The organism is Rhizobium sp. BR 362, from assembly GCF_036528765.1.
In the GTDB taxonomy this organism is placed as follows: domain Bacteria; phylum Pseudomonadota; class Alphaproteobacteria; order Rhizobiales; family Rhizobiaceae; genus Rhizobium.
The window spans coordinates 1-43,052 of sequence record NZ_JARWGH010000037.1 but is presented as its reverse complement, the minus strand read 5'-3'; the positions used below and the strand labels follow the sequence as shown (position 1 = coordinate 43,052).

Below are 43,052 nucleotides of genomic sequence, written 5' to 3'. Positions count from 1 at the left end.
GCGGCGCACAGAGGTCGTCGGCATTTTCCCCAACGACGACGCCATCGTGCGCCTGGTCGGTGCGCTGCTGCTCGAACAGAACGATGAATGGGCCGTCCAGCGATCCCGCTACATGACACTTGAGACAATCGCCACAATGAGCGATGATCCGCTCATCAGCCTGCCAGCAGCAAGCTGATACTCATCCGACCCTCTGGGATGAGCCGTGGTCGTCTAAGCTACACCACGTCCTGGGACATGATCTCAAGCTCGAAGAACTTCGCGTAGGGGCCGCCTGCAAAGTGCCGCCGTAGCTCTACAAAATTCCGCAGCGAGCGAGCGAGCGAGCGTGTTTCCTGCCGTTGAATGGTGGCGCGATTGGAAAACCGATGCGCGGGAGCTCCCAGGAAGGCCAAAACGGCTGCCAGGCATGCGCTCGGTTTAAGAAGAAGATCCTGGTATTCGATCATCAGCAGTTTGCTCGGATCAAACGCATCCTTGACCCGCGCATGGAAATCGTCGGCAGCTTTGAAATAGGCTTCGCATTCGTTCACTGACAGCGAGACACTTGGGGGCTCATTACGGTCCGGGCTGAATTTCAGCCACTGACCCGTTTGCCTTGCCTGCACCAGCGATCGTAGGGATTCCAATGTATTGCGAGTAAGCAAAATGACTTTGAGGCCTTGCCAGCGAGCCAATTCGTCGAAAAAGCCTGGACGCTCATAAAATTGAGGCTCGTTAATTTTACAGCCGACATGCGTCACCTTCTTCTTGGCTGGTGGATAGCGCATGTAGGCGAGCTCGAGAAGCTCGCGATCGCTGTGCCTCAGGCGATCCTTATCGGGCCAATTTTCATCATAGCTGTTGAGCAACTCACCGTTGCTCAAGATATTTGGATGATCGTTCAGCAACGCTTCGAGATAGTGCGTCCCAGTTCGCGGCATCGCAAGGATTACAAATGGCTCCGGCGACGGTAGGGAATGGATCATTGCGCATGTTTCCAACTGTTATTGATCACAAAGGTGGGGATGGCGCCCGCACAAGAACTTCGCCGTTGCGCCGACGAGCGTAAGGGCTCTCCGGCTGGTTCTTTACGCCAGGCTATTGAAAGACGTTCGTACTGCGGTCTGGCCAGTGCAGCTGAAACAGATCGGTATGATCCGTCTGCAGCCTTTGAAGGCTGGCATCGACTGCTTCGAAAAGGTTTGCGCGCGTGTAGCTGACGCGGCCGTCCAGGATATAGGGCAGGTTTGCTTTGGCTGGCCGGACGGGACCGACCGCTTTGGTCGAAAGCACCACATCCTGCCTGCGGCCGGTTTTGCGCAGCCAACTGTCGATATAGCGCGCCGAGAGACCGTCGTCCCGACGCGCGGTGGTACAGGATACATCTCCGCCGTGTCGACAAAGTTTACGCCTACATCGAGAGCCGCCCCGAGTTGCGCGCGTGCCTCGGCTTCCGTGTTCTGCTCTCCCCAGCCCATCGTACCCAAGCCGAACGCGCTTACTTTCAGGCCGCTGCGGCCGAGTCCGCGATACTGCATTTCATCACTCCGTTTCGTAAGCGGTCACGGCTTCAGGGCATCAGACGGCGCCGCAGAAGCGTTGCCGAAAGGAAGAACGGCAATGCCGCGTAAAGGCAGAGCGCACCGACATGCAGGCCGACGCTTTCCGCCGGCCGGCCGAGCATTGCTGGACGAATGAGGTCGATCGCATGTGCGAGCGGCAGCAACTGCGCCATTTCCTGAAATCCGCCCGGCAGTTGCGCGACCGGAAAGACCGCGCCGCAGAGGAACAACATCGGCGTGAGGACGAGCGTCTGGTAGAAAATGAAATAGTCGTAACTGGGTGCGAGTGCCACGACGACCATGGCCACGCTCGCGAATGCAAACCCTGTTAGCGCAATAACCGGCAGCACGCAGGGGATCGACGTCCACGCCGCATAGCCGAGCATAGTGGCGACGATCAAAATTCCCGTCCCGGCCAGAAACGCCTTGGTGGCCGCCCATGCCAATTCGCCGAGAATGACATCGCCGAGCGTCAGTTGTGTGTATAGGATTGCTTCCCAGCGGTGAGATTGCATGCGAGCGAAAGCCGCATAAATCGTTTCGAAGGTTGCAGATGTCATGGAACTTGCCGCAACCATGCCGCCCGTCAGAAACGCGATATATGGAGCCCCGTCCACGCGACCGACCATTATGCCGAGGCCGTAACCGAGACCGAACAGGTAGATCATGGGATCGGCGAGATTCCCGAGTATCGACGCAAGCGCAACCTTCTTCCATGCCAGATAGTTGCGGCGCCAAACCGCAATCCAGTTCCAAGCGTTAGCCGGCAGCGTTGTCGCATAACCTTCACCCATCATTCATTTCTCCATCTCGCGCCCGGTCAACCGCAAAAAAACATCCTCCAGATTCGGTGGCCGCTGCAAAAGACGCAGGCCCGTTCGCCCGCGCAGTTGCGCCAAGACCGGCTCCGGATCGGACGCGTAACAAAAGAGCGTCTCGCCGCTCACCTCGAACCGTTGCGCATATGGCCGGATCGCTGAATGCAGTTCATGCGGATTGCCGCCGTATATTTCGATCACCTGGCAGCCGATCTGCTCGTCGACAAGCGCATGCGGGCGGCCCTCGGCGATGATGCGTCCCTTCTCGATGACGCACAGGCGATCGCACAAACGCTCAGCTTCTTCCATGAAGTGGGTGGTCAAGATAATTGTCTTGCCGCGCGCCAGAAGTGCCCGCAGGCGCTCCCAGATCAAGTGGCGCGCATGCGGATCAAGGCCCGTCGTCGGCTCATCCATGACAAGCAGCTGCGGGTCGTTGATCAGCGCACGCGCCAGTGTCAGGCGCCGCTTCATGCCGCCGGACAGCTCGGAAACGCGTGCATGCGCCTTGCTCTCAAGGCGCGCGAACTCGAGCAGTGACGGGATAACCTTTTCGACCTCGCGTGTGCTCATGCCGAAATAGCGTCCGAACACCACAAGATTTTCGCGCACAGTGAATTCGGCGTCGAGGTTGTCGAACTGAGGGACGACGCCGATGCGCCTGCGTGCCAAGCGGGCGCGCGCCGGCACGGGTACACCGAGCACGCTGATCTTGCCGGAATCAGGAAGAGTCATGCCGAGAACCATTCGCGCGATTGTGCTTTTTCCCGCGCCGTTCGGCCCGAGCAGGCCAAAGCATTCTCCCGCTCCAACGGAAAACGACAGCCCGTCGACGACGGTCCTTTCGCCGTAAGACTTCGTGACACCGGCAAGTTCGATTGCTACCGTGGACATGTGCTCATCTTCATGTTGTCTGCGACGCCAACTGGCGCCAATTCGGCGACCCGCTCCTTGGTGAAGAGCACGCCGTTGCACCATACATGGTCGATGCGTCCCCATTCGCAGGCTGCGGCAGCATCCGGGAAGAAGCCCCGTCCATGGAGGTTGGCACTCGTGTTGCAAAGCAGCGGAATGCCTGTGAGTTTTTCATACTCGATGAGGAGTTCGGTAACTGCGTGTTCAGAGCTCCTGGAAATGGTTTGCAAACGTGCAGATCCGTCGAGATGGACGACAGCGGGAATCTTGTCCTTCCACTCCGGGCGCGTCTGGTGGTCGAACAGCATGTAGGGATCGGGCGTTCCGGGACTGAATATATCCGGCGCGAGGTCCTCCAGGCATATTGGCGCCACCGGCCGGAAGTGTTCGCGAAATTTGACTTCGTTGAGATAGTCTTTCATTTGCGGCGACGTCGCGGCTGCGAGAATGCTTCTGCCTCCGAGCGCCCGGGGTCCGAGCTCGGCGCGCCCGGCAAGAAAGACAACGGGCTTATTGCTGGCGAGGATCGTGGCGAGTTCTAATATGCTGCACGGGGCAGCCTCCCATCCGGGCGGCGCATCGCCGTTTTTCAAAGCCGGGCCGCTGTAGACCGACCACTCCAGCGGCACAAAGCCTTCATGCGCCGCCATGGCGCTGCAGGCGGCACCGATTGCAGAACCACTGTCGTTCGGAAATGGCGGAACCCAGACGGCATCGAACAGGCCCGTCTCGCGCAGTGCACTGTTCCATTTGATGTTGAGACCACAGCCGCCGGCTATGCATAAATTACGCGGCCCTGGCAGTGAGTGGCGCTGCATGGCAAGCGCCATTTCACGGACTAAGAGAAGCTCCAGGAAAGAATGGAATGATGCAAGCACGTTTTCGGGCGCCTTATCCTCCAATCGGACCACGCTGGCATCGAAGAAGTCATGTACGGCTATAAGGGAAGATTCAGCGTCGTTGATGTTTGCGCGATAGCGACAGGCTCGCTCGGCATCGCCTGAAAAGTGCTCCTCGTAGAGCTCTTCGAACACCGCGACGATGTCTTCATCAATCGAGCTAAGCGCGATATAGGCCATCAGCTTGCCGGCGACACCGAGGTCCCAGCCCGCGCGGCTTGGCTGCTTATATGGCCCGAAGTAATGGCCCGCGGCAGCGTAAGCTTGCCCTATCATCGGGAATAAGGACTCAAGGAACCGCGCTCCGTGGCCATCGACGTGATAGAGGCGCGGGAAGATGCAGCCACCCCATACCAGGCAGAACGCGGCTTCACCAGCCTTGGCGAATGGACTGGTGCAGTATGCGGAGGCCACATGGCCGGTAACATGCGGATAGCTCTTATAAGAAAGAACCCGGTCGTCGAGAATAAGGCCGGAGCCGTCGAGCGAATCGAGAAGACCGTCGGGGTGGCGTTCAACGTAGGGCGCCCCCGTGAGAGTGACGGGAGCCGCGCCGCTGAGGACCTGGAAACGCGACTCGATCTCACCATCCCATCCGTCGATGACGAACTGATCGACGTCGCTTGGATTAAGACCGTGTTCCGCCAACGCGGTGACAATTGCGTCGAGATTGTCGATGGTTTGGTATCGGCGATTGTTGTCTTGCTTCTCCTGCTCAATGCAGAAGACTAGCCGTCCGTCCTCGATAAGGGCGATCGCCCCGTCATGGGTCAGCTTTATACCACAGATGCGCATAGTGTCTCCATGTCTAAGCTCGAAACTTCAATTGATTAGGAAGAGGAAACCGGATTGCGGAAACGGACGAGCAAGCAGTCTTCGTTGTCCGAGTCCCCCTGTAACTCAAGACGCTCTACCTCGACCAACATTTCGGTGAGAATGGCAATGACCGTCTCAGCGCCGGTAACATGACCCCAGCGCTGGCAGTTCGCATCGCGAGCCGAGCCGAAGACCAGATGCCCGCCCGGCGCAAGCATGCGAAGCAGGTTCCCACCTGCCATTCGCATCTCGGCAATGTCTCCGAGGTAATAAAGAACTTCTGCAACCACGATCAGATCGAAAAGCTCTTCAGAGGAAAACTGTTGTACGTCTGAGACAACCCAGCTGATATGTGCCGGCTTGTTCATGCGCCGGCGTGTTCGATCAATCGCTTCTGGCACGACATCGATAACGGTGAGGCGCTGGCAATGGGGCGCCAGTTTTTCCGTGAAGGCGCCGGCCGCACACCCGACTTCGAGTGCATTTGCGATGGGCCCCTGGGCAAGCGACAGCAGGAGCATTTGCGCGTGACGCTTGCGTTCGAACGGATTTCCGTCGAGGCGCCACGGATCATCTGCAGCCAGTTCGCGATTTAAAAGTTGATAATTGTCGTGCGTTTTCAAGCCGTCTACCTTGATAGAGCGATCATTACTGGTCGGTGCAAATGCCGTCATATGCCATCGATCTGGTAGCATCTCTCGCAAGATTGTGCCGGCGAAGCGGAGCTTCATTTTCTTGCGATTCTCTCGGGCTTGATGCAGCAACCGGGTCTTGGATGGCGTCCAGCTTTCCACCCTTGCCTGTTGCCTTGGCAGCAGAGCCGCGCGACAGCCAATCGCTATTGCTCAACGTACAGAGCGCGTAGGCCTTCAAGGGCAGCAGGAAAAAGATGTTGATGAAGGTATGCAGGGAGAAGCCGATAAATCGAAATTGGCGAGCACGAACCGCTGCGACGCTGCAGCGGATCATGGTCATCGATGCGATCATCAGGCATGTCCACCAGGGCACGGTCCCGGTGAGCGCGAACTGCGCTAGTCCGGTTAGCACCGATAGGGCGAGCAAGAGCGGTCCGAGGTTCTGACCAATGACGTCCAACGTGAGAAAACGGTCAAGACCAGGCAGAAGGTTCATTGCAAGCAACGTGTCACGGAAAGTGCTGCGTGCCCAGCGAAGTTGTTGACGCAGATAAGGGCGCAGCTTGTTTGGAACAACAGTTGCCGCGATGGCGGTTGGAACATATTCGGTTCGAAATCCGGCCTTCAACATGAGAATCGTAAGATGACGATCTTCGCCGAAATCGCTTCGCTTTCCCCGGAACATTTGCGTTTCGTACTGGTCGAGTAGCATGGTAAGCGCAGTCCGGCGGTACATGGCGCATGGGCCACAGCAGCACATGACAGCACCGAAACGAGCCTGTGCCGCGCGCTCCTCATTACAGGCTAGCCAGTATTCCATGTCGATCAAACGGGTCAACCAGGTCTCGTGGCGGTTGCTGGCGGCAAGCTGGCCCATAGCCGCGCCAATTGCCGGATCTTGCATCTTGAGTGCAAGTTTCACGACGACGTCTGGGGCGAGAATGGTGTCGGAGTCGACGTTGAGGACCAAATCCCCAGAGGAACGGCGTATCGCTGCTATCTGCGCCTTGCGCTTTCCAACATTCTCCCTGAGCAGAATGAATGTGAATCTTGGATCGCGTGCAAACGCCGTGTGGACGGGCGTGATGGCGTCGCGATTGCTGGAACCGTCATCAACCACATAGACATTCAAATCCCCAGCGTATTCTTGCTGCGCGATGGACTCCAGGCAGTCCCAGAGTGTGCCCGGATCCTCATTGAAGGAGGGTATGATGACATCGACGCTCGGCCATTGCGCCGAAGCGATGGGCTCTGCAGAGGTCGATGGCTCCTCGATTGGCCGAGCATAAACGACCTGCATGCTTTTATAAGCCGTCGAGAGCATCGCATAAAGCGAGATAGCGGCAGTGCTGGTTGCGTCGAGCAGATTCATGAATATCGCTTTCAGTGATGTTGAGGAAGCGAGCGGATTAAAAATCCGCGGTCGCGCACGACTGGGATGATGCGAGAGAGTGCCATGATGGTATGACGGCGCAGACTGCTATCTACGCTCGGCTTCGCCTCGCTTGGAGGGCATCCGTCGTGCAACAGAACGATTGCCCCGGGACGGATAGAGGCGAGCACTGCATCGACAATGGCATCGACGCCAGGACGAGACCAGTCTCGCGGGTCCACAGACCAATGGACGGCCGCCAGCCCTGCGCTCGCCGACACGGAAAGAACGTCTTGGGTCCAGCTCCCGTAGGGAGCGCGCATATATTGCACCGACGCCTGCGGGCATGCAGTCTTGATAGCCCTGCTCGCCTCAGATATCTCATGTTCTATTTCGCCGGGACCGCAATTGGACAGGTCCGGATGGGTCATCGTGTGATTGGCGACCTTGTGCCCTTCGGCGATCATTCGTTGGATGAGTTTCGGCCGCTCGGCTGCGTAAGTTCCGATAACGAAGAAGGTTGCGGGCGCCTGATGTTGCGCCAGCACGTCTAGAATCTCAGGCGTACAGAAGGGATGAGGTCCGTCGTCAAATGTCAGATAGATGCTCGGCCGGTCGGTGGCGTCATCGCACGCATTGGGCATTTCGTATAAGCAATCGAGTTGCGTCATAGCTCTGGCCCGTTCCGATCGATTACCGTGCCGGCAGGCCAATCGGAGATGGATCTTCCAATCGGCAGGACGATGACAAGCGCGTCGTCAATGCGTGTGGGCGGCTTGTCGAGGCGCGCCTCCGGTAGAGTGGACGACACACGAATCCCCGATAAGATCGTTACCGGACCGTAACGGCCGAACCTTTCGATATGCTTTTGCAATGCGGGCCGAACGGTGCCGAAAGCAAATGGAACGGCGAGTTCGCGCAATACAGGAAGCATGGCGTGAACTGAATGCCCGATCCCCAATCCCTCGAGATCCGGACGTACGCCATATAGTCCGAGCTCACCCACCAACTGATCAATTGCGCCAATTTTAATAAATCGGCGCAGCAAGCCCAGATGAGCCGCGACACCATTAGCATCATAGGCGATGAGACGAAGTTCGGGCCTTGCTCCCGCCCAGCTTCGACTGCCCTCGAATGGTTTTGCATTAAAGGGCCCGGTTGGCCCATAGGTCATCCGAAAGAAGTCGGCGAGCTCGATATGCTCGGCGAGTTCCAACTCGTTTTCCCAGCACAGTCTCCACCGCACCTTTGAGCGCATGCAAAGACCTCCTTTTTCCTGCTGTAGTTCTGAGGGAAACATCGTGTGATTGCAGCAACTGCTCGTCTACCCACGTCATACGCCCCAGGCGGTCGCAACGGCATACAATCGTTATAGTAGAACCTTTCTATTTCGCTCGCGTCTGAGATGATCAACTCTCTGAATACTTCCGACCGTCGTCGGTCGTTCGTAAGCTTACGCCGATGTACTCGTCTGCTAATCGACATACTTGTCAGGTTATCGACATTTTCCTCATGCACCATCATGCCGAATCGGTAAAATTGATTGTTTGGATGGCAACCATCCACATCTTGAATGAAGGAAAAGATGCGCTTCAAAGGACTGGACTTAAATCTTCTCGTCGCGCTCGACGCATTGATGACCGAGCGTAACCTGACGGCCGCGGCACGCAGCATCAATCTCAGCCAGCCTGCGATGAGCGCTGCTGTGGGCCGATTGCGTGTCTATTTCGAGGATGAACTGTTTACGATGAATGGTCGCGAACTTGTCCTGACGCCGCGTGCGAAGGGCCTGGTTTCGGCCGTACGTGAAGCCTTACTCCATATCCAGCTTTCGATCATTTCCTGGGAGCCGTTTGATCCCTTTCAGTCGGATCGCCGTTTCAGGATCATTCTTTCCGATTTCCTCACACTCGTGTTTATGGAAAAGGTCGTGAAGCGTGCTGCGCGGGAAGCCCCAGGCGTGAGCTTCGAATTCCTGCCCCTCGCCGATGATTACGACGAGCTTTTGCGCCGTGGCGAAGTCGATTTTATCATTCTCCCGGACGTGTTCATGCCAACTGGACATCCTCGAGCGAAACTGTTTGAGGAAAGGCTCGTATGCGTGGGCTGTGGCAGGAACCAAGAGCTATCACAGCCGCTTACATTCGACAGATACATGTCCATGGGGCACGTCGCGGCCAAATTCGGGAATTCACGAAGACCATCAATCGAAGAATGGTATTTGCTCGAACACGGTTTTAAGAGACGTATCGAGGTCGTCGTGCAGGGCTTCAGCATGATCCTGCCCGTTCTGTCCAATACCAATCGCATAGCGACCGTGCCGTTGCGACTGGCGCAACATTTCGCAGAAGTTTTGCCCCTTCGGATCATGGACCTTCCACTGCCGCTTCCCCCATTCACAGAGGCCGTTCAATGGCCTGCGCTTCAAAACAGTGATCCGGCGAGCCTATGGATGCGCGGGATTTTATTACAGGAAGCATCGCGCCTTGCCCTCCCGTCGGCAGAGCATTGAGTGGATGCCAGCAATGTTGCTGGAGCCCATCTCATGCGGATACTCGCAAGATCGGCTTAGAGTTTATAGGGAAGAGAGGCCATCGAAGCACCTGGCTTTCAACGGATCTGGCAAGTCGGCGAACGGTGCAAGGCAGATTGGCAGGAATGTCTTTGATGCCGTCGATAGAACGCCAGTTTAAAATAACAATGTGTGTGAACTTGTACCGCCAGCAGGTAAACATTCTGGTCAGCGGTAATGTGCTTGGTGGTGCAAAAGGGGTGGAATACACGCATATCGAAAAGTACCGGTACGGCTTAGCCACACTTCTGGTGCGGCATTCCACACTCCGTTACCAGCCATGCGAAAACCGCCAATTGATAGACCGACGTCGTCGAAAACTATGCCGATGCCCGTTGGATGCTTCACCACACTGGAGAGGCATTGCGATCATTTCTGTCTCAGCTGAGCAGCAATCATGTCGCGACTGGCGTTATGGATCAGCAGCGTTTCGTAAAAAACCGTCAGAATGTTTTCCGCCAATTCCGTATCCAAGTGTTGCATACGAAGGACAGTCACCTTTCGCTCCTGCCGTGAAACCTGTTCTTCACTTTCGGCAATATGGCGATTTGCGATATCAAGGTCGGCTTGAGTGAATATCATTTTGGTTTCTCCCTGAGATCGGCATCCCTGGGAAGTGGCACTCGCACTGAAGCGCTTCCCTGTGTTCCGTCGGAACCCAGTTCATCGCGGTTCGGAAGAAACGAAGATGACGCTACACTGGTGGACGCTACCAGTGACGCTCGAAACGCGTCGGGTCGGTTAATATCTTATACCAATCGGCATTGGTCAGAACCGATGTGCCCAGTCGCGCATTCCGATTGACATGATCTTCCAGGGCTGGTCGACCAGCTTGTTCCAAGCGGCGCAGCAATGATTGACGATGTCGTCGTAGGATGTGAAGACGCGGTTCGACAGCCAGTTGTCGCGCAGGAATTGCCAGACATTTTCAACAGGATTCAGTTCTGGGGATCGCGGCGGCAGGAAGAGCAGGGTGATGTTTTCCGGCACGATCAGCTTGGCCGATGAATGCCAACCCGCCTGATCGAGGATCAGAACCGCGTGCGCACCGTTATCGACCTCGCGGCTGATTTCCTGAAGGTGCGCGTTCATTGCCTCTGTGTCGCACCAGGGCATGACAATGCCTGCACCCTTACCCTTCTTCGGGCAGATCGCCCCGAATATGTAGGTCCATAGCGTTCGCTGATCGTGGGGGGCCGATGGACGCGTTCCCCGTTGCGCCCATCGCCGCGTCATCTTGTTCTTTTGCCCGATGCGGGCTTCATCTTGCCACCACAGCTCTATTTCTGTGCCTGGAGCGAGGGTCTTGCTGATCGCGCTGATCTCTTCCGGGAAACTTATGGAATGGCCCGCCCTTTCACCCAGCATCGAGTAGGATGCTGATATCGGGAAAGAGAAAGGAACGAGCGAATGTCTATTGCTATCCTCGGTGTTGATCTGGGCAAGAACTCTTGCAGCATAGTTGGCGTCGATGCGGCCGGTGCCGTGGTCGTTCGTCGTACAATGCGCCGGCAGACGCTGATCGACTATGTGACGAAGCTTCCGGCCTGTGTGGTCGCAATGGAAGCATGTTGCGGCGCGCATCATCTGGGACGCCTGTTTATGGCGCAAGGCCACCAGATCCGGTTGATGTCGCCCGAATACGTTCGCCCATATATCAAAGCGCAGAAGAACGATGACCGCGATGCGGAGGGGATCGCGGAGGCCGCTTCACGGCCGACAATGCGTTTCGTTGAACTCAAGAGCCAGGAGCAGTTAGATATCCAGACGTTGCATCGGGTGCGTTCGCGCCTCGTAGCCGAACGAACGAACCTTCTCAACCAATTGCGAGCGATCTTGCTGGAACGCGGGGTGATCTTTCCTGCTGGCAGGCGAAAGTTCGAGCTTGATTTGGATCGCATGCGTTCCGAGGGCAATGAGACCTTGTCGCCCCGCATGCGTCAGCTGATTGACGGGCTGCGTGCCGAATGGAAAGAGCTCGACGCGAAGATTGGGGCGCTGAACGATGAGTTTGTCCAACTGGCGCGCAACGATGCCGCCACACGCAGGTTGACCTCGATCCCTGGCATTGGGGTGCTCAACGCGACGGCTTTGGTCGCGGCCGTGGGTAATGCAAGCAGCTTTGCCAAGGCCCGAGACCTTGGCTCCTGGCTTGGGTTGGTTCCGAGACAATACAGCACGGGCGGCAAGGCACGGCTGCTTGGGATATCCAAGCGTGGCAACACCTATCTGCGCACTTTGCTCATCCATGGCGCGCGTGCGGCATTGCCATCGCTTTCAAAAAGCGACACTCCTTTGGGGCGATGGCTGACAGCAATGATCGAGAGAGGCGTGCATCGGAACGCAGTGGTGGTGGCGTTGGCCAACAAGCTGGCGCGTATCGCTTGGGCCGCTTTACGCAAAGAGACACGCTTCGAACGCGGTTACCTGGTAGCGACGGCATAATTGGGTCGGAACATGCTATCGCACACGTAGCCCAATGAGGTTTGCAGGAAGGATCGTGAAGATGGCCTGACAGTCGATCGGCGTTTGGAAAGCCCGGTTTAAAAAATGGCACATGATGCCGAGAAACTTATGGGGCTCTAGACGCGCGGATGTCCATCTTGGCCATGGGGGCGACCCATGAGACCGTATACGTTGACGCAGACTGATCAGAACACCGTAAAATCTTCTTGCAGACGGGCGGGCCATACGTTTTTTAAAATCCTCCACCGCCAATTCGTTCTGGGCATAGTGGCGAGGACGGGCAGACAGCTTGGCAAAGCCCATGGCCTTCAACTCACGTCCCACGGTGCTTTCGTCCAGCGATATCCGATAGTCCTCGAATATCAAGCGTGCCAGGTCCTTCAACCGCCAGCGCACAACGCCGTGAATCGCCGGGATCGGCCCCTTCTCCACAAGACGACGAAGCTCCTGGCGCTGATCGTCGTTGAGTTTCGGACGCTTGCCCGGAGCCTTCACGTTTAAAAGACCCTCAGGGCCTTGCGTGTTAAAGCGCTCGACCCAGTCCCGCACGATCTGCACAGTCACGCCACCAACTCTCGCGGCCTCGCCGCGCGTCGCTCCATCATAAATCTGCGCGAGAGCCAGAAGCCGCCGCGTCTGAGCGGCATCTTTCGACAGCCGCGCCGCCTTGCGCAAGTCATCGCCAACATAATCCGTCCGAAGCCGAAGTGCTGATCCCATGGCAAACCTCCCGTTTGCACCATGGATTCAGATTCATCGCGTTTTGTGAACCCTCAAGAGTCAGCAGCAATGCCGATTGGTATTACCATAGGTAGTGCGGACAAAGCAGCAGAATACATGTTCGAGGAGTGGCCGGGAAATGTCACGATGGATTTACTTCAATTAGCGCAACGCATTTCGGTCATTTGCTGCCGTCAATTTGCTTACCAATTGCGATTTCGACACCATTGCGGCATTCAGGATCGCCTACTGTCTGGCCATCATTTTGGCCGCAGGTCTCGCCTATGCGACCTAACAAGCTGAAAACATCTCGCAGAGTCTCTTCGTCCAAGGTCCGCAACTTTTCGATTGAGGCCAATAGCAGAACCGCTTTTGCTTCAGTCCCACCCCAGAGATGGGGTGCTGCTGGCGCGATAATTTCCTCCGGAGTGGCGTCCAGAACCTCACAGAGATGAATTAGCCGGCATACCGTCAGGCGGGAGATCTTATTTTCGTAGCGGCCGTAAACCTGTTCGCTCAGCCCAAGCAGGGGCGCAAGTTTCGATCGAGGCAGTTTTCGTCTGTCGCGGGCGCCGCGAAGACTGGTGCAGATCTGTTCTTCCAGTTCGGCGCTAAGCACAATTCGCCCATCAAAAGGCTTCCGATAGACAGGTTTGTCTATGCGTGGGTCAACGACCTGCTGTAAACCGAGTTCTTTAATCCATTGCTTCAAAGATGGACCTGCCATTGCTGAGACTGAGGGTTAACGCGCAAGATCTCTTTTATACGGAAAAACGTTAAGGTTAAAACCTGTAACGTTGCATTTTTGATCATTTTTGGCGCATCTTTCTATCAAGCGAATTCGTCAAACGTGCACTAATTTCGCATATTATTATTGTTTTTCAATACATAATTGAAATCGGCACTGGTTTCTCTTGGTGCAAGAAAAAACACAATCGCACCAAATTGGCTATCGCCAGGTTACGCACCGCACTGGCATGGCGTTCCCGACCGATCCGATATCGTGAGAAACGCATCAATGCGATGTCTAGAATCTGTAGGGTGGTTTTCCTGTGGTTTTTGTTCACTGCGACCCCGAAGCGGCTCTCTGTCGCTTAGGTCTGATGATCGACATGCGGGAACGCGAGATAGGCCATCAGCCTCAGAGGGGATCGCCGAAACCCGTTCATAGATGGGCTCCTCCAGATCGTGTTTTTTTGAGGTCACAAGTCGGGACGGGCGATCGGGTTATCCAGCGCTCTCCACGCGTTACGCTTACTGAAAATTGCATACTCAGCTCAAAAAATGAGTCGACTGACATAATGCTTTCCATTTTTTTGCCGAAAAAACGCAAAATATATTTGGCTCACCTTCAAGCGTTCTCACTAAAGGTATCCTATGAAATACCAGCTCGATTCAACTGATTTCAGTACAAATCTTTAGAATTTCAGCCGACCCGGAAAGCTGTCCAGATTGCGAAACACGTGCCAAATCGGCGCGTACGGCAATTTACAACGCCCTATGAGAACAGCATATTGCGTCGCGCCGCCGCTATCTATGGTTGGTATCACAGCTCTCCCTTCTCCCTCATCTCTGTGGGCACGAGATCGCTTCAAATAGGAGGCTAAAGCAAATGAAAAATATCGTGTACGTGTTAGAGTCGGATACCGCCCGTTTTGGGGCGGTTGAGCTTCAGGATGGAAGCATTGCTCCGATCTATGACTTGATTGGTAGCAGGCTAATCGAGATGATCCGCTTTGACGATATGCACTCGCTGTTCGTAGATGAAGAAGCGTTGCGTGACGGGCTAACCGCCTTTACAATCTTTGATGGCTGTCCAAAGCCTCTGGCGGGGAAAATTGTCCTTGTGGGAGGCGACTGCGGACAACCTTATCGTGCCCCATTGATCACGATTGCGGATGCGGCGGCACGCTTCCGATGTTGCCGGCCGGTGCTCGATCCAGTCTTTGCCACGGCCGGCGATATGACGCCAAAGGGTCTTATAGTTGCCGGGGCACTGGCAAGCTTGCAAGTCCGCATTGATCGTCGCTCTCCCGTGCTCGAAGAGAGCGAAAATCGCGGTTTGATACAATAAATCCGACCGCCACGCTCGCGAAAGATCGCGCGGGCATGGCGGCAAAAGCTTAGGTATTCGGTTTCAACTCACTCACTCATTTGCCAGGCGGCAACCCCTTAATGAATTTGCTGCGGTGGCGCTGCCGCTAAATAGGCTGGCAGATCTCAGGGAACTCCGGAAAACGCGCGCACCGTTTGCAGGTCTGAGATGGCGATCCAACGCACCTCGGGTAATCATTGCTCCAGGAGATCAGATCTCAAAACCCAAAATGAGGGGATGGAGTTTACGTCGACCACGCACGGCACAATCCTCCCGCCTCTTGTGATAGCCCCCGGGTCGATGATGACCAGCTGGGAAAGCGGGCTGTCGCTATTCATCCAGCCATCCACGTTTCGCACGCTGATCCTCAACGTCAAGTACGGGAGGAGCATTGCGTTTTCGGTCAAGCGTCATTGGCTCCATGTCCGAGCATCGGCCAATTTGAGAATTTTGTCCGTAAGGCGAACCAAATTTGATCGGTCGAAACGGTATCGAAATGGCATTTAGACTTTCAAAACAATTAATAAAATCAATGCGTTAGTTTAGTCACTATCCCGCTGCGACCTCAAGTAGCAGCTCAAACTCGTACATATCTTGCGCCAAATTGATTTGTTGGGATATGCTTTTCGCGTATCGACCGCAAACATCCCGACGCGTGCGTCGGGTTTGAAATGGAGAGAAAAAACCGGCCAGAAAAAGAAAAACCGCTCCCGAAGCAATCCGGAAGCGGGTCTGTAAGAGAATAAATTAGCCAAAACCTTTCTCGCAGACCCTTCCTTCCTTGTCAACAAAAAACATCACTTTGGTGAACGGCGGAGCTTTGCCTGGTCCCGAACGGAGACGAGGACATGGAAGATATGACCACCTGCCAACGGCCGGTCGGCCGTAAGATAACGCCCCAAAGGGCTGAATTCCGGCGCTGGGCAAAATCGGCAGAAATCGGAATGGTGACGCGTGCCCAATTGGCTGTGCTTGCTCAAAATCTGACCTGCACAGGCCTGATAAATGGAACGGAAAGCCATCTGTTGCTAATATTGATCAACACCGCCCCCGCCGATACTTTCGATACGTCGGGGCGGCCAATCGTGTTCAAATCGAACCGACAATTGGCATTTGAGGTCGGGCGTTCGGCCGGCCGGGTCAGTCGAATGCTTTCCAAGCTTTTCGATCTGGGTTTGATCACGATGCAGGACAGTGGAAACTATAAGCGATATCCCGTCAGAAACAGCGATGGCGTCATAACGGATGGATGCGGGGTCGATCTTCGAATATTGGTCCTGCGATATGGCGAGCTTACTCGCCTCGTAAAAGACATCCGAGCGGAGAAGAGGGCGACCGAAGCTGCCTTGCGACGGTACCGAGGCGCCTTGCGCAATATCCGTTGTGCCCTCGCTGCTGTCGCTGATGTAAGTGCAACAATGCGCCAACGCATTGCCGACCGGGTCGAGCGCATCAGCAATTATATCGGAATTGCTGCCAAAGCATCCAACCGGATGCTGCGTCGTGCGACTGTCCTTCTTGAATGGTCTATGGACCGACTGATGCGGCTTGACCCGCGACCTCAAGACCAACTCGGCGCAGGGAAAACGACATGCGTGCCTGTCGAAAACGACATGCAGAAACAGACTACACCTCCTTATCAATCAAAACGTAGTAGTAATGTTCGAGAGGGTTCGGCTCATGTCGGACAATACAGTTTTCCAAAAGCCAGCGCCGCCAGCAGCTCGGCTTTTGAAGAAACCGCGACCCTTTGGCGAGGCTCAGTCAGCGAGCGAGAACCTCAGCGGCAGGCTCTAATCGCGCTTAAGGATGTCTTGCGGGCGGCCCCGGCCCTCGCGGAGCTTGGATGCACTCCCAAGAGCTTCCAGGAGTTTGTTCGGCTGACTCCGATGCTGTGCCGCTTCGTCGGGATCTCAGAGGATGCCCGCCGTGGCGCCGTGGAGGCAATGGGCGAACAGCAAGCAGCGGTGGCGGTGGCAGTTATTCTGGAAAAAGCAAATCGGCAGGAGGTCAGTTCGCCCGGCGGATATCTGCGCGCAATGGCCGAGCGCGCAGCCGCGGGCAGATTGTATCTTACCCGCTCGGTCTTCGGTCTGGCGGCTCGCCGCGACCTTGAGCAAAGGACTCGAATGGCCGGGCAAACTTAACTGGTGGGTCACGCTCTTAAGCGGTGCAGCGTTCTAGTCGACACTGTTCATGCGCCACGATCAAAGTGAGCGACGATGTCGGCGCATGCGGTGACCGACCGGAAAACGAGTGAGTGTGAGGTCCAGGATTCTATAGTTGTGGCGCTGGTTCCTTTAAAAAGATGATCATGAAAACCACTTTGCGGCGAGATCGCGGTGAAGACCGACGCTGTCCGTTGCCGGAGTGCCTACCAGACAGCCAAGCTTACCTGCGATTGATGTCTCATTAGCTCCCGTTATCTTGAGGCACCATACGCTTCAGCAGCCGAACGAGATCGCGCTTTGCCTCGCTCGGAAGGGTTCTGATAATTCGGTCCAGAGTGAGACGATCCTCGGCTTCCTCAGGCGTGCGCCCCCAAAGATGGGGCGCCGCTTCAAAGAGCATATCTATGGGCATAAAGCCGAGAATTTCACAGAGATGGATCATTCGGGTGACCGTCATCCTTGAAAACGCCCGCTCGTAACGTCCGTACACGGGTGTCGACAGACCGAGCATTGGCGCAAGATCCGCGCGAGCGAGGCCCTCGGCCTCGCGCGTTTTTTTTAAAAATGCGCTGATCAGTTCTTCCATATCTCCTAGCGTCGCAACTTTCCCGTCAAAACCGGGCTTGCGGTAGATCGGCTTGTCGACTTCCGGATCGGTGGTATCTACGAGGCCTCTCGCACTTTTGTAACTTTCTAGATCTTGCGTCACCGCCTGTCCCTATTTTTCAACAATCGCCGGTCAGCGTGGATCGCCGTGGACGGACTTGAACTGCTTGCCTTTGCCCCTTTGAGGTCGTCTTCTGTCCGTTCCGAGGGGAACATTGTCAGGTTATAACAACTTTAGAGAGCTTAGCCAATTTGCTTCAGTAATCCGATGCACGATGAAGTCAAATCACGGCTGCGAGATCGGCGATCTAATTTAATCAGCGACAAACGATTGCTCGCTGGGACCATTTTCAAACCACCACGATCCCCTTGAAATTCAGCGAGAATTCGCGAATACATCCTTCAAGCTCCTTAATGAAGTCAGCGGCAATCGTCATTGGTTCCGATGTGAACGGCCGAGCCAAGGGTCGGCGCATCTTCGTGTCCGCTTATATCCCATTTGGTTAGCAGGAAAAGTAGGACCGTACCCTGGTGATGATTTTCCCAGAGAGCCTTATCGGCTATCCCTCTCCGGTTGTTGCGTAAAACCAAGCGATTTGTGATGGCCGGCTTGCTCGCGCGAAGCGGACGGGATAGTGCCTGTCTTTAAATGACGGAACCGGTCGTCGAGCGCATCGTAAAGCTCGCAGAGCGTCAAAGCGAAAGGCTTACTGCGGCTTTCTGGGGGCTGGGCGGCTATCAGGGAAGCGCTCGTCTTCTCTGGTAGGTCTCGGCCATGCGGTGCCCGATTGACGCGTCAAGAATGCCCGGATTGAATCGGGGCTCGGCCTTGAACCCGACTGAATCGCGCGCCGGATCGGCATCCCCGCGCCACTGGCTTGACGATGCCGAGACGCTCAGCGGACGTGCGGCGAAGGCCGCTGAGGCTGCCGTTGAGGGCTGCGGCATCGTTCGTAACGACACCGCGCTGACCCTGCTCGCACACCGCATCGGCCTTCGAAATAGCAGGTGCGATCGATCTTGCCGGGACATGTTCCGGCTTCCGCTACGCTCGCGGACGGCGCTGTTCGCAGGCAGGGACGACAGGCCATGGTGGCGGCCAATAATCTCAGCCACCGGATCAATCCAGCCGAAGGGCGACCTCTTTTCTTTTCCAGACGCCGCCGGCGCCGGCGTCTTGAGGCCATTAGGCAATACGGAGAAGCCATTCTCGGTTTGGATCTCGCGGTGGACGACAGCCGCTACGATCTGATCTCCTTCCTGTTGGGGGCAGCACCTGGCCCCTCGCTCCAGGCATGGTGGCGGAGGGTTTCCTGATGATGATGCGGGACGGTCGTGCCGTTCAGGCCAATGCCCGAATGTCCGATGTCGTTACCAACGGGATCGGCATCGATCCACAAAACTCCTGCTGACAGGCTCTGAAGCGCGCCTGACGGAAGGTGACCGTCGTTTACGGGCCACGCCATCAGTTCCAGACAAGGACCTGAAACAAGTTGACGTGGGCCCGCAAGACAATGTCCCAGATGAAATGACACGCGGGCGCAAATCGCGATTTTCCGCCCGAAGGCCGCAACGTCCTGCATTGCACAGGTCGCGCCGAGCTAAGATAGTCCGGCAACATGGCCACAGAGCGAACGAAGTGCATCAGGCTTCCGAATGTCGACCATTCGCGCATGTCGCAGGCTGATTATGCTTTGTTCCTTCAACTCGCTCATGGCACGCGATACCGTCTCGATCGTCAAGGCGAGATAGTCCGCAATGTCCTGCCGCGACATGGCCAATCTAAACTGCCGAGTGCCTCCCAGGCGCTCGCAGAGATCCAACAAAAATGTGGCCACCCGTTCAATCGCAGACTGCCGTCCGATAAGCAGAAGGTGTTCCTGAGCACGTTCCATAGCTTCAAGAGCAAGTGCAAGGAGTTCCGGCAAATGCCGCTGCTGAGCAAGGCCCTGTTCAAACGCCACTATTCTTGTCAGGGCGAGCGCTTCGGCAAAGTAACGATGCTGAGAGCCAGCTTCGAAGCCGAACATTTCCCCCGCGACATGGAAGGAGACGACCTGCCTCCCCCCGTTGGAAAGGATGCGACATACCTGAACAGCTCCGGTAGAAACCCGATAGCACTTATCGGCGCTCCCGCCCTGAGCGTATATCTCTTGGCCGCGCTCATATGTGACGGCGATGTGCGCTCCCCCAATTTGCGGCCCCACAATTTTCGTCGGCGAGGTCCAAGGCTGTGCTGCGGGCATGAATTTCGGCTGCATCTGGTATTCCCCATGTTCCGGGGCAAGATTGCCGGTTCTTATGGGAGCGATAAATTCGGTTTTATCACTAAGGGTAAACACTTAACCGGCATCTCGTGCGAATTGCCGGCGATTTATTCCGATCCCTTTCGAAGGGTGTTCATCACTAGAGGCAGCAGCTTGTCGTCGTCATAAGAAATCGTGGCGCCGCCCGGTCAGAAAATAATGCGGGCGAGTCTTTCGGCAAAGACGTCTCGACGCGCAGGATGGGCCCGCTAAGTCCGCGAAAGCGCCTCCAAAGTTGCCTTCGATTATATAATCCCGTCATCGAGCAATGACGATCAATTTAGAGTTTTTGGGAAAACAGATGCCATGACGACCCTTCCCGTTCGCAAGGTTACGGCAGGACCCCGAATGCGGCGAGATCAACACTACGAAGCTAGAAGGGCCCCATCTCCACCGCAACAGCCATACGAACCAGATGCGGGATGCTTTTTGCTCTCATTTTCGACATGACGCGGGCGCGATGAACCTCCACCGTGCGGCGGCTAATATTCAGATCATGTGCAATCGACTTGTTCGGAAGGCCGACCACGACGGCAAGAAGCACTTGGCGCTCCCTCTCGCTCAAGGTTTCGATGCGCGCTTGAATGGCAAGGCTCTCGTCGACGTTAGCGCCATTAACATGTAAATGGTCCGACGCTCGTTCGATCGCCTCAATGATAACGGCGTCTTCGCAGGGTTTCTCTATGAAGTCGACCGCACCGGCTTTCATCGCCTCAACTGCCACCGGCACATCGCCATGTCCGCTGATCACGATTGACGGAATTGAGATCTTTTTCACGCTAAGCTGACGGATGAGATCTATACCTGACATCTCTGGCATTCTGAGATCCGTAACAAGAATTCCGTTGTGGATGCCCGGCGCAAAGGAAAGAAACAAGGCTCCCGATTGATGCACCTTGACGGCATAGCCGTTCATGGTCAGCATGAAGGCAAACGATTTGCGCGCCGGCTCTTCATCATCGACAATATGGATCGTATAGTCAGTCGGTTTCACACGTTTGTCCTTCCGTATAGGCGGGAAGCGTGAACTGGAAAGTAGCTCCGCCAGCCGCGTTTCTTGAGACCGTCATTTCACCTCCATGGGCCTCGACAATACGTTTCGAGATCGCAAGGCCGACACCCATTCCACTTGGCTTTGTCGTGACGAATGGCTCGAAGAGCTCCGCGGCAATTTCTTCCGGAATGCCTTTGCCGGTGTCTTCCACGATAACGGCGACTTCATCCTCCTGCGTGGGCATCGTGCGGATCGTAAGCTCACGATGCTCGACGTGGCGCATAGCTTCTATGGCGTTTCGCATCAAATTAATGATGACCTGTTCGACCTGAACACGATCGACCATCACCATCTCGGCGCCGGGCACGTATTCGAAGACAGTCCTGACGCCTTTTTCTCGGGAACCTACAAGCGCAAGGACGCCTGCTTCCTCCACCAGCGTGCGGATATTTTCGAGGCCCTTTTCCGTTTCACCTGTCGTGACGAACTCTCTGAGATGTTTGATAATTTTTGCCGCTCTAAGGGACTGACGTTCAATCTCCTGCAAAGCGTTTCTCATGACCGTTGGGACATTGTTGTCCATGTCGCTCAAGAGCTTCGTACACCCGAAAGCGTAATTTGCGATCGCCGACAGCGGTTCGTTCAGCTCATGCGCAAGGGCGGATGCCATTTCGCCCATTTCGCTCAGGCGGGCCAATCTTGCCAATTCCGCCTGGATCCGCTGCTGGTGAGCAGCAGCCTCTTCCCGCTCCGTAAGGTCTCTTAGGAAGCCGATGAAAAATAAGCCACCACCCGATTCCAGCTGGCTCGCGGTTAACTTGAGGGGAAACGTCGATCCGTTCTTCCTGCGTCCGACAACTGCTTGATCTGCGAGAACGCGCTTTTCGCCCCTTCCAAGTTGCCGTTGCATATGGCTGCCGTGGACGGCGCGAAAAGGATCAGGCATCAGCAGTCGCAGGTTCGCGCCAACGAGCTCTTGTTCTGCATACCCGAACTGCCGCAAGACGGCGGCGTTGAAGGACACAATTTTACCGTCGCGGGTCGTGATCACCATCGCATCGGGCACTTTGTCCAATATCGATGTCAGATGCGCAGTGGGGGCAATCTCACTCTCGATGATGGCATGTCTCGTCGCCTGCAACACCTCTCCCAGACAAGCAATCAGAAGCACCGCAACGCCAAAGGAAACCAGTTCAAAGACCGTCGCGTAAGCCGCATCGCTCAGCCGCTGAACAAGGACATCAGCGCCAAGCGACATGCCCGCCGCTAGAGAAATCGGCTTTCCGCCGCCGATGATTGCGACCACGAGAATAGCGGGAATGAACGGCAATAGGGTAAGATCGTCGCTGGTGAACTGCGACAGGGCCAATCTCAGTGCGAGGACGCCGAATGGAGCAGCGGCGGCGACACTATAGGCGACGATCGGTCTGCCCCGCCACCGGACAAGCATCCAAGCGAGCCCGCCAGCGCCTTGTGAATGCATTTTGTGATCCACCAGGGAAAAAGGTACTGTCATCATGCCGCGCATCTCGCTGGCAGATCAAAACTAAGCTGAACTCTTTTCATCGAGTATGCTGCGCCTCCTTTGCCTCGGCGCCGCGATTTTGAAAATAATTCAAAGAAATCCGTCGCGCTCTTTGTTGAAGATCAAAGAGCCATGCAAAGCGTGTGCCTAGAATGGCCGCATTCTAGCCAGTACTCCGTAGAAGGATTTCGCATGCAATCGGCACTTATTGAAAAATACGGCGATGAGCGCCTACCCCGCTACACTAGCTATCCGACATCGCCGTGTTTCTCCCCCAACGTTGACGATAGCACTTATGAGAATTGGCTTAGCGCTGTCTCGCTGGAGAAAGCGGCATCGCTTTACGTGCACATCCCGTTTTGTCCGTCGATATGCTGGTATTGCGGATGTCACACCACGAATGCGCGCAATAGCCGACCGATCGTCGACTACCTGCGGATGCTGCGCGAGGAAGTACGCCTCGTGTCCGCAAGGACCGGGGCGCCGGTTAGGATCGACCATCTGCATTTTGGTGGAGGAACGCCAACGACCATCGGGCCGAAGAAAATGTTTGAGCTTATTGAGCTTCTGCACAAGCAGTTCGAGTTCACCGGTTCGGCCCAAATCGCGTTGGAGATCGATCCGAGGACGCTAGATCAGGAGATGGCGACGGTTCTCGGGGAAGTAGGGGTGCACCGCGCTAGTATCGGGGTACAGACCTTTGATCCGACGGTCCAAAGGGCGATCAACCGCACCCAAAGTAAAGAACAGACAATGGAGGCGGTTTTTAAGCTGCGCCGGGCGCGCATCGCCAGCATCAATTTCGATCTTATGTATGGCCTGCCAAACCAGACGGTTCAATCCTGCATCGAAACGGCCAAGGCAGCGATCGAGATGCGGCCGGACCGTTTCGCAGTCTTCGGTTATGCGCATGTACCTTCCTTCAAGAAGCATCAACGGCTAATCGACGAAGCCGCTCTCGCCAATGCGCAAAGCCGTATTTCCCAGGCAAAGGCAATTTCGGAACACCTTGTTGCGGCAGGCTACCGCCGCATCGGGATCGATCATTTCGCCAGGCCGCACGACAGTTTAGCAACCGCGCAGACAGACGGGCAATTGCATCGCAACTTTCAGGGCTATACGACCGATGCTTGTGAGGCACTTATCGGCTTGGGTTCGTCAGCTATTGGCCGCATGCCAGGCGGCTATGTTCAAAACGAGGTACTTCCCAATCGTTACGGAAAGCGGATCGCATCCGGCCGCTTGGCCACAACGAAAGGCTGGCGCTTGTCGGCCGAAGATCGCCTGCGGGCAAGTATCATCGAACGCCTGATGTGCGACTTGCAGGTCGACGTCCCCGCGTTGGCCGTCACATACGGTTTTGACCCACACGCGCTTCTTAACGGCAACCCCAGGCTCTCGATGCTCGAGAGCGACGGAATAATCGAAAACGCGGGCGGCATCATTCGTTTGCGAGAAGACGGGCGCTTCCTGATCCGCGCCGTTGCAGCAGCTTTCGATGCCTATGTGAGGGAATCGGGGCGCCATTATAGCAAGACGGCCTGAGGTTTCTCTTTGCAACAATGCAACGGGAGCCCTTCGGCATGTTATACCGCCGGCAAACCATCTCGTCTTAAGCGACTTGCCGGCCGGCTGGATGAAGAGTTGTTAACAGCCATCTTGCGGGATACCACAGACGAACGCAGATGGAACTCAATACTAATTGGCCGCAGCTCTTCGAGCGAGAGCCATAACGTAGTCATCTGCGATGTCGGCCAAGGTCAAAGCGACCTCCGGCTCCTTCCAACCGGCAGCGACGGCCGTCAGCACGAATTCACGGAATGCCACGGAAAGCACCTCCTCGCCCTCGATGACGCGATATGGATTATTCGCGGCATGTTGAGGGGCGCTGATCTGTATTGTTGTGGGTAGATGAGGTTCCATGAGACGTCCCCTGAAGGTTGACTTGTTGTAGACCTGTCCTGCATTTCTCTCTTAACTGCACTGCGATTATGCTTATTTTCTAAAAGATTAACCGTGACGTGTCGTTAGCCACGCATCCCGAATTTTGCCGCAGCGTCCATTTTGTTTGCTGGTTCAAAATTTTTTCGTTTCAGGCATGGGTGCAGTGTCTCGGCGCTTCGGCTCCCAATGCGCGATGTTGTTTAGGGCACCTCTAGGCCTCTTTACTCCGATCCATCGCCTGGTTCAGCTTAGCATTACAGTTGCGCATTTATCCATGGTCTGAATCTATAGGTCTCCATGATTCGGAGGTCATGGATGATCGGTGCATCAATCGAGACGACGCTGGAGCTTTGGGCATCCTCACTGCGCGAGGTGAAGGGTCGTATGAGCGGATTGTTTACGCAGGAGCGCGTTGCCGCATCGGCAAACCTTTTTCTGGACGGCTTGCTGGGTGACGAGCGGCGCAAGACGGGATGGATGCGCGCGGAAGCGGCTGGCGATCCCGGCCCGTGGCGGCAGCAGGCGATTTTGGGCCGGGGACACTGGGATGCGGATGCTTTGCGCGACATCGTTCGTGTCTATGCGCTTGAGACACTGGCTGATCCTGATGCAGTCCTGGTGATCGACGAGACTGGTTTTCTGAAGCAGGGCAAGGCGTCCTGCGGGGTTGGTCGGCAATATACTGGATCGGCGGGCAAGATCACCAATTGCCAGATCGGCGTGTTCGCATCGTATGTCTCCCGGCATGGTCATGCCTTCATCGACCGGGCGCTCTATCTGCCGAAAGCCTGGACGGATGACCGGGATCGCCTGGCGAGAGCCCATGTGCCCGACAGTGTCAGCTTTCTGACCAAGCCGGCATTGGCGCTCACGATGATCGAGCGGGCGATCGCTTCGGATGCGCCATTTTCCTGGGTGGCTGCCGACAGTGTTTATGGCGTAGGCGACATCGAAATAGCACTCAAGCGAGCCGCCAAGGGCTATGTGCTGGGCGTGAACGCCAACCATCCCTTCCGCTCCTGGGGTAAGCCGCTTGCTGTGGCTGGCACGGCAAAGGACATCGCTAAAGCCTTGCCTGAGAATGCCTGGAGACGCCTGTCGGCAGGCGATGGCACCAAAGGCGCTCGGTTGCATGATTGGGTGTATCTCGAACTGGCCGATCTCGACGCCGATGTTTTCGACGCGGCATTCCCCGGTATCTGGACACGCGGACTGCTGATCCGCCGCAACATCGCCGATGGCGATCTTGCTTTCTTCTCCACATGGTGCCCGGTTGGCACGTCCATGGAAAAGCTGGTGACGGTGGAAGGCCATCGTTGGGCGATCGAAGATAGCTTCGAGACTGCCAAGAACGAGCTCGGTCTCGATCACAATGAGACCCGATCATGGCATGGCTGGCATCGCCACGTCTCTCTCGTCATGCTCGCATTCGCTATGCTGGCGGTGATCCGGTACCGCGCCAACGGTGCGACGCCCCAAAAAAGACCGAGGATGCCGACCATCAAGATCTGATCCGCTGGTCCGTCCAGGAGATCCGGCGCATCGCCACTAGGCTCGCCAAGCGTCGCATAAAGCCAGCCTACATCATCGCATGGTCATGCTGGAGGCGCGCCCATCAGGCTGCCGCTCGACGAGCTCACCTGAAAACTAAAATGCAACTGTAATGTTAGGATTCGCATGCAATAGAGTATCCCTCACCACTGCAGCACTATCCGCCCCGTTCTCGAAGACCGGCGACGCGTTCCACAGTCAGCCGACGATCACCACAAGCGCTATGCTGCCGATTCGCGCCTTCGATCCCCGATGCGATCAAGACTCTGCGGCGCGCGTGACCGCATGGGCTAGGACGGCTGGCGAGGGATAGCGGGCGGTGCCGAGCAGCAGGGTGACCCAATCTGGCTTCCATAGAGATCGAGCACGATCAGCCTCCTTGCATGGGTGTCAGTATCTCGATCCTGTCATAGTCGGCGAAAATATGTTCGTCGCGATCTTCGCGATGAACCAGTTCGCCGTTGGCGGCTGTTGCCAGCCAGTCGCCTTCATGGTCGAGTGCGGCCAAAAGCTGCGAAAGCGTCTTAGCGGCGATGGACTGCGTTTCGCCATTGATGATCAGGTGCATTGGAAACTCCTTTGCTTCGTCCGATCGGAAAAGACGAGATCGGCCGCTTCGGCCGCCATTGTGGGCGCCAGCAGAAAACCGTGGCGATAAAGGCCGTTCACGTGGATGACTCTGCCGTCCCGCATCACGCGCGGAAAATTGTCGGGAAAGGCCGGGCGGATGCCGGCGCCAGTTTCGACCACGGTGGCGTCCGCAAAGGCCGGATGCAGTGTATAGGCTGCGTTCAGCAGTTCCATCGTCGAGCGTGCGGTGATCGCCCCGTCGAATTCCGTCTCGATCATCGTCGCCCCGACCATAAACAGGCCTTCGCCGCGAGGGACGACATAGACGGGAAAGCGAGGATGCAGCAGGCGGATAGGGCTGGCGAGCATGACCTCCTCTGTATGCAGATAGAGCATTTCGCCGCGCACGCCGCGCAGATCGCGACTTTGCCCGATGCGGGCAGCACCGGTGCAATCAACGATATCGGGGAAATCGTCTTCGCTCACATCATCGCTAGTAAAGACGACGCCTGCTGCCGACAGCAGCTCTTTCAACGTCCGTAGCGCCTGACGGGGGTTCAGATGAGCTTCATGTTGGAAGAACAGACCCCTGCGAAAACGCTGTGCAAGGGCGGGATCCAGCTCGGCTATGCCATCTTCGTCCAACCATTCATACCCAGACGTACGGGCCGCAAAGCGGCCGAGTTCGCCCGAATCCCGCTGAGGTGCGGCGACCAGTGTCCCTTTATGAATGACTTGGCCGGGCACGACGGCATCCCACCATTCCACGGCCATTTTCCCCAACGTCATTACTCTCTCGTCGGCGTTTACCCGCTCGCACCAGGGCGCCAGCATGCCGCCGGCGAGCCAGGATGCAGAGCGCCCGAATCCAAGATGCGGGTCGGAGACTGTTACGTGAGCGCCGCGCGCGCACAGTTGACGTGCTACTGTTAGGCCGGCAATTCCGGCGCCCTTAACGAGAACCCGCAATGTCATGCTCCCATAGGCATATAGAGATCGCCCCCTTACGGGCATTTGCGACTACGTAATCCAGCCCCTCCTTTTGCGCCTCGGCGTCGATGTCGTGCGATATTCGTACGAGCAGAATTCGGGCCGCACCTGGATACGAGGCTCAAGTGAACTCTTTGGGTGCTCGGCGGTGCTGTGACTTGCTTGCGAATTTGTCCATTTCTCAAGTTACTCCACTTCGAGTTGACCTTGATCTTCTCATAAAGTTGATGACCAAGTCGGCATGCACGTACCCAGCATCACTAACGCCAACGCCATCCAAACGCTGGTCGAGCCTTGGATGACGCAAGTCGCTAAACACCAAGCGATTTTATGAGGGCCTAGAAACGATAGGTTACGCCCGCGCCAAGCAGCCATGGATCGAGCCTGGCCTTGCCGCTGACGTTGGCCCCGCCGACGTTGGCGTCGAAATCAGGCCTTAGGAAGATCTTTTTGGCGTCGACGTTCACACCCCAGTGATCGTCGATCATATAGTCGAAGCCGGCCTGGAGCGCGACACCGAAGGAGTTCTTGACATCAAGGCTGCGAGCACTTTTTCCCGACTGGTTGTAAAACAGCGTATAGTTGAGGCCGGCGCCGACATATGGCCGAAAAGCGCCAAGGTCGGTGAAATGGTATTGTAGGGTGAGCGTTGGCGGCAGCAGCCAAGTCTTGCCGATCTCGCCGAGCGCTGAAATCGAGCCGCCGCCATGCACCTTAGCGTAGGTTGTGCCCAGGATGAGTTCAGCGGCGATATTCTCGGTGAAGAAATACGAGATGTCGAATTCCGGCACGACCGTGTCCGAAAAGGAAAGATCCGAACCCGGCAAGCCGTCGACGCGCCCAGAGTCAGTAGTGATCACACCAAGCGCGCGCAGCCGCATCTGCCATGGGTTTCTGTTGGCTGCCGCGGGAATGGGAGCCCTACTTGGTGGTGTCGTCAGATCGGCAGCGTGCGCGGTGCTCACGATACCCAATATTGCAGTAGCGATGATGACCCGTATGATGTCCTTGGAAGTCATTCTTGTCTCCTTCGATCTGAAATTCGTGAATCGAGGAGCAGTAACATCGGCTGGCACGTCAGGATTTGAGGCGGCTCAACTAAAGAAAATTGGACTGCCTGTCGCAGACAAACCCTGGCCTTGTGTGGCAATTTCGCAACGTTTCAGTCACTTGAATGACGTTTGGCATGAGACGTGTTGGATTATCCGGGCAGAAAGCCTCGCGCAATTCAACGCGGTTTCGAATCGTCATTTCGGAAAAACCTCTTCGTGTAAGACCGTCTGTGGATTCCAGGCAGTTGGGAATTTAGCAGTTTCGTCGGGTCATCTGCACTGGCGCTTGTCGATTGTTGCGCCCCCTCGGGCGCATTATCCTCACTCACTAAGATGCGCCACGAAGCCCCTTCCAAATCATCATACTGTCCGCTCTTTAGCGACCACAGAAAGCCTCCCAGCCCGAGCGTACCCATGAACAATGCCAGCGGGATCAAATAGATCAGCATATTCATATGGACCCTCCTGCTGAGGCTGCATGTTTGCCATCATGCCTAAGTTGCTCCCGCCGATTCCAGTGGTTGAGTCGCAATGCATTCGTCACGACGATCAGCGAAGACGACGACATGGCGACGGCGGCGATAAGCGGCGTCGCATAGCCCGCGATAGCGATGGGAACAGCGAGCACATTGTAACCGATGGCAAGGGCGAAGTTCTGACGGATCAAAGCTGCCGCGCGCCGCGCGACGCAGATCGCCTCCGGAACCGCGTCGAGACGGTCATTCAGGAAAACCAGGTCTGCCGCCTGTCGGCCAATGTCGGACGCAGTCGCGGGAGCCATCGACACATGCGCCGCCGTAAGTGCCGGCGCATCGTTGATGCCGTCACCAACCATCATGACCTTGTTGCCCGCCTCGGCCAAGCGTGTGCACTCTTCCACTTTCTGTTTCGGATCCAATTCCGCAATCCAGCGATCCACATGCAATAGCCGCGCTGTCGACTCGACGACGGCTTGCCGATCGCCAGACAGGATCATCGTCTGCAGCCCTGCAAGACCGAGCTGACGAATGGCTACGGCTACTCCGGGGCGAAGCGTGTCTTCGAAATAGAATCGGGCAAGTGCGATACCGTTCCTCGACAGAACGACCTCGGAGAGCGAGTCATCCGCTTCTTTTTCTTCTCGGGGCGGGATCGAACAAGCGAACTCCATATGGCCGAGACGATATAGCCCCCTGGCGGTTTCGACTTCCAGGCCCGCGCCCGGTATCTCGACGACGCTGTCGAACCGTTGCCCCTTGCCGCCGGCACTCCGCAGCAACGCCTGAGAGAGCGGATGGCGGGAATGCGCAGCAATTCCGGCCGCGATCGCCCTTTCCTCCGACCCCACATCCACCATCTCGACGAGCCGCGGCTGGCCCATCGTCAACGTGCCGGTCTTGTCAAACGCGACGGCATCGATTTCCGCGAGACGCTCCAAAGCGGAGCCGTCCTTGATCATGATGCCGCGGCGAAACAGGTTGCCTGCGGCAACAACCTGGACGACCGGCACTGCTAGACCAAGCGCGCAAGGACAAGTGATGATCAGCACCGCGACGGCGACAAGCATGGCATGCTTCCAATCTCCACCAAGGGAGCCCCAGGCAAGAAAGGAAAGCAGCGCAAGTAAATGAACCGCCGGAGCGTAAAGGCCGGCTGCACGATCCGCGACCCTGCGATAGCGCGCCCTGCCTCCTTCTGCTGCCTCCATAAGGTTGATGGTTTCCGCAAGCAGCGAGTTTTGCGCCGTCTTCGTCGCGCGAATGGTCAATGACGCCATGAGGTTCATCGCACCAGATCTCACCTCCGCGCTGTTCGCGACAGCAACTGGTATACTTTCGCCCGTGACAATAGAGAGATCCAGCTCGCTCGTACCTGCGGTCACGGCGCCGTCGACGGGGATGCGTTCGCCGGCAGCGATGAAAACATGATCACCGATGCTGATATCTTCAATCGCGGTGTAGCGCTTGCTCCCATCGGCAGCTATCACCAGCGCGCCGCGTGGCGCAAGTCTCGCCAGGCTGTTGACCGCGGCTCGCGCCTTTTGCCGCATGATGTGGTCGAGCGTGCGGCCAATGAGCAGGAAGAACAGCAGCGACACGGAGGCGTCAAACCATGCATGCTCTCCGTGATGGATCGTCTCCCACAACGATACGGCATAGGAGAGCGTGACAGCGAGCGAAATCGGCACATCCATGTTGGTGCGCCCATTCTTCAAGGCATTCCAAGCCGATCGAAAAAAGAAACGGCCGCCATAAATTAGGGCCGGCGCTGTAATCATCGCGGAAATCCAATGAAACAGGTCTCGCGTTGCTGCATCTGCACCGGACCAGACCGATACCGAGAGCAGCATGATATTGGCTGCGGCAAAGCCGCAGACACCAACGGCCAAGAGCAATTGATTGCGCAGACTATTCGTCTGGGGCGCGGCGGGAGTGAAAATATGCGCCCGGTACCCGGCTTCGGTGATCGCGGACAGAATACCCGACGGATCGACGACAGCATTATCAAGGTGCTCGACATAGGTGCAACTGACCCGCCGCGCAGTCAGGTTGACCCGGGCGCGCGTTACATAGGGTAACCTGCATAAGGACCGTTCAATGGTCGAAATGCAAGCGCCACAGTGCATATCGGGAACGCTGAGGTCCAATTGACGAAGGCCCTCCCCCAGCGGATGGCTGGCGAGGACGATCTCCTCGGCACTGGCGCAGCTATTGCTCGTTGTCATGACGCTTTCCGCGTCCATCGTGCAGCAGGTCATTGTCCAAACTCCGCCGTGTCGATGCGCCTAACCTCATGCATTACCGTGACACCGTCTCTGCGCGAGACGGTTTCCACGATCCAGTCGCCTCCCTCAATGCGATGTTTCGCTTCGAAATGGCCTTCGCTTGTCTTCGTCAGTGCAAGCGCGAAGTCCTCCCGGTCGCCCACGGGCCTTCTGAACGTCAGCGTCACGTCGTCAACCACCGCCGGCGACCCGTCACGGTTATGAATATCGTACTGAATGACATCGCGGCGCAGTAACAGATCGCCCGAAATGCCGCTGCTCGCCATAGCACGCATGGCGGCGGCCTTGCCGTTGAATTCCTGGCTTGCCACATAGGTATTTTCCACCACAAGCCCGCTCCAGCTCGTGGAAGCGAGAACTGCCATCGTCACGTTCACTCCGATCACCACGGCGAAGAACGCAACAATGACGATCAGCATATGGCGGCCGGTGAAGGGACCTCCGGTGATAACTTGGCTTCTCATTTCGGCGCTCCCGGCACGTTGAAGGCGGCCCGGTGCGTAGCCCGATCCGCATGATTTTCGTCCTCTATGACGAACAGGAATTCCTTGATTGTTTCCGGCTTGGCCTTTTGCGTGACGAACACTTTGAGCGAGGTGGCCGCGTCCGGATCCACATCGACGGTGAAGTGCCGGCCTTCCTCCTTCGAGAGTTCGGGGATCTTCATCGTCGCTCCCTCCGCGCCGTCCAGTCGGATATCGATTCTCCTCGGCATCGGCACCATATTGAGCACGCGAAGCGTATAGCCGTTGCGGATCGATCCATCGGACTCCAGGACATATTGCGGATTGCGGTCGTGAACCACGTTCAGTTCCAGCCGCTCCCGGAGCGCCAAATGCACGAGCATCGCCACCCCGATCGCTGCCCAAACAGCCGCATAGAAAAGAACGCGCGGCCTGAAGATCACGCGCCAGTTGAAGTGCTGGATATTCTCGATGAAGTCGCCATCGGCGTTTCGCACGAGATGCGGTTGCACAGGGCTCGCGCCACCATTCGTCGCCAGGTTCATGTTCGCGGCATACTCGCTTAGCGTCGCATAGGAGATCACGCCGCGTGGCTTATCGAGCTTATTCATCACACCGTCGCAGGCGTCGATGCACAAGGCGCAGGTGATGCATTCCATTTGCTGACCGTCGCGGATATCTATCCCCATCGGACAGACGGCAACGCAAGCGTTGCAGTCCACGCAATCGCCGGTAGCCAGGCCCGCCGCTTGGGCTTTTTTGGCGTGACGGGAGCGCGGCTCACCGCGCCAGTCGTTGTAGGTCACGACGAGGGAATTTTCGTCCAGCATCGCGCCCTGGATGCGGGGCCACGGACACATGTAGGTGCAGACCTGTTCCCTCATCAGCCCGCCAAGAATGTAAGTGGTCGAGGTGAGAAGGGCGACCGTGGCATAGGCGACGGCCGGCGCCTGGCCCTTGAATAAGGCAACAGCAAGGGATGGCGCATCCGCGAAATAGAAGATCCATACGCCGCCTGTGAGGACGCCGATAAGAACCCATATGCCATGTATGGCGACCCGCTTTGCAATCTTGTCCGGTGTCCAGGGACTCGCATCGAGTTTCATGCGCGCGTTGCGATCACCTTCGATCGCGCGTTCCACGACAAGGAAGACATCGACCCATACCGTCTGTGGACAGGCATAACCACACCATGCCCGCCCCACCGCCGACGTTACGAGAAACAGGCCAAAGCCAGCCATGACAAGCAGACCGGCCACATAGAAGAACTCCTGTGGCCATATCTCGATGAAAAAGAAGAAGAAGCGACGAGAGGCGAGGTCGATGAGAATCGCCTGGTCGGGCGCATATGGACCTCGGTCCCAGCGAATCCACGGAGAAAGATGGTAGATGCCGAGCGTGATCAGCATGACGATCCATTTGAATCGCCGGAACCGACCCTGCGCTCGCTTTGGAAACACTTTCTTTCGCGCGGCATAAAGCGGCTGACGGTTGCGCCGGACACCAACGTCGTCGGCGCCTGTCCGTTCGATGCGATCGTCACCTGTCATGGGAGCTATGGTGAGGATCATCGCATACCATCCTGTTGATGATCCTCATCCTGCATTTGACGAACCAAGCGTTCTCGACGCAAGTCCGGGAGAGAAAAAGCAAGCCTATCGGCTCAATCAAAAGGAGAGCCACACTCCGGGAGGGGGGTGTGGCCCGGAGGAACTACGAGCCACAGCACGAAGGGACGTCCTCCAGGCCCGGAGAATAGCAGCTTGCTAGCTTGCGATCGTTGAGTGAAATCAAAACGCTGCTAACTTTTTCAGTTCTACGAGCAAGTTTTCTGGCTGTCCGAACGCAACCGCATTGCGTAGAGAGACAAGATCGTGATCGACTGCTGACCGTATCGCCATCAGGCCAGGGCACCGAATCCGGGTTAACGGGTGAGCGCTCCGAGGATTGTTTGTAGATATTCGGTATTCCATCCGGCGCGTTTTCTGCGGAGCTTGATGGATTTCTTGTCGGCGACGGCACGCACGAGATTGATGGCGAAGTGTCTGACGATGGCCATGTTGTGGGCACCATGGCCCTTGCGCAGTCGGGATTGGTCGTCGCGGAAGACGACGTCGAGCGTCCAGTGCAGCGCATTTTCGATGAGCCAGTGACCGCGGACGGCCTGGGCGGCGGTCTTTGCGTCGAGACTGGCCGAGGAGATGAAGTAGCGGGTATCGAACCGGCAGCGATCCTTCAACTCGGTGCGGGACTGGACGCGGATCAGCGTCCTTGCGCCGGGCAGGCGCAGTTCGCCGGGAAAGCGCCGGCCTCCTGTCAGCCAATCGGTCTCGCTCGAGACGGTAACGAACCGCTGCTCGATGCGGCCATGGCCCTTGTCGACATCGATATCAGTGTTGAGCGCCCCGTCCGGTGCATCCTCGAAATAGCGTTGCATTTCGGCGCGCAACGTCGGCTGATTGGCCTTGACCGCCAGCAGGTAATCGGCCCCCTGACCGGCAATGGCGGTGGCGATGGTTGGGTTGGTGGCGATCGCATCGATCGACACGATGGCGCCGGCAAGTCCGCCATTTGCGCCAAGCCTTTCCAGAATAACCGGAATTGCCGTCGTCTCGTTGCTCTTGGCATCGACCGCTTCCTGCGCCAGAACCAGCCGCCGGGTCGTCGCATAGGCCGAAACCAGATGTAGCGCCGCCTTGCCCGCGCCGCGGTCATGGCTGCGGCGCGAGGTCTTGCCGTCGATGGCAATGAAATCCGGCTTGTCGGGCCAGCTTTCGCGCACCCAGTCGGTGAAGGCGGCCGAAAACAGCGCCGGATCGATCCGGTTCATCAGGATCGTCAACCAACGCCCGCCCGGAACCCCATGATCATAGGGCAGAAAGCGGCGCAGGAAATCCAGATGCTGTTCGCCCCATTCCGAAATCAAATCATAATCTTCACAGTCGCAGATCGTGCCGCAAACCACCAGAAACAGCACTTCCCGCAACCGGTAGGCGACACGCCAGGGATCGCGAACGTCCTCGATCTCACCGAGATGATCGAGCAACAGCTTCAATCGCGACTTCTCAAATCCCTCCAATGCCACAACGTTCATCACCATGCCCTCCGAATCATCGAGGCCATAGGGAATCAGACTTCTGGCAAGCGGGAAATCGCGTTAACCCGAGTTCGGCACCCTGGCCATCAGGCCATAAAGATTGTGATGCACGTGAATTCGTGATTTTTCTTTTCTATTTTCCACCGCCCAAGGAATGAACAAACACCGTCAACTCCTTCACGGTGGTTTCGCCCAGCCGGGCAGACCAAGCTGGCATAACGCCGTGTTTGGGCAGGGTCACCTGGCGGATGATCGCTTGCTCCCCTCGCCCCTTAAGCCAGATCGCGTCGGCGAGATTTGGTGCGCCAAACTCCTGTTTTCCCCTGTCGTCTTCGCCATGACAGACGGCGCAATTGTCGAGGAATACCTGCTTGCCGGCGTCGGCCGCTGCCGGATCGGAAACTGTGTTGGTCAAGGCCCAAATGTAAGCGGCTACCTGGCGTATCTGGGTGCGTTCGAGTACATCACCGAAGGCGGGCATCTCAGAGACATGCGTCTCGGGATCGGCATCGAAGCGGATGCCATGAGCGATTGTCTGTTGAATGGCGGGAAGACTGCCGCCCCATAGCCAATCGTCGTCGTTTAGATTGGGAAACCCCGGAGCGCCGGTGGCACCGGAGCCATGACACGGCGCGCAATTGACCTTGAAGGCCGAGGCGCCGCCTGCAATTGCAAACTCACGCAGCGTTGGGTCGGCATCGATTTCTTCAACGGATTTCGCGGCGATCAGAACATCGAGGCGAGCCTGCTCAATCTTGGCGTTGTTCATTTCGTGCTGCAGTTCAGCCCGGCTTGAGAACCCGATCAGTCCTTTGGTGGTATCCCTGATCAGGGGTATGGAGGGATAGGCGATGGCATAGCCGACGGCCCAGAGGATCGTGGCATAGAATGTCCACACCCACCATCTGGGCATGGGATTGTTGAGTTCGCGGATGCCGTCCCACTCATGGCCCGTTGTTTCGACGCCGCTGAGTTCGTCTATAGGTTTGTCCGACATCTCAATCGTCCTTTAAAGGTATGTCAGCGGCTTCGTTGGCGCCTTTTTTGCTGCCTGGCCGGAGCGTGAAGGCTATAGCCCCCACGAAAAACAAGGCCAGTGCGAGGAGCCCCCAACTGTCGGCGAAGTGACGCATTGCAGTGTATGTTTCCACGGAGGCACCTCAGCGATAGCCGGTGGCATCGTCGTAAGTCGAGAAATCAACCAGCGTTCCGAGCATTTGCAGATATGCGACGAGCGCGTCCACCTCGGTCAGCCTGGCGGCATCGCCATCGAAATCGCCGACCTTCGCTTTCGGATATCGCGCCAGCAGATCCGTCGTATTTGCGTTTGGATCGGCTTGCGCCCGCATGTCGGCTTCCGCATTCGCCAGCATGTCTTGGCTATAGGGTACGCCGACATCCTCGTTCGCCTTGAGATCCATGCCGATATCCTTAACCGTGACCTCCCTCTCCTTGAGAAAGGCGTAAGTAGGCATGATCGACTCCGGCACCACCTCGCGCGGGTTGGACAGATGCTGGACGTGCCACTCATTGGAATAACGACCGCCGACACGCGCCAGATCCGGTCCCGTGCGCTTCGAGCCCCACTGGAACGGATGGTCATACATGGACTCGGCGGCGAGCGAATAATGGCCGTAACGCTCCACTTCGTCGCGGAACGGTCGGATCATCTGGCTATGGCAGAGATAGCAGCCTTCGCGGATGTAGATATTGCGCCCGGCCAGCTCGAGAGGCGTGTACGGGCGCATGCCTTCCACCTTCTCGATCGTGTTCTGGAGATAGAACAGCGGCGCGATCTCGACGATGCCGCCAATGCTGACCACCAACAGCGACCCGACAAGCAGAAGGGTGGCATTTTTCTCGATGATCTGGTGTTTGGCGAGTATTGACATGTTTCTCTCACTCGGCGGCCTTGGCGATGAAAGCGCTGGGGATCGCGGCTTCGTCGCGCTGGCGGCCCCGGATGGTCATTGCGACGTTCCAGGCCATGATCACTCCCCCTGCCAGATAGAGAGCACCACCGACGGCGCGCAGAAGATAATAGGGGAACATCGCAGCCACGGTCTCTGCGAAGGAATAGACGAGGAAACCCTGACTATTGTATTCGCGCCACATCAGGCCTTGCTGGATGCCGGCGACCCACAGCACCGCGGCGTAGATAACGATGCCCAGCGTGGCGAGCCAGAAATGCCAGTTGACCATACGGAGGCTGTAAAGCCGCTCGCGCCCCCAGAGCTTTGGCGTCAGGTAGTAGATGGCGCCGAACGTGATCATGCCGACCCAGCCGAGCGCGCCGGAATGAACGTGACCGATGGTCCATTCGGTATAGTGACTGAGCGAGTTGACCGTCTTGACCGACATCATCGGGCCTTCGAAGGTCGACATGCCATAAAAGGCGATCGCGACGATCATCATGCGGATGATCGGGTCGGTACGGATCTTGTCCCAGGCGCCCGAAAGAGTCATCAGACCGTTGATCATGCCGCCCCAGGAAGGCATCCACAGCATCACCGAGAAGACCATGCCCAAAGTCTGCGCCCAATCGGGCAATGCCGTGTAATGCAGATGATGCGGACCAGCCCAGATGTACATGAAGATCAGGGCCCAGAAATGGATGATCGACAGGCGATAGGAATAGATTGGGCGGTTCGCCTGCTTCGGTACGAAATAGTACATCATGCCAAGGAAGCCGGCGGTCAGGAAAAAGCCGACGGCGTTGTGGCCGTACCACCATTGTGTCAGGGCACCCTGCACGCCCGAAAATAGCGAATAGCTCTTTGAGCCAAGGAAAGACACCGGCATCGCGAGATTGTTGACGACATGCAGCACGGCGATGGTGACGATGAAACTCAGATAGAACCAGTTCGCGACATAGATGTGCGGCTCCTTGCGCTTCAGGATCGTTCCCAAAAAGGTGACAAGATAGGCGACCCAGACAATGGTGAGCCAGATGTCGACATACCATTCGGGCTCGGCATATTCGCGAGCCTGCGTGATCCCGAGAACATAGCCGGTCGCGGCCATGACGATGAAAAGTTGATATCCCCAGAACACGAACCAACCGAGATTGCCGCCGAAGAGCCGGGCTCGGCAGGTGCGCTGGACGACGTAAAAGGAGGTCATTATCAACCCGTTGCCGCCGAAGGCGAAGATGACGGCAGAGGTATGAAGTGGGCGCAAGCGACCAAAATTGAAATACGGCGCGACGTTCAGATCCGGATAGGCAAGTTGCAGGGCGATCACGACACCGATCAGGAAGCCGATCACCCCCCAAAAGACGGTGGCAATCAATCCATAGCGGATGACCTCGTCAAAATAGGCTCCGTTTTTGGGTTTGGCGCTCACTGTCACGGGGGAAAAATCAATTCGCCGCAGAAGCAGTACCGTGCCCGCTAGCAAACAGAAGAACAGTATCCCCATGTGGGTTGCAAAAAGCTGGTCATGAGCGACCCCCGCGCCGACCAGTGCCAAAAAAGCCCCGACCGCAACCAGCATGGTTTCAGCGGTGTAATTCATGTCATGCTTCCCGATGTACAGACGACCACGCCAAAGGCGGCCGCCTTTCTCGCCACTTTTGGGAACTATTCGCACGTGACGGGCACTCAGTCCTTGATCTCTCTCAACGAACGCCGCGATTTTGTTTGATGATCACCTGATTGCATCCAACTGCGCTTTGATCACCCGCGGATGAGGCGCCCCTCGAGTGCCGCAGCGACTTCGTCCGCGCGCGGATGGACACCGGCGCGCGGGCTTGACGTAGAAATTGATCAAAGATTGCTCGATCTCAAGGAATGTCAGCCCGTTCGCGCCTAAAGCTTCGGGCGGACAATTAATCGGGCTATCGCGAAAGGAGATCAGAAATGGGTTTGAAAATCTGTCCGATCGTCGCAACGGCGATGCTGACCGCATCAGCGATGCCACTGATGGCGGCGGACCACCAAATCCGGATGTTGAACAGGGGCACGGACGGCGCAATGGTTTTTGAGCCAGGTTTCACGAAGATCGCACCAGGCGACACGGTGACGTTTATTCCGGTTGATAAGGGACACAATGTCGAAACGTTCAAAGGTTTGATCCCAAAAGGCGCACCGGAGTTCAAATCTAAAGCGAACGAGGAATATCGCGCAAAACTCGATATGCCCGGGGCCTATGTGGTGAAATGCACGCCGCATATGAGCTTGGGCATGGTGGCCCTCATTCAAGTTGGCGACAGCCCCACCAATCTCGATGCCATCAAGACTGCAACCGTTCCAAATCTCGTGCGCAAGCGCCTTGACGCCGACCTCGCGCAGATTGCCGAATAGTGCCGGCCGCAGGAGAAAGGAGCATGCAATCATTTGCAAATTCCTTGAGGGAAGCCATCGGCAAAGGCGACCTCAAGGCGTATGTATACAGCTACCCCCCAAAACGGACATATAAAGAGCTTGAAAACATTCGATTGAGCGATGTGTGGGATTCAAACGACCAGGCGCCGGTAGCGTTATACATACATGTGCCATTTTGCCGATATAGGTGCACCTATTGCACGCTCTTTCTGACCACGCGGCACACGGAGGATCTTATTCGACGTTATGTCGAAAAGATCTGCTGGCAGATAAGCCTTTATGCAACATTTGCCGGTCACAGATCTGTCGCATCGGTCTATATCGGCGGCGGAACCCCAACTCTCCTGCCCATCGATCGGCTGGCCCAGATTTTCTCTTCCGTTCGAGATGGCTTTCCAAATATCGACCGTTCGACCGAGGTGTGCGTCGAAGGATCTCCCGACACTGTGTCGGGGGAACTGCTTGATTTTTTGAAGAACCAAGGCGTGAACCGGATCAGCATGGGAATCCAAACGATGGATTCCGTCGAACTGAGAGCGTCCGGCCGCCCATATCAGGTTTCTGTGTCGATTTCGTCCATTGAAGCAGTTCGCAAGCGTTTCGATAACTTCAATCTCGACTTGATCTACGGCCTCTTCCGTCAAACGCCGGAAAGTTGGAAGCGCTCGCTGGAGCAGATTTTGTCCTTTCGGCCAACAACCGTTTCGCTTTATCCGGCGATCAGCCGGCCGCTCACTGCTATGCAAAAGCAGCAGCGATCTCGACCGCAAGAATATGTGGAAGACCGCCTCAAATATGAGATCTACGACAGCAATGTCGATTTTATGCAGGACAATGAGTATCGACAGGAATCTTTCACCCGTTTTACCTGCCTTCCAGAAGGCACCAGCGCCTACGGCCAGGAAACCTCTGACTTCCTCGGTGTTCCGATGATAGGCATCGGAGCAGGCGCGCGAAGTTATAACGGGAAATATCACTACAGCCTCGACTATGCCGTCGCGCTGAAGAATGTCGGCAAAGCCATCGACGATTATATACATCTCGAGATGACTAGTCGGAATTTGCTGAAATACGGAGTTATATTAGACGAATCCGAAGAACGGTTGAGATATTTTATACTTAACCTTACGCTCAACCAGCTTTCAGAAGCAGATTATTCACGACGATTCGGACGGGACCTCCGCGCCGATTTTTTGGAGGTGATAGATGCTCTGGAAGTCGAAGGCTGCATCGATTTGCGGGGCGATGGCGCCATTCCCCTGACCCGGAAAGGTTACAAGTACAGCAACCTGATAGCGCATCATCTCTTCTCGGACCACGTGAAAATCCGTGAAGAAAGGTACGTTCCTAAATGAAAAACAGCGAGCGGTTTTGGGAACGAGGCTATTCGGATCCCAACGTCTGGACGATGGGCGGGCCAAGCGTCGAAGTCTATGAGATAGAACAGCAACTGCCAAGAAACGCAATGGTCGTCGACCTAGGATGCGGCGAAGGCAGGAACGCTCTCTTTCTTGCATTCAGGGGGCATGCGGTAACTGCATTGGAACCGTCATCGAGCGCGGTCAGAAAACTGCGATCGGTTGCAGACGAACATTCGTTGAATATCGATGTGATCGAAGGGAGAATCGAGGATTTCGTCCCTGATGAGAGATACGACCTGGCTTTGGCACACTCGTCGTTGCACTTTGTGACCAAGGATGTGTGGGTTCCGTTGATCAACGAGTTGAGACAACGGACCAACGAGGGTGGATTTCACAATTTTACATCGATCATCGGGACTTCCCGGTATCCGGTCCCGTACGAGTGCCGGCACGCGAATTCATTTGATCGGGGCGATCTCGACTCACTCTATGCAGACTGGCAGGTACTACGCTCTGATTTTTACGCGAAATGGGATTCCCATCCCGGGATTGCGACGCATGTCCACGCCGTAGAAAAGTTCCTCTCTAGAAAGGCAGGACCCGACGGCCCTTTGCCATTCACCAAAGTCGACCTGTCGAACAGCGACGCTCTGCCTGGCGATTTGTTCGAAAAGATCCCGCTCGGGATCCACGTTGAGGACCTCAGACTGTTATGCAACCGGCCGACGACGGTCAATCGGATCGAAATGCCCGGACTGAACCTTACCTCGCCAATCGAACTGACCCGCGGCTATGCTGTTGAAGAGTGGTTCTTTGGCAAGCATGCGCTTCAATTCACGCAAGGCGTGCTGACGGGCAAGTACGAGTACTTTACGCAGCCGATCTCGTTGCAAACTGTTCCCAGGGCGTCCAATCGGTATGAGGCAGGAGCCCATCTCGGCCCGCAAAAAACTGATTGAAGTCAGGGCATACGAGGACTGATGAGAGCATGGGGCAGAGCTGGTGGAAAAGAGACCGCGCAAGCGCCGGCCAATCCAGCGCAGTTGGCGGTATGAATCGAATTCTCGTACTCACTACTGCTGTGTTTATCACAGGATTGGCCGAGAACGTTTTCATCGGGGTGCTGCCGAATGTAGCCGGCAGCCTTGGAGTAGGCGAGTCCGAAGCAAGTATCCTCATTTCAGTGTTCTCGGTCACCTACGCGTTCTTCGCGCCGATAGCTACACTGATTTCCTATCGCTTCGATGTAAAACCGACGCTCCTCGCGGCCATGTCAATCTTTGCAGGGAGCAATGTGCCGGTTGTGATCGGTGGATCGGGGCTGCTCCCAATAAGCGCCTCGAGGATCATCACGGCTATGGCTTGCGCGCAGATATCGGTATGCGCCGTCGGTTGTGCAGTTCAGATCGTCTCGGAAAGATATCGAGCTCGTGCCATAGCCTCCGTGTACCTTGGAATAAGCGGCTCGCTTTTTTTGGGGGTACCTCTGGGCGTGTGGATTACACATTTGATTGGTTGGCGCCGCCGTAGGCCTTGCAATGATTGGCCTATCTGTCGTCGCTATATGGCTTGTAATCGTCGTGCTACCGAATGTCGGGTCGCCGAGCAAGCGCTCGCCTTTTGGCAAACTGTATCTAGGGTCCGGACTCACTACAGCCACCAGATGACGGCTGCGGCGAGAGCGACGGCACCCATGAAGTTTTTGATGTTGCGATCGAAGCGGGTGGAGAGGCGACGCCAATCCTTGAGACGGCAGAACATGCGCTCGATGACGTTGCGCTGCTTGTAAACGGCGCGGTCGTACTCGTACTGGACCTTGCGGTTTCGACGTGGCGGGATCACAGCCTCGGTACCGCGCTCGTCGAGCCACTCGCGCAGAGCCTGGCTGTCATAGCCCTTGTCCGCGACGAGCTCCGCGGAGGGCGGCAGGGCTTCGATACACAGCCTTGCCACCTTGCAGTCATGGACGTTGCCGGGCGTCAGGAGCAGGACGTGAGGGCGACCTTTCGCGTCGCAGACGGCATGGAGCTTGGTGTTCCGTCCGCCTTTCGTGCGGCCGATACCATGAGCCAAGGCCCCCCTTTTCCGCCGCCTGCGCAGCGGTGGGCCTTGATGCAGCTACTATCGATGAACAATCGCTCCGGCGCATCTTCGGCGCCGGCGAGTGCGCTGAAGATGCCTTCCCAGATGCCGCGCTCGGACCAGCGAACGAAGCGATTGTAGAGCGTCTTCTTCGGTCCATAGACGTCGGCGCAGTCCGCCCAGCGGCCACCACATCGCAGGGCATGGACGATTCCGCTCAACACGCGACGATCGTCCACGCGCGGCTTGCCCCGCACATCCGTTGGCAGCAGCGGTTCGATCCGTTCCCACTGCGCATCGGAAAACCAAAAGAAATCAGACATCTCACCGCCCTTTCGTCGCGGCAATGAATCATGTCTCAGCGCTCAAGGAAAGCCAATTATGGGTCCGGACCCTAG

General features: G+C 56.5%; 40 protein-coding genes and 4 pseudogenes. 12 read left to right on the top strand and 32 right to left on the bottom strand.

Annotated features, from left to right (window positions below; translation table 11 throughout):
- A partial coding sequence (locus tag QDY28_RS26670; protein ID WP_331384343.1) for a transposase occupies window positions 1–178 on the top strand: 178 nt, incomplete at its 5' end.
- A gap of 40 nt (window positions 179–218) precedes the next feature.
- On the opposite strand, the gene QDY28_RS26665 is transcribed toward QDY28_RS26670, so the two are convergent.
- From QDY28_RS26665 to QDY28_RS26620, 10 genes and pseudogenes are all read right to left on the bottom strand, one after another.
- Window positions 219–968 (bottom strand): sulfotransferase, encoded by a 750-nt coding sequence (locus QDY28_RS26665; RefSeq protein WP_184805589.1) that lies wholly within the window; start codon window positions 966–968, stop codon window positions 219–221.
- A gap of 112 nt (window positions 969–1,080) precedes the next feature.
- Window positions 1,081–1,278 carry an aldo/keto reductase gene (locus tag QDY28_RS26660; RefSeq protein ID WP_331384342.1) on the bottom strand — a complete coding sequence of 66 codons (198 nt, stop codon included), beginning with the start codon at window positions 1,276–1,278 and terminating at the stop codon, window positions 1,081–1,083.
- Between the two features lie 134 nt (window positions 1,279–1,412).
- A pseudogene (locus tag QDY28_RS26655) lies at window positions 1,413–1,460 on the bottom strand (aldo/keto reductase); the annotation flags it as partial.
- 92 nt (window positions 1,461–1,552) lie between these two features.
- Window positions 1,553–2,338, bottom strand: coding sequence for an ABC transporter permease (locus tag QDY28_RS26650; RefSeq protein WP_004125979.1), 786 nt, complete (start codon window positions 2,336–2,338; stop codon window positions 1,553–1,555).
- Window positions 2,339–2,341: 3 nt separating this feature from the next.
- Window positions 2,342–3,256 (bottom strand): nodulation factor ABC transporter ATP-binding protein NodI, encoded by a 915-nt coding sequence (gene nodI / locus QDY28_RS26645; protein ID WP_004125976.1) that lies wholly within the window; start codon window positions 3,254–3,256, stop codon window positions 2,342–2,344.
- On the bottom strand, window positions 3,244–4,971 hold the full coding sequence (nodU, locus tag QDY28_RS26640) for a nodulation protein NodU (protein ID WP_004125972.1): 1,728 nt from the start codon (window positions 4,969–4,971) through the stop codon (window positions 3,244–3,246). The genes nodI and nodU overlap by 13 nt, the downstream gene beginning before the upstream one ends.
- A gap of 35 nt (window positions 4,972–5,006) precedes the next feature.
- Window positions 5,007–5,723 (bottom strand): nodulation methyltransferase NodS, encoded by a 717-nt coding sequence (nodS, locus tag QDY28_RS26635; RefSeq protein ID WP_032495018.1) that lies wholly within the window; start codon window positions 5,721–5,723, stop codon window positions 5,007–5,009.
- Complete coding sequence (nodC, locus tag QDY28_RS26630) at window positions 5,641–6,999, bottom strand: chitooligosaccharide synthase NodC (RefSeq protein WP_004125966.1); 1,359 nt, start codon at window positions 6,997–6,999, stop codon at window positions 5,641–5,643. The genes nodS and nodC overlap by 83 nt, the downstream gene beginning before the upstream one ends.
- Window positions 7,000–7,010: 11 nt before the next feature.
- On the bottom strand, window positions 7,011–7,670 hold the full coding sequence (nodB, locus tag QDY28_RS26625) for a chitooligosaccharide deacetylase NodB (protein WP_004125963.1): 660 nt from the start codon (window positions 7,668–7,670) through the stop codon (window positions 7,011–7,013).
- Entirely contained in the window at window positions 7,667–8,257 is a 591-nt protein-coding gene (locus QDY28_RS26620) for a NodA family N-acyltransferase (protein WP_004125955.1), read from the bottom strand. The genes nodB and QDY28_RS26620 overlap by 4 nt, the downstream gene beginning before the upstream one ends.
- A gap of 327 nt (window positions 8,258–8,584) precedes the next feature.
- On the opposite strand from QDY28_RS26620, the gene QDY28_RS26615 reads away from it, so the two are divergent.
- On the top strand, window positions 8,585–9,511 hold the full coding sequence (locus QDY28_RS26615) for a LysR family transcriptional regulator (RefSeq protein WP_004125953.1): 927 nt from the start codon (window positions 8,585–8,587) through the stop codon (window positions 9,509–9,511).
- A 429-nt stretch (window positions 9,512–9,940) separates the two neighbouring features.
- Here the strand turns inward: QDY28_RS26615 and QDY28_RS26610 are convergent, their stop codons facing one another.
- Together QDY28_RS26610 and QDY28_RS26605 are read right to left on the bottom strand one after the other, a co-directional pair.
- A complete protein-coding gene (locus QDY28_RS26610; protein ID WP_004125950.1) occupies window positions 9,941–10,153 on the bottom strand; it encodes a hypothetical protein in 213 nt (70 codons plus the stop codon).
- A 186-nt stretch (window positions 10,154–10,339) separates the two neighbouring features.
- Window positions 10,340–10,873: pseudogene (locus tag QDY28_RS26605) on the bottom strand (IS630 family transposase); the annotation flags it as partial.
- Between the two features lie 108 nt (window positions 10,874–10,981).
- Between QDY28_RS26605 and QDY28_RS26600 the strand changes: the two are divergent.
- Window positions 10,982–12,016, top strand: a complete 1,035-nt coding sequence (locus QDY28_RS26600; protein WP_004118306.1) for an IS110 family transposase — start codon at window positions 10,982–10,984, stop codon at window positions 12,014–12,016.
- Window positions 12,017–12,031: 15 nt separating this feature from the next.
- On the opposite strand, the gene QDY28_RS26595 is transcribed toward QDY28_RS26600, so the two are convergent.
- Complete coding sequence (locus tag QDY28_RS26595; RefSeq protein ID WP_120764250.1) at window positions 12,032–12,757, bottom strand: helix-turn-helix domain-containing protein; 726 nt, start codon at window positions 12,755–12,757, stop codon at window positions 12,032–12,034.
- Between the two features lie 181 nt (window positions 12,758–12,938).
- Window positions 12,939–13,484 (bottom strand): helix-turn-helix domain-containing protein, encoded by a 546-nt coding sequence (locus QDY28_RS26590; RefSeq protein ID WP_004125942.1) that lies wholly within the window; start codon window positions 13,482–13,484, stop codon window positions 12,939–12,941.
- Window positions 13,485–14,369: 885 nt separating this feature from the next.
- Here QDY28_RS26590 and QDY28_RS26585 point away from each other — a divergent pair.
- Window positions 14,370–14,831: a DUF3846 domain-containing protein gene (locus QDY28_RS26585; protein ID WP_004125939.1), complete on the top strand. Its 462-nt coding sequence runs from the start codon at window positions 14,370–14,372 to the stop codon at window positions 14,829–14,831.
- An 869-nt stretch (window positions 14,832–15,700) separates the two neighbouring features.
- Window positions 15,701–16,999: a plasmid replication protein RepC gene (repC, locus tag QDY28_RS26580; protein ID WP_184805587.1), complete on the top strand. Its 1,299-nt coding sequence runs from the start codon at window positions 15,701–15,703 to the stop codon at window positions 16,997–16,999.
- 265 nt (window positions 17,000–17,264) lie between these two features.
- On the opposite strand, the gene QDY28_RS26575 is transcribed toward repC, so the two are convergent.
- Window positions 17,265–17,732 carry a helix-turn-helix transcriptional regulator gene (locus tag QDY28_RS26575; RefSeq protein ID WP_004125932.1) on the bottom strand — a complete coding sequence of 156 codons (468 nt, stop codon included), beginning with the start codon at window positions 17,730–17,732 and terminating at the stop codon, window positions 17,265–17,267.
- Window positions 17,733–18,718: 986 nt separating this feature from the next.
- Here QDY28_RS26575 and QDY28_RS26570 point away from each other — a divergent pair.
- On the top strand, window positions 18,719–18,946 hold the full coding sequence (locus QDY28_RS26570) for a hypothetical protein (RefSeq protein WP_154668707.1): 228 nt from the start codon (window positions 18,719–18,721) through the stop codon (window positions 18,944–18,946).
- A gap of 284 nt (window positions 18,947–19,230) precedes the next feature.
- Here QDY28_RS26570 and QDY28_RS26565 read toward each other — a convergent pair whose 3' ends face one another.
- From QDY28_RS26565 to QDY28_RS26555, 3 genes are all read right to left on the bottom strand, one after another.
- The gene (locus QDY28_RS26565) at window positions 19,231–19,890 is read right to left on the bottom strand and encodes a helix-turn-helix domain-containing protein (RefSeq protein ID WP_184805585.1); all 660 of its coding nucleotides are present in this window, start codon (window positions 19,888–19,890) and stop codon (window positions 19,231–19,233) included.
- Window positions 19,891–20,308: 418 nt separating this feature from the next.
- Window positions 20,309–20,929 carry a response regulator FixJ gene (gene fixJ / locus QDY28_RS26560; protein WP_004125927.1) on the bottom strand — a complete coding sequence of 207 codons (621 nt, stop codon included), beginning with the start codon at window positions 20,927–20,929 and terminating at the stop codon, window positions 20,309–20,311.
- The gene (locus QDY28_RS26555; protein WP_184462165.1) at window positions 20,916–22,412 is read right to left on the bottom strand and encodes a PAS domain-containing sensor histidine kinase; all 1,497 of its coding nucleotides are present in this window, start codon (window positions 22,410–22,412) and stop codon (window positions 20,916–20,918) included. The genes fixJ and QDY28_RS26555 overlap by 14 nt, the downstream gene beginning before the upstream one ends.
- A gap of 234 nt (window positions 22,413–22,646) precedes the next feature.
- Between QDY28_RS26555 and hemN the strand changes: the two genes are divergently transcribed.
- A complete protein-coding gene (hemN, locus tag QDY28_RS26550) occupies window positions 22,647–23,999 on the top strand; it encodes an oxygen-independent coproporphyrinogen III oxidase (RefSeq protein ID WP_004125924.1) in 1,353 nt (450 codons plus the stop codon).
- Window positions 24,000–24,152: 153 nt separating this feature from the next.
- On the opposite strand, the gene QDY28_RS26545 is transcribed toward hemN, so the two are convergent.
- Window positions 24,153–24,377, bottom strand: coding sequence for a hypothetical protein (locus QDY28_RS26545; protein WP_004125917.1), 225 nt, complete (start codon window positions 24,375–24,377; stop codon window positions 24,153–24,155).
- Between the two features lie 318 nt (window positions 24,378–24,695).
- On the opposite strand from QDY28_RS26545, the gene QDY28_RS26540 reads away from it, so the two are divergent.
- Window positions 24,696–25,910 (top strand): IS701 family transposase, encoded by a 1,215-nt coding sequence (locus QDY28_RS26540; protein WP_184805583.1) that lies wholly within the window; start codon window positions 24,696–24,698, stop codon window positions 25,908–25,910.
- Between the two features lie 409 nt (window positions 25,911–26,319).
- Here the strand turns inward: QDY28_RS26540 and thiS are convergent, their stop codons facing one another.
- From thiS to ccoN, 12 genes and pseudogenes are all read right to left on the bottom strand, one after another.
- Window positions 26,320–26,517 (bottom strand): sulfur carrier protein ThiS, encoded by a 198-nt coding sequence (gene thiS, locus QDY28_RS26535; RefSeq protein ID WP_004125916.1) that lies wholly within the window; start codon window positions 26,515–26,517, stop codon window positions 26,320–26,322.
- Window positions 26,508–27,488 (bottom strand): glycine oxidase ThiO, encoded by a 981-nt coding sequence (gene thiO, locus QDY28_RS26530; RefSeq protein WP_184805581.1) that lies wholly within the window; start codon window positions 27,486–27,488, stop codon window positions 26,508–26,510. The genes thiS and thiO overlap by 10 nt, the downstream gene beginning before the upstream one ends.
- Before the next feature lie 359 nt (window positions 27,489–27,847).
- On the bottom strand, window positions 27,848–28,528 hold the full coding sequence (locus QDY28_RS26525; RefSeq protein WP_004125911.1) for an OmpW/AlkL family protein: 681 nt from the start codon (window positions 28,526–28,528) through the stop codon (window positions 27,848–27,850).
- A gap of 347 nt (window positions 28,529–28,875) precedes the next feature.
- Window positions 28,876–29,016 (bottom strand): annotated as a pseudogene (gene ccoS / locus QDY28_RS26520) (cbb3-type cytochrome oxidase assembly protein CcoS); the annotation flags it as partial.
- Window positions 29,013–31,298: a cation-translocating P-type ATPase gene (locus QDY28_RS26515; protein ID WP_004125906.1), complete on the bottom strand. Its 2,286-nt coding sequence runs from the start codon at window positions 31,296–31,298 to the stop codon at window positions 29,013–29,015. The gene QDY28_RS26515 and the pseudogene ccoS, both read right to left, overlap by 4 nt.
- Window positions 31,295–31,789 carry a FixH family protein gene (locus QDY28_RS26510; protein WP_184805579.1) on the bottom strand — a complete coding sequence of 165 codons (495 nt, stop codon included), beginning with the start codon at window positions 31,787–31,789 and terminating at the stop codon, window positions 31,295–31,297. Before QDY28_RS26510 ends, QDY28_RS26515 begins: the two co-directional genes overlap by 4 nt.
- Window positions 31,786–33,360, bottom strand: coding sequence for a cytochrome c oxidase accessory protein CcoG (gene ccoG / locus QDY28_RS26505; RefSeq protein ID WP_120764289.1), 1,575 nt, complete (start codon window positions 33,358–33,360; stop codon window positions 31,786–31,788). The genes QDY28_RS26510 and ccoG overlap by 4 nt, the downstream gene beginning before the upstream one ends.
- Window positions 33,361–33,713: 353 nt before the next feature.
- A complete protein-coding gene (locus tag QDY28_RS26500) occupies window positions 33,714–34,883 on the bottom strand; it encodes an ISAs1 family transposase (protein ID WP_028755415.1) in 1,170 nt (389 codons plus the stop codon).
- Between the two features lie 136 nt (window positions 34,884–35,019).
- On the bottom strand, window positions 35,020–35,883 hold the full coding sequence (gene ccoP, locus QDY28_RS26495) for a cytochrome-c oxidase, cbb3-type subunit III (RefSeq protein ID WP_004125903.1): 864 nt from the start codon (window positions 35,881–35,883) through the stop codon (window positions 35,020–35,022).
- Between the two features lies 1 nt (window position 35,884).
- Complete coding sequence (locus tag QDY28_RS26490) at window positions 35,885–36,037, bottom strand: CcoQ/FixQ family Cbb3-type cytochrome c oxidase assembly chaperone (protein WP_028755102.1); 153 nt, start codon at window positions 36,035–36,037, stop codon at window positions 35,885–35,887.
- A 9-nt stretch (window positions 36,038–36,046) separates the two neighbouring features.
- Entirely contained in the window at window positions 36,047–36,778 is a 732-nt protein-coding gene (gene ccoO / locus QDY28_RS26485; RefSeq protein ID WP_004125901.1) for a cytochrome-c oxidase, cbb3-type subunit II, read from the bottom strand.
- A gap of 7 nt (window positions 36,779–36,785) precedes the next feature.
- A complete protein-coding gene (ccoN, locus tag QDY28_RS26480; RefSeq protein ID WP_004125900.1) occupies window positions 36,786–38,402 on the bottom strand; it encodes a cytochrome-c oxidase, cbb3-type subunit I in 1,617 nt (538 codons plus the stop codon).
- A gap of 344 nt (window positions 38,403–38,746) precedes the next feature.
- Here ccoN and QDY28_RS26475 point away from each other — a divergent pair, with 344 nt between their 5' ends.
- From QDY28_RS26475 to QDY28_RS31075, 4 genes and pseudogenes are all read left to right on the top strand, one after another.
- Window positions 38,747–39,190 (top strand): pseudoazurin, encoded by a 444-nt coding sequence (locus QDY28_RS26475; protein ID WP_004125898.1) that lies wholly within the window; start codon window positions 38,747–38,749, stop codon window positions 39,188–39,190.
- A 23-nt stretch (window positions 39,191–39,213) separates the two neighbouring features.
- Window positions 39,214–40,566, top strand: coding sequence for an STM4012 family radical SAM protein (locus QDY28_RS26470; RefSeq protein ID WP_184805572.1), 1,353 nt, complete (start codon window positions 39,214–39,216; stop codon window positions 40,564–40,566).
- The gene (locus tag QDY28_RS26465; RefSeq protein ID WP_004125894.1) at window positions 40,563–41,531 is read left to right on the top strand and encodes a class I SAM-dependent methyltransferase; all 969 of its coding nucleotides are present in this window, start codon (window positions 40,563–40,565) and stop codon (window positions 41,529–41,531) included. The genes QDY28_RS26470 and QDY28_RS26465 overlap by 4 nt, the downstream gene beginning before the upstream one ends.
- A 29-nt stretch (window positions 41,532–41,560) precedes the next feature.
- Window positions 41,561–42,082 (top strand): annotated as a pseudogene (locus tag QDY28_RS31075) (MFS transporter); the annotation flags it as partial.
- Window positions 42,083–42,222: 140 nt separating this feature from the next.
- Here the strand turns inward: QDY28_RS31075 and QDY28_RS26460 are convergent.
- A protein-coding gene (locus QDY28_RS26460; RefSeq protein ID WP_425349206.1) for an IS5 family transposase occupies window positions 42,223–42,977 on the bottom strand; the annotation gives its coding sequence in 2 pieces (ribosomal slippage) (window positions 42,223–42,633 and window positions 42,636–42,977; 753 coding nt in all).
- Between the last annotated feature and the right edge of the window lie 75 nt (window positions 42,978–43,052).

What these genes read in the sequence shown, in the direction of transcription:
- QDY28_RS26665 (WP_184805589.1), bottom strand. Translation starts at nt 968, where the DNA reads ATGATCCATTCCCTACCGTCGCCGGAGCCATTTGTAATCCTTGCGATG.
- QDY28_RS26650 (WP_004125979.1), bottom strand. Translation starts at nt 2,338, where the DNA reads ATGGGTGAAGGTTATGCGACAACGCTGCCGGCTAACGCTTGGAACTGG.
- nodI (WP_004125976.1), bottom strand. Translation starts at nt 3,256, where the DNA reads ATGTCCACGGTAGCAATCGAACTTGCCGGTGTCACGAAGTCTTACGGC.
- nodU (WP_004125972.1), bottom strand. Translation starts at nt 4,971, where the DNA reads ATGCGCATCTGTGGTATAAAGCTGACCCATGACGGGGCGATCGCCCTT.
- nodS (WP_032495018.1), bottom strand. Translation starts at nt 5,723, where the DNA reads ATGAAGCTCCGCTTCGCCGGCACAATCTTGCGAGAGATGCTACCAGAT.
- nodC (WP_004125966.1), bottom strand. Translation starts at nt 6,999, where the DNA reads ATGAATCTGCTCGACGCAACCAGCACTGCCGCTATCTCGCTTTATGCG.
- nodB (WP_004125963.1), bottom strand. Translation starts at nt 7,670, where the DNA reads ATGACGCAACTCGATTGCTTATACGAAATGCCCAATGCGTGCGATGAC.
- QDY28_RS26620 (WP_004125955.1), bottom strand. Translation starts at nt 8,257, where the DNA reads ATGCGCTCAAAGGTGCGGTGGAGACTGTGCTGGGAAAACGAGTTGGAA.
- QDY28_RS26615 (WP_004125953.1), top strand. Translation starts at nt 8,585, where the DNA reads ATGCGCTTCAAAGGACTGGACTTAAATCTTCTCGTCGCGCTCGACGCA.
- QDY28_RS26610 (WP_004125950.1), bottom strand. Translation starts at nt 10,153, where the DNA reads ATGATATTCACTCAAGCCGACCTTGATATCGCAAATCGCCATATTGCC.
- QDY28_RS26600 (WP_004118306.1), top strand. Translation starts at nt 10,982, where the DNA reads ATGTCTATTGCTATCCTCGGTGTTGATCTGGGCAAGAACTCTTGCAGC.
- QDY28_RS26595 (WP_120764250.1), bottom strand. Translation starts at nt 12,757, where the DNA reads ATGGGATCAGCACTTCGGCTTCGGACGGATTATGTTGGCGATGACTTG.
- QDY28_RS26590 (WP_004125942.1), bottom strand. Translation starts at nt 13,484, where the DNA reads ATGGCAGGTCCATCTTTGAAGCAATGGATTAAAGAACTCGGTTTACAG.
- QDY28_RS26585 (WP_004125939.1), top strand. Translation starts at nt 14,370, where the DNA reads ATGAAAAATATCGTGTACGTGTTAGAGTCGGATACCGCCCGTTTTGGG.
- repC (WP_184805587.1), top strand. Translation starts at nt 15,701, where the DNA reads ATGGAAGATATGACCACCTGCCAACGGCCGGTCGGCCGTAAGATAACG.
- QDY28_RS26570 (WP_154668707.1), top strand. Translation starts at nt 18,719, where the DNA reads ATGGTGGCGGCCAATAATCTCAGCCACCGGATCAATCCAGCCGAAGGG.
- QDY28_RS26565 (WP_184805585.1), bottom strand. Translation starts at nt 19,890, where the DNA reads ATGCAGCCGAAATTCATGCCCGCAGCACAGCCTTGGACCTCGCCGACG.
- QDY28_RS26555 (WP_184462165.1), bottom strand. Translation starts at nt 22,412, where the DNA reads ATGCATTCACAAGGCGCTGGCGGGCTCGCTTGGATGCTTGTCCGGTGG.
- hemN (WP_004125924.1), top strand. Translation starts at nt 22,647, where the DNA reads ATGCAATCGGCACTTATTGAAAAATACGGCGATGAGCGCCTACCCCGC.
- QDY28_RS26545 (WP_004125917.1), bottom strand. Translation starts at nt 24,377, where the DNA reads ATGGAACCTCATCTACCCACAACAATACAGATCAGCGCCCCTCAACAT.
- QDY28_RS26540 (WP_184805583.1), top strand. Translation starts at nt 24,696, where the DNA reads ATGATTCGGAGGTCATGGATGATCGGTGCATCAATCGAGACGACGCTG.
- thiS (WP_004125916.1), bottom strand. Translation starts at nt 26,517, where the DNA reads ATGCACCTGATCATCAATGGCGAAACGCAGTCCATCGCCGCTAAGACG.
- QDY28_RS26525 (WP_004125911.1), bottom strand. Translation starts at nt 28,528, where the DNA reads ATGACTTCCAAGGACATCATACGGGTCATCATCGCTACTGCAATATTG.
- QDY28_RS26515 (WP_004125906.1), bottom strand. Translation starts at nt 31,298, where the DNA reads ATGACCTGCTGCACGATGGACGCGGAAAGCGTCATGACAACGAGCAAT.
- QDY28_RS26510 (WP_184805579.1), bottom strand. Translation starts at nt 31,789, where the DNA reads ATGAGAAGCCAAGTTATCACCGGAGGTCCCTTCACCGGCCGCCATATG.
- ccoG (WP_120764289.1), bottom strand. Translation starts at nt 33,360, where the DNA reads ATGATCCTCACCATAGCTCCCATGACAGGTGACGATCGCATCGAACGG.
- QDY28_RS26500 (WP_028755415.1), bottom strand. Translation starts at nt 34,883, where the DNA reads ATGAACGTTGTGGCATTGGAGGGATTTGAGAAGTCGCGATTGAAGCTG.
- ccoP (WP_004125903.1), bottom strand. Translation starts at nt 35,883, where the DNA reads ATGTCGGACAAACCTATAGACGAACTCAGCGGCGTCGAAACAACGGGC.
- ccoO (WP_004125901.1), bottom strand. Translation starts at nt 36,778, where the DNA reads ATGTCAATACTCGCCAAACACCAGATCATCGAGAAAAATGCCACCCTT.
- ccoN (WP_004125900.1), bottom strand. Translation starts at nt 38,402, where the DNA reads ATGAATTACACCGCTGAAACCATGCTGGTTGCGGTCGGGGCTTTTTTG.
- QDY28_RS26475 (WP_004125898.1), top strand. Translation starts at nt 38,747, where the DNA reads ATGGGTTTGAAAATCTGTCCGATCGTCGCAACGGCGATGCTGACCGCA.
- QDY28_RS26470 (WP_184805572.1), top strand. Translation starts at nt 39,214, where the DNA reads ATGCAATCATTTGCAAATTCCTTGAGGGAAGCCATCGGCAAAGGCGAC.
- QDY28_RS26465 (WP_004125894.1), top strand. Translation starts at nt 40,563, where the DNA reads ATGAAAAACAGCGAGCGGTTTTGGGAACGAGGCTATTCGGATCCCAAC.